At 63.7% G+C, this 55695-nt stretch carries 60 protein-coding genes (1 of these 60 only partly in view); 32 read left to right on the plus strand and 28 right to left on the minus strand.

Features of this window, described 5'->3' with window-relative positions; translation table 11 throughout:
* Positions 1–183: 183 nt before the first annotated feature.
* Both IEY38_RS17955 and IEY38_RS17960 read left to right on the plus strand, forming a co-directional pair.
* The gene (locus IEY38_RS17955) at positions 184–603 is read left to right on the plus strand and encodes a CopG family ribbon-helix-helix protein (protein ID WP_005533933.1); all 420 of its coding nucleotides are present in this window, start codon (positions 184–186) and stop codon (positions 601–603) included.
* Positions 604–703: 100 nt separating this feature from the next.
* Complete coding sequence (locus tag IEY38_RS17960; RefSeq protein WP_188979942.1) at positions 704–1615, plus strand: PLP-dependent cysteine synthase family protein; 912 nt, start codon at positions 704–706, stop codon at positions 1613–1615.
* A 35-nt stretch (positions 1616–1650) separates the two neighbouring features.
* Here the strand turns inward: IEY38_RS17960 and IEY38_RS17965 are convergent, their stop codons facing one another.
* The 4 genes from IEY38_RS17965 to cyaB are packed head-to-tail and all read right to left on the minus strand — an operon-like array spanning position 1651 to position 5263.
* A complete protein-coding gene (locus IEY38_RS17965) occupies positions 1651–2196 on the minus strand; it encodes a DUF5804 family protein (protein WP_188979944.1) in 546 nt (181 codons plus the stop codon).
* Between the two features lie 27 nt (positions 2197–2223).
* Positions 2224–3411 (minus strand): tRNA sulfurtransferase, encoded by a 1188-nt coding sequence (locus IEY38_RS17970; RefSeq protein WP_188979946.1) that lies wholly within the window; start codon positions 3409–3411, stop codon positions 2224–2226.
* A gap of 47 nt (positions 3412–3458) precedes the next feature.
* Positions 3459–4661: a methionine adenosyltransferase gene (locus IEY38_RS17975; RefSeq protein WP_170096372.1), complete on the minus strand. Its 1203-nt coding sequence runs from the start codon at positions 4659–4661 to the stop codon at positions 3459–3461.
* Positions 4662–4720: 59 nt separating this feature from the next.
* Entirely contained in the window at positions 4721–5263 is a 543-nt protein-coding gene (gene cyaB, locus IEY38_RS17980) for a class IV adenylate cyclase (protein WP_188979948.1), read from the minus strand.
* An 80-nt stretch (positions 5264–5343) separates the two neighbouring features.
* On the opposite strand from cyaB, the gene IEY38_RS17985 reads away from it, so the two are divergent.
* From IEY38_RS17985 to IEY38_RS17995, 3 genes are all read left to right on the plus strand, one after another.
* Positions 5344–6372, plus strand: coding sequence for a threonine ammonia-lyase (locus IEY38_RS17985; protein WP_188979950.1), 1029 nt, complete (start codon positions 5344–5346; stop codon positions 6370–6372).
* A 79-nt stretch (positions 6373–6451) separates the two neighbouring features.
* A complete protein-coding gene (locus IEY38_RS17990) occupies positions 6452–7399 on the plus strand; it encodes an FKBP-type peptidyl-prolyl cis-trans isomerase (RefSeq protein ID WP_188979952.1) in 948 nt (315 codons plus the stop codon).
* A gap of 145 nt (positions 7400–7544) precedes the next feature.
* Positions 7545–7745, plus strand: coding sequence for a hypothetical protein (locus tag IEY38_RS17995; RefSeq protein WP_188979954.1), 201 nt, complete (start codon positions 7545–7547; stop codon positions 7743–7745).
* 1 nt (position 7746) lies between these two features.
* Here IEY38_RS17995 and IEY38_RS18000 read toward each other — a convergent pair whose 3' ends face one another.
* Both IEY38_RS18000 and IEY38_RS18005 read right to left on the minus strand, forming a co-directional pair.
* Entirely contained in the window at positions 7747–8376 is a 630-nt protein-coding gene (locus IEY38_RS18000; RefSeq protein WP_005533947.1) for an RAD55 family ATPase, read from the minus strand.
* Between the two features lie 28 nt (positions 8377–8404).
* A complete protein-coding gene (locus IEY38_RS18005) occupies positions 8405–9031 on the minus strand; it encodes a MinD/ParA family ATP-binding protein (RefSeq protein ID WP_188979956.1) in 627 nt (208 codons plus the stop codon).
* A gap of 261 nt (positions 9032–9292) precedes the next feature.
* On the opposite strand from IEY38_RS18005, the gene IEY38_RS18010 reads away from it, so the two are divergent.
* From IEY38_RS18010 to pyrI, 4 genes are all read left to right on the plus strand, one after another.
* Complete coding sequence (locus IEY38_RS18010) at positions 9293–10225, plus strand: sugar phosphate isomerase/epimerase family protein (protein WP_188979958.1); 933 nt, start codon at positions 9293–9295, stop codon at positions 10223–10225.
* Positions 10226–10285: 60 nt separating this feature from the next.
* Positions 10286–11422, plus strand: a complete 1137-nt coding sequence (locus IEY38_RS18015) for an FG-GAP repeat domain-containing protein (protein WP_229775381.1) — start codon at positions 10286–10288, stop codon at positions 11420–11422.
* A 109-nt stretch (positions 11423–11531) separates the two neighbouring features.
* Positions 11532–12446 carry an aspartate carbamoyltransferase gene (gene pyrB, locus IEY38_RS18020; RefSeq protein ID WP_188850878.1) on the plus strand — a complete coding sequence of 305 codons (915 nt, stop codon included), beginning with the start codon at positions 11532–11534 and terminating at the stop codon, positions 12444–12446.
* Positions 12443–12910: an aspartate carbamoyltransferase regulatory subunit gene (gene pyrI / locus IEY38_RS18025; RefSeq protein WP_188979962.1), complete on the plus strand. Its 468-nt coding sequence runs from the start codon at positions 12443–12445 to the stop codon at positions 12908–12910. Before pyrB ends, pyrI begins: the two co-directional genes overlap by 4 nt.
* A 21-nt stretch (positions 12911–12931) precedes the next feature.
* On the opposite strand, the gene IEY38_RS18030 is transcribed toward pyrI, so the two are convergent.
* The 6 genes from IEY38_RS18030 to IEY38_RS18055 are packed head-to-tail and all read right to left on the minus strand — an operon-like array spanning position 12932 to position 20566.
* A complete protein-coding gene (locus IEY38_RS18030) occupies positions 12932–13798 on the minus strand; it encodes a DUF58 domain-containing protein (RefSeq protein WP_188979964.1) in 867 nt (288 codons plus the stop codon).
* A 55-nt stretch (positions 13799–13853) separates the two neighbouring features.
* Complete coding sequence (locus IEY38_RS18035) at positions 13854–14795, minus strand: AAA family ATPase (protein WP_188979966.1); 942 nt, start codon at positions 14793–14795, stop codon at positions 13854–13856.
* Positions 14792–15748, minus strand: coding sequence for a DUF7502 family protein (locus IEY38_RS18040; protein WP_188979968.1), 957 nt, complete (start codon positions 15746–15748; stop codon positions 14792–14794). Before IEY38_RS18040 ends, IEY38_RS18035 begins: the two co-directional genes overlap by 4 nt.
* Positions 15748–16410, minus strand: a complete 663-nt coding sequence (locus tag IEY38_RS18045; protein ID WP_188979970.1) for a chromosome partitioning protein — start codon at positions 16408–16410, stop codon at positions 15748–15750. Before IEY38_RS18045 ends, IEY38_RS18040 begins: the two co-directional genes overlap by 1 nt.
* Positions 16407–18773 (minus strand): VWA domain-containing protein, encoded by a 2367-nt coding sequence (locus tag IEY38_RS18050; protein ID WP_188979972.1) that lies wholly within the window; start codon positions 18771–18773, stop codon positions 16407–16409. The genes IEY38_RS18045 and IEY38_RS18050 overlap by 4 nt, the downstream gene beginning before the upstream one ends.
* Positions 18773–20566 carry a vWA domain-containing protein gene (locus IEY38_RS18055; RefSeq protein ID WP_188979975.1) on the minus strand — a complete coding sequence of 598 codons (1794 nt, stop codon included), beginning with the start codon at positions 20564–20566 and terminating at the stop codon, positions 18773–18775. The genes IEY38_RS18050 and IEY38_RS18055 overlap by 1 nt, the downstream gene beginning before the upstream one ends.
* A gap of 237 nt (positions 20567–20803) precedes the next feature.
* On the opposite strand from IEY38_RS18055, the gene IEY38_RS18060 reads away from it, so the two are divergent.
* The 6 genes from IEY38_RS18060 (at position 20804) to IEY38_RS18085 (ending at position 27046) form a co-directional block, all read left to right on the plus strand.
* Positions 20804–21442: a helix-turn-helix domain-containing protein gene (locus IEY38_RS18060; protein WP_188979976.1), complete on the plus strand. Its 639-nt coding sequence runs from the start codon at positions 20804–20806 to the stop codon at positions 21440–21442.
* Between the two features lie 161 nt (positions 21443–21603).
* Positions 21604–21846: a 4Fe-4S ferredoxin N-terminal domain-containing protein gene (locus tag IEY38_RS18065; RefSeq protein ID WP_188979978.1), complete on the plus strand. Its 243-nt coding sequence runs from the start codon at positions 21604–21606 to the stop codon at positions 21844–21846.
* Positions 21839–24334: a molybdopterin-dependent oxidoreductase gene (locus IEY38_RS18070; protein ID WP_188979980.1), complete on the plus strand. Its 2496-nt coding sequence runs from the start codon at positions 21839–21841 to the stop codon at positions 24332–24334. The genes IEY38_RS18065 and IEY38_RS18070 overlap by 8 nt, the downstream gene beginning before the upstream one ends.
* Before the next feature lie 2 nt (positions 24335–24336).
* Positions 24337–25167, plus strand: coding sequence for a sulfate reduction electron transfer complex DsrMKJOP subunit DsrO (dsrO, locus tag IEY38_RS18075; protein ID WP_188979982.1), 831 nt, complete (start codon positions 24337–24339; stop codon positions 25165–25167).
* Positions 25167–26462 (plus strand): NrfD/PsrC family molybdoenzyme membrane anchor subunit, encoded by a 1296-nt coding sequence (nrfD, locus tag IEY38_RS18080; RefSeq protein ID WP_188979985.1) that lies wholly within the window; start codon positions 25167–25169, stop codon positions 26460–26462. Before dsrO ends, nrfD begins: the two co-directional genes overlap by 1 nt.
* Positions 26459–27046: a TorD/DmsD family molecular chaperone gene (locus IEY38_RS18085; RefSeq protein ID WP_188979987.1), complete on the plus strand. Its 588-nt coding sequence runs from the start codon at positions 26459–26461 to the stop codon at positions 27044–27046. Before nrfD ends, IEY38_RS18085 begins: the two co-directional genes overlap by 4 nt.
* A gap of 208 nt (positions 27047–27254) precedes the next feature.
* Here IEY38_RS18085 and IEY38_RS18090 read toward each other — a convergent pair whose 3' ends face one another.
* The 12 genes from IEY38_RS18090 to IEY38_RS18145 form a co-directional block, all read right to left on the minus strand.
* Positions 27255–27887 (minus strand): trimeric intracellular cation channel family protein, encoded by a 633-nt coding sequence (locus IEY38_RS18090; RefSeq protein ID WP_326838527.1) that lies wholly within the window; start codon positions 27885–27887, stop codon positions 27255–27257.
* 172 nt (positions 27888–28059) lie between these two features.
* Positions 28060–29298 carry a P-loop NTPase gene (locus IEY38_RS18095; RefSeq protein ID WP_188979989.1) on the minus strand — a complete coding sequence of 413 codons (1239 nt, stop codon included), beginning with the start codon at positions 29296–29298 and terminating at the stop codon, positions 28060–28062.
* A gap of 2 nt (positions 29299–29300) precedes the next feature.
* Positions 29301–30152 (minus strand): HEAT repeat domain-containing protein, encoded by an 852-nt coding sequence (locus IEY38_RS18100; RefSeq protein WP_188979991.1) that lies wholly within the window; start codon positions 30150–30152, stop codon positions 29301–29303.
* Positions 30149–31003, minus strand: coding sequence for a phosphate ABC transporter permease (locus IEY38_RS18105; RefSeq protein ID WP_188979993.1), 855 nt, complete (start codon positions 31001–31003; stop codon positions 30149–30151). The genes IEY38_RS18100 and IEY38_RS18105 overlap by 4 nt, the downstream gene beginning before the upstream one ends.
* Entirely contained in the window at positions 31000–31680 is a 681-nt protein-coding gene (locus tag IEY38_RS18110; protein ID WP_188979995.1) for a molecular chaperone TorD family protein, read from the minus strand. The genes IEY38_RS18105 and IEY38_RS18110 overlap by 4 nt, the downstream gene beginning before the upstream one ends.
* Positions 31680–32513: an ethylbenzene dehydrogenase-related protein gene (locus tag IEY38_RS18115; protein ID WP_188979997.1), complete on the minus strand. Its 834-nt coding sequence runs from the start codon at positions 32511–32513 to the stop codon at positions 31680–31682. Before IEY38_RS18115 ends, IEY38_RS18110 begins: the two co-directional genes overlap by 1 nt.
* A gap of 212 nt (positions 32514–32725) precedes the next feature.
* Complete coding sequence (gene narH / locus IEY38_RS18120) at positions 32726–33802, minus strand: nitrate reductase subunit beta (RefSeq protein ID WP_188979999.1); 1077 nt, start codon at positions 33800–33802, stop codon at positions 32726–32728.
* The gene (gene narG / locus IEY38_RS18125) at positions 33799–36657 is read right to left on the minus strand and encodes a nitrate reductase subunit alpha (RefSeq protein ID WP_188980001.1); all 2859 of its coding nucleotides are present in this window, start codon (positions 36655–36657) and stop codon (positions 33799–33801) included. Before narG ends, narH begins: the two co-directional genes overlap by 4 nt.
* The gene (locus IEY38_RS18130) at positions 36650–36832 is read right to left on the minus strand and encodes a hypothetical protein (protein ID WP_188980003.1); all 183 of its coding nucleotides are present in this window, start codon (positions 36830–36832) and stop codon (positions 36650–36652) included. The genes narG and IEY38_RS18130 overlap by 8 nt, the downstream gene beginning before the upstream one ends.
* Complete coding sequence (locus IEY38_RS18135) at positions 36829–38223, minus strand: cytochrome b (RefSeq protein ID WP_188980005.1); 1395 nt, start codon at positions 38221–38223, stop codon at positions 36829–36831. Before IEY38_RS18135 ends, IEY38_RS18130 begins: the two co-directional genes overlap by 4 nt.
* Complete coding sequence (locus IEY38_RS18140) at positions 38223–38879, minus strand: QcrA and Rieske domain-containing protein (RefSeq protein ID WP_188980014.1); 657 nt, start codon at positions 38877–38879, stop codon at positions 38223–38225. Before IEY38_RS18140 ends, IEY38_RS18135 begins: the two co-directional genes overlap by 1 nt.
* Positions 38876–39451, minus strand: a complete 576-nt coding sequence (locus IEY38_RS18145) for a hypothetical protein (protein ID WP_058995402.1) — start codon at positions 39449–39451, stop codon at positions 38876–38878. The genes IEY38_RS18140 and IEY38_RS18145 overlap by 4 nt, the downstream gene beginning before the upstream one ends.
* Before the next feature lie 179 nt (positions 39452–39630).
* Here IEY38_RS18145 and IEY38_RS18150 point away from each other — a divergent pair, with 179 nt between their 5' ends.
* From IEY38_RS18150 to IEY38_RS18180, 7 genes are all read left to right on the plus strand, one after another.
* Positions 39631–40290, plus strand: a complete 660-nt coding sequence (locus IEY38_RS18150) for a helix-turn-helix domain-containing protein (RefSeq protein WP_188980016.1) — start codon at positions 39631–39633, stop codon at positions 40288–40290.
* Between the two features lie 93 nt (positions 40291–40383).
* A complete protein-coding gene (locus IEY38_RS18155; RefSeq protein ID WP_188980018.1) occupies positions 40384–41049 on the plus strand; it encodes an HD domain-containing protein in 666 nt (221 codons plus the stop codon).
* A 55-nt stretch (positions 41050–41104) separates the two neighbouring features.
* On the plus strand, positions 41105–41422 hold the full coding sequence (locus tag IEY38_RS18160; protein WP_188980020.1) for a DUF5783 family protein: 318 nt from the start codon (positions 41105–41107) through the stop codon (positions 41420–41422).
* Between the two features lie 138 nt (positions 41423–41560).
* Positions 41561–42073, plus strand: a complete 513-nt coding sequence (locus IEY38_RS18165; RefSeq protein ID WP_188980022.1) for a TRAM domain-containing protein — start codon at positions 41561–41563, stop codon at positions 42071–42073.
* Positions 42074–42179: 106 nt separating this feature from the next.
* The gene (locus IEY38_RS18170) at positions 42180–42809 is read left to right on the plus strand and encodes a MogA/MoaB family molybdenum cofactor biosynthesis protein (RefSeq protein WP_188980024.1); all 630 of its coding nucleotides are present in this window, start codon (positions 42180–42182) and stop codon (positions 42807–42809) included.
* A 44-nt stretch (positions 42810–42853) separates the two neighbouring features.
* On the plus strand, positions 42854–43327 hold the full coding sequence (gene moaC / locus IEY38_RS18175; RefSeq protein WP_188980027.1) for a cyclic pyranopterin monophosphate synthase MoaC: 474 nt from the start codon (positions 42854–42856) through the stop codon (positions 43325–43327).
* A 73-nt stretch (positions 43328–43400) separates the two neighbouring features.
* Positions 43401–44228 (plus strand): molybdopterin synthase, encoded by an 828-nt coding sequence (locus IEY38_RS18180; protein ID WP_188980029.1) that lies wholly within the window; start codon positions 43401–43403, stop codon positions 44226–44228.
* 28 nt (positions 44229–44256) lie between these two features.
* Here IEY38_RS18180 and IEY38_RS18185 read toward each other — a convergent pair whose 3' ends face one another.
* Both IEY38_RS18185 and IEY38_RS18190 read right to left on the minus strand, forming a co-directional pair.
* The gene (locus IEY38_RS18185) at positions 44257–45057 is read right to left on the minus strand and encodes an ABC transporter permease (protein WP_188980031.1); all 801 of its coding nucleotides are present in this window, start codon (positions 45055–45057) and stop codon (positions 44257–44259) included.
* A complete protein-coding gene (locus tag IEY38_RS18190) occupies positions 45032–45913 on the minus strand; it encodes an extracellular solute-binding protein (RefSeq protein ID WP_188980034.1) in 882 nt (293 codons plus the stop codon). Before IEY38_RS18190 ends, IEY38_RS18185 begins: the two co-directional genes overlap by 26 nt.
* A 118-nt stretch (positions 45914–46031) precedes the next feature.
* On the opposite strand from IEY38_RS18190, the gene thiC reads away from it, so the two are divergent.
* Positions 46032–47474 (plus strand): phosphomethylpyrimidine synthase ThiC, encoded by a 1443-nt coding sequence (gene thiC, locus IEY38_RS18195; protein ID WP_005534019.1) that lies wholly within the window; start codon positions 46032–46034, stop codon positions 47472–47474.
* Positions 47475–47770: 296 nt separating this feature from the next.
* A complete protein-coding gene (locus IEY38_RS18200; RefSeq protein ID WP_058995423.1) occupies positions 47771–48595 on the plus strand; it encodes a hypothetical protein in 825 nt (274 codons plus the stop codon).
* A gap of 19 nt (positions 48596–48614) precedes the next feature.
* On the opposite strand, the gene IEY38_RS18205 is transcribed toward IEY38_RS18200, so the two are convergent.
* Complete coding sequence (locus IEY38_RS18205) at positions 48615–49181, minus strand: NUDIX hydrolase (protein WP_170096328.1); 567 nt, start codon at positions 49179–49181, stop codon at positions 48615–48617.
* A 635-nt stretch (positions 49182–49816) separates the two neighbouring features.
* Here IEY38_RS18205 and IEY38_RS18210 point away from each other — a divergent pair.
* The 7 genes from IEY38_RS18210 to IEY38_RS18240 all read left to right on the plus strand — a co-directional run bounded on the left by IEY38_RS18210 (position 49817) and on the right by IEY38_RS18240 (position 53902).
* Positions 49817–50002 carry a hypothetical protein gene (locus tag IEY38_RS18210; protein ID WP_004515500.1) on the plus strand — a complete coding sequence of 62 codons (186 nt, stop codon included), beginning with the start codon at positions 49817–49819 and terminating at the stop codon, positions 50000–50002.
* A 7-nt stretch (positions 50003–50009) separates the two neighbouring features.
* Positions 50010–50435 carry an RNA-binding protein gene (locus IEY38_RS18215; protein WP_188980036.1) on the plus strand — a complete coding sequence of 142 codons (426 nt, stop codon included), beginning with the start codon at positions 50010–50012 and terminating at the stop codon, positions 50433–50435.
* Positions 50435–51142, plus strand: a complete 708-nt coding sequence (locus IEY38_RS18220; RefSeq protein ID WP_188980038.1) for an RNase P subunit p30 family protein — start codon at positions 50435–50437, stop codon at positions 51140–51142. The genes IEY38_RS18215 and IEY38_RS18220 overlap by 1 nt, the downstream gene beginning before the upstream one ends.
* A gap of 145 nt (positions 51143–51287) precedes the next feature.
* The gene (locus tag IEY38_RS18225) at positions 51288–51710 is read left to right on the plus strand and encodes a DUF2391 domain-containing protein (protein WP_170096326.1); all 423 of its coding nucleotides are present in this window, start codon (positions 51288–51290) and stop codon (positions 51708–51710) included.
* Positions 51711–51820: 110 nt separating this feature from the next.
* Positions 51821–52306: an Rpp14/Pop5 family protein gene (locus IEY38_RS18230; protein ID WP_188980040.1), complete on the plus strand. Its 486-nt coding sequence runs from the start codon at positions 51821–51823 to the stop codon at positions 52304–52306.
* 2 nt (positions 52307–52308) lie between these two features.
* Positions 52309–53085: an archaeal proteasome endopeptidase complex subunit alpha gene (gene psmA, locus IEY38_RS18235; RefSeq protein ID WP_005534038.1), complete on the plus strand. Its 777-nt coding sequence runs from the start codon at positions 52309–52311 to the stop codon at positions 53083–53085.
* Positions 53086–53173: 88 nt separating this feature from the next.
* Positions 53174–53902 (plus strand): ribosome assembly factor SBDS, encoded by a 729-nt coding sequence (locus tag IEY38_RS18240; RefSeq protein WP_005534040.1) that lies wholly within the window; start codon positions 53174–53176, stop codon positions 53900–53902.
* A 15-nt stretch (positions 53903–53917) separates the two neighbouring features.
* Here the strand turns inward: IEY38_RS18240 and IEY38_RS18245 are convergent, their stop codons facing one another.
* Positions 53918–54265 (minus strand): FUN14 domain-containing protein, encoded by a 348-nt coding sequence (locus tag IEY38_RS18245; protein WP_188980043.1) that lies wholly within the window; start codon positions 54263–54265, stop codon positions 53918–53920.
* A 204-nt stretch (positions 54266–54469) separates the two neighbouring features.
* On the opposite strand from IEY38_RS18245, the gene katG reads away from it, so the two are divergent.
* Positions 54470–55695, plus strand: the 5' portion of a protein-coding gene (katG, locus tag IEY38_RS18250; RefSeq protein ID WP_188980045.1) for a catalase/peroxidase HPI. It continues 970 nt past the right edge of the window; the window shows 1226 of its 2196 coding nt (coding positions 1–1226); the start codon lies at positions 54470–54472; the stop codon falls past the right edge of the window.

A 55695-nucleotide genomic window follows, 5' to 3' on the forward strand; every position in this document is an offset into this window, starting at 1 on the left:
AACGCGGTTCGCCGCCACCATTCATACCTTTCACAGCCCACTCGGGAGAGATATCTCTCCCGAGTGGGCTTTCCGTATTTATGCAGCGCCAGCCTGACGAGTGAGTACGCAGAGGACAGCGGCAGTACCGCCCAGTGCGGACGGATATGAACTATTAATACTGCAACGGCGTCGAGTTAATACATGGGCGTTGTAAGTATCTCGATGCCGGACGAACTGGAGGAGCGAATCGACACGTTCGCCGACGAACACGGGTACACAGGTCGCAGCGAGGTCGTTCGGGAAGCGGTGCGGAATCTGATGGGGGAGTTCGAAGACAAGCGACTGGAGGATCGTGAGTTGATGGCGATCGTCACCGTGCTGTTCGATTACGAGACGACGACGGTCGAGGAGAAGATGATGCATCTCCGCCACGACCACGAGTCCATCGTTGCGTCGAACTTCCACAGCCACGTCGGTGACCGGTACTGTATGGAGCTGTTCGTGCTGGAGGGCCAGCTGGAGGACATCTCCGCGTTCGTCGGCAAAGTCCGAGCCACTAAGGATACCCTGTCAGTCGATTACTCGGTGCTGCCGGTCGATGACATAAATATGTTCACGTGAGTCCGTGTCGGCTCCGGAAAGCGATGCCGCCTCTTTGAATTATACGAACTGTTTGGGGCCTTCAGTAGGCGTTTAAGTCGGGCCCGCGTAGGCGGCGGCGATGAAAGACTCTATTCTCGATACAATCGGGTCCCCACTGGTCTCGGTTCGCGCACCGGAGGGGGCGACCGTTGCGGCGAAGGTCGAGTCGTTCAACCCTGGCGGGTCCGCGAAAGACCGGCCAGCGAAGTATATGATCGACGAGGCTGAGCAAAACGGGACGCTCGAACCGGGTGATACGCTCGTCGAACCGACGAGTGGGAACACCGGCATCGGGATGGCGATGGTCGGGGCGACGAAGGGGTACGACGTAGTGCTGGTGATGCCGTCCTCGAAGTCGCCGGAGCGCCGACAGATAATGAAGGCGTACGGCGCGGAAATCGACCTGGTCGAGGGAGATATCTCCGACGCGAAGGATCGCGCGGATAAGCTGTGCGAGCGCGATGACTACGTTCAACTCCGACAGTTCGAGAATCCGGCGAACCCGACAGCACATTACGAGACGACGGGCAAGGAAATACTCGAACAGGTGGGTGACCGGACTGTCGATGCGCTGGTCGCGGGCGTCGGTACTGGTGGAACGCTCACCGGCACTGGCCGTCGACTGCGTGAAGCGTTCCCTGAGATGGATATCGTCGCGGTCGAGCCGGCGGACAACGCCGTCCTTTCGGGGATGGAACCGGGTACCGGCGAGGATAGCTTCCAGGGAATGGGACCGGGATTCGTCAGCGACAACTTGGACACCGATCTGCTGGAAGACGTGGTGACGGTCGAACTCTCGGCTGCGGAGGACGAGTGCCGGCGGCTTGCCCACGAGGAGGGTATCCTCGTCGGGCAGTCATCGGGCGCATCGAATCTCGCCGCGCGGAAGGTGGCTGAGCAACTCGTCGCGGACGGCGTCGACGATCCGCTCGTGGTCACGGTCTACTGGGACAGCGGCGAGCGGTACATGTCGACCGGAATGTTCGACTGAGAACTGTCCGTTCTATGCGCGCGGCGTGATCCGAGTTAGGCTCCGAACTCCGATTCGGTCACTCTGACGATGAGCGTGTCATCCACGTCCTGAAGATCGTATTCGGGAATCGTGTCGCCGGTCCGTGTCAGGAGCATCGGCTCGACAAGTTCAGGCGGGCGCTCGGTCTCTTTCGCCTGTATGCCAGTCGTTGCTTCCGACTCTCCCTCCGACGAGGCTTCGTCAGTAGATTCGTCGGGTACGTCCGACTCGACAATACCGTACACTTTGAGAAAGCGACCGGTATCCTCTGGCGCAATGTCGTCGTCCCGGATCGCCGCGGCGAGGTCCCGGGAGAGCCACTCCGTTTCACTGATCGACGGGTCACGCACGAACGCAGCGTCGGCGAAACGAACGAGATACCAGTTCAGGTCGTTGAGCAACGCAACCGCCGCGCCGAGGCTCACGGTGTCGACGGCGACGGTATTCGCGAACGGCTCCTGCAGGTCGTAGGTGGCGAGTGCGTTTCGCGCAGTCTCGCGCGAGAGGAGTTCGTACCGGAGATTCACGTCCTCGCTCCCGACGAGACAGACCTGCGTCATGGCTCAACCCTGGCCCGCCCCGGAAATTTAGCTTTCGATGGGGATGACAGCGCGGTCCTGCGCACAGACTTTGGCACGCTCGAACAGGTCGTCGGGTTCGGCTGCCCGAACCGCTTCCAGCGAGGCATTGGTTTCCGGATGCGATGGCGCGACACGGTTGCAACCGGTGTCGATTGTCGAGTCATCGAAGGTCCCGATAGTCCGCGCGTGATTGGTTATCTCGGACTTGTCGACGGTGAGGTTCGGTCGGTACACCGGGAGCGTGGTCGCGGCATCGGTGACTGCGATGTTCGCGCTTGTCTGGCTGGACTTCTGCCCGATAGCTTCGCCGGTGACGATGCCGACAGCGTCGCATTCGTGCGCGATAGCCTCGGCGACTGCGAGCATGAACCGGCGGAGAACGAGCATTCGGAGCGACCCGAGGTTTTGAGAGAGGTCGGTGACGACGTCACCGGCGTCGATTACGGACAGCGACAGGTCGTGTCCGGGTGCGTACGAGGCGAGTGTTTCGATGGTCGAAACGGCTCGCGCCCGGTGGTCGGGGCCACCGTAATCACCGAGGTCGACGTAGACAGGAAGCACGGGTGTGCCGCGTTTCATCAGTTTCCAGGCGGCGACGGGCGAGTCGATGCCGCCGCTGACGAGAGCGACGACGGGTCGCTGGGTCCCGAGCGGGAGGCCACCGGGTCCCGGACGTTTCTCACAAAAGACGTAGGCCTCGTCGGCACGACACTCGACGAACAGTTCGAAATCGGGGTTGTCGAGGTCGACAGCGGGCTCACCGCCCAGTTCCTCGATTGCCTCCCAGACGGCGGTACCACCGTCGGACTCGATGTCCGTGCTCGAAAAGGGATGTGCCTCCGCTGGTCCCGCCCGCCGGGCGCTAACAGCGAAAGTACCGCCGTCGTACTGCTCCCGTGCGGTCACGGCCAGTGCATCTTTGATTGCGGACAGCGTCGAGTCGACGGTCGTGACCGCCGAGGCGGAGGTGACGCCGAACGTATCGGCCGCGGCCGCGGTCACGTCCTCGGGCTGGTCGGTGTGGACGAACAGCCGGTTCCGTCGTTGTTCGATATCCCCTGAGAGGGCGCGCGCGTCGAGCATCGCACGGATGTTGTCCGCCAGCTGGTCCTCCATCTTCCGGCGGACCTGGTCGCTCTTGACGCCGAGTTCTCCGTGGCGAACGAGCACGCTGTCGGCGTCTGGTGGATGCATGTCCGCGAGTTGACTACCGGCGAGTAAAGGGGTGTCGCCTCGCCGTCTCAGAACGTCGAGAGGTTGCCCTCGATGACCTGCCGCGTGATGTCGGTCACGTCGGCGAGTTCGTCGTCGATTGTGGCCTGGATATCTGCTTCGACATCGCCGACCGCGACGCCGTCTTCGGTGACGACCGTCGCGTCGGCGACGTGGGGCTCGTCGATCGGTGACCCGATCTGTGAGAGCAGGCGCATCTGGACCTGCCGGATGCCGTCGACCTCATTTGCGACAGACTGTGCGATTGCTGTCGAAAGGAGGTTGTATATCTTCCCGATGTGGTTGACGGGGTTCTTCCCGGACGTCGCCTCCATGCTCATCGGCCGGTTGGGCGTGATGAGGCCGTTCGCACGGTTTCCGCGGCCGACGGAACCGTCGTCGCCCTGCTCGGCACTGGTCCCGGTGGTGGTGAGATAGATGGACTCGGCGTCGTAGTCGTCGGCCGTGTTGACGTGGACCGTCACGTCCCGGTCGGTGTACTCCTCGGCGAGGTCGGTGACGAACGCTTGGACGTCCGAAACGGCGGATTTGTACGTTTCGAGGTCAGGAACGTGCTCGTCGACCATCGCAACGGCCACGGTCACGTCGATGTGGTCGCCCTCCCGCTTGCCCATCACCTTCACATCCTGACCGACGACCGGGTTGGACTCGGCGTACTCGCCGGTCAATTTCTGCTCGGTGTTGCGGACGATCTGCTCGGTTTCCGTTAGCGGGGCGTGGCCGACACCGTAGCTGGTATCGTTCGCCATCGGCACTGTCGCCTCTTCGCCGAACACGGTCTGGAGGTCGCCCGACCCTTCGCCGAACTGGACGTCGACAATGACGTCGGACCCGAGGTCGAGATGCGGGAACTGCTCGTCGAGGTAATCACGTGCGGCCCGCAGAGCGATGCTTTCGGCTGGGATACGCTCGCCGTCGAACTTCTTCGTCGCTCGGCCGACGACTAGGATGTAGATCGGCTCAAGCACTTCGCCGCCGCCGTACGCGGGGGCGGCAGTGCCGGCGACGAGCTGTGTCTCGTCTGTGTTGTAGTGCAGAACTGTGCCGAACCGGTCGATGTACGTCTGTGCCAGCGCACGCGACACTGTCTCCGCGATGCCGTCACAGATAGAGTCCGGATGGCCGATACCCTTGCGCTCTACGACTTCGATGTCCTGATCTTCGACGGCGAGCCCGCTCGCAGGTTGGACGTGGATGTTCCGCTCGGTCATTGTCGCAACTTCGTCTGGCCGGGTTCTATAACTTACGGGAACAGATAATAGCGGAATGATTACTCGTTCGCATCGCTAAGTAGCATACCGAGATAGGAGGTTCGCTGCTGGTCGCTGGGGTCTAGATTGAGATCCTGAAGCACCTCGTAGGCTCCCTCTCGAACGGGTTCGATGTCGCCGTCGGTCTCCCGTTCCACTTCGACGAACTCGCCGACATCGTCGACAGCGTCGAGCGTGACGTCGTATTCCCGAACTTCGTACACCCGACGGTTCTTGCGTACGGTCGCCGCGGGCTCGAAGCCGAGGTGCTGGACGATCGCGTCGATGTCGTCGCCGTCCTCGACGCCTGTTTCGAACTCCTCTCGGCTCTTCGACTCCGCTTCGAGGAGCGGCCCCTTGTAGGTGACTTTCGCGTTTGTCTCCCCTTTTCTGGTCTCGCGGCGGACCCGGAACGCCTCGTCTGTCTCGGCGAAATCCCGATGGGGGGCGTCGTAGTACGTGTCTGTCTGGATCACCGTGTCGACTTGTTCGGCTTCGAGTTCGTCGAGTCGCTCCGCGACAGCCTCGATGTCCGCTGGCACTTTCACCTCGACTTCGTACATACTGTGGGGCTGGACCGGGTCGCTGAAAAACGCTCCCGTCGACCGCGCCATTTACTGTGTCCGCTCTCTCGGGTAGTAGTATGGCCGGTCGCTATGAACCGATCGATTCCCCGGACGAGACGACCCTCTTTCCGTACCACGACCTGACGCCGCCGACAGTTGCAACGGTCGCGCGCGCCCGGCAACGCATCCGACAGCACCTCCCGGAAACGCCGCTGGTCCGCAGCGAAGCCCTCTCCGAAGCTCTCGATGCGGATGTCTTGCTCAAGCGGGAGGATACCCTCCCAACTGGCGCGTTCAAAGTCCGTGGCGGTGTAAACCTTGTCGCGTCCCTCGACGAGGAGTTCAGGGACGCTGGGCTGCTCGCTGCGAGCACGGGCAACCACGGCCAGTCTATCGCCTGGGCCGGCCGTGAGTTCGACGTGCCGGTCACCATCGGTGTCCCGGCGGACGCGAACGCCGGAAAGGTCGACGCACTGGAACAACTCGGTGCGGAAGTCATCCAGTACGGCGAGGACTACGACGAGGCCCGCGAGCACATCGAGGACTTGGCGACTCAGCGTGCGGCGCGCTACGTCCACTCGGGTAACGAACCGAAACTACTCGCCGGTGTTGGCACAGCAGGTCTCGAAATCCTCGACGAACGGCCCGACGTTGACCGCGTGTTCTGTCCTGTCGGCGGTGGTACCGCCGCGGCCGGGTACTGCACGACACTCGGAGCGATGACGGACGCCGCTGTCGTCGGCGTGCAGGCTGCGGGTGCGCCCGCAGTGTACCGTGCCTGGCACGAGGAGACGCTGGAGGCCCTCGACAGCGTCGACACCATTGCCGAGGGCGTCGCGACCCGGGTGCCGTTCGCCCTCCCGACCGAAATACTGCAGGCGGAACTCGCTGATTTCCGGCTCGTGTCAGAGGACGCAATTGCGGACGCCGTTGCCCGCCTGTTCGAGACAGACCGCATCGTAATGGAAGGGGCCTGTGCGACGGCTGTCGCCGCAGCGTTTCAGGCTGGAGACGAATTACGTGGCGAGACAGTCGTTCTCCCCATCTCAGGGCGGAACATCGACCGCGAGAAGTTCGACCGGTTGTTGGCTGAAAGCGAGTACTGACTGGCTACTGCCACAGTTGCTCGACCGCTGCTGACCGGGAAACGTTGTCCTTAAGAGTGCCACGACTGACGAACAGGGTATGAGCAACGAGTCTGAGACTGACGTAGACGAGGAGACTGCAGACGAAGAAGAACAGGCTGAGGGACTCCAGAAAGGCGATGTTGTCAAGCTCGCTTACACCGCCCGCACCGTCGACGGCGGCCAGCTTGTCGACACAACCGACGAGGAAGTCGCCGAAGACGACGGTATCGACACCGAAGAGCAGGAGTTCGGCCCGCGCACCATCGTGCTGGGCGAGAACCACATCTTCCCGGACGTCGAGCAAGACATCTACGGGAAGGAAGTCGGCGACGAGGGTGACGTGACCGTTGCGGCCGCCGATGCCTTCGGCGAGTACGACGAGGAAGAGGTCCGAACGGTCTCAAAGGACAAGATCCCTGAAGACGACCGCTACCCCGGCGCGCACGTCGACATCGAGGGCGAGCACGGCCACGTCGAGACCATCATCGGTGGCCGCGCGCGAGTGGATTTCAACCACCCGCTGGCCGGTGAGGACGTCGAGTACGACTACGAAGTCCTCGAAGAGGTCACGGACCGCGAGGAGAAGGCCCAGGGCATCATCCAGATGATGCTCGACATGGAACTCGACGTGTGGTTCGAGACTGACACCGTCGAGGAAGAACAGCTCGTCGAGAGCGAGGACGACGAAGACGAGGATGAAGAGTCCGAGCCCGAGTACGAGACCGTCGAAGTCGAGAAGGAGACGCTCTATATCGAGGCGACGCCGCAGCTGACGATGAACCAGCAGTGGATGATGGGCAAACAGCAGATCGCCCAGCAGCTGACCCAGCTCCTCGACATCGACCGCATCATCGTGCAGGAAGAGATCGGTGGCGGCGGTATGGGCATGCCCGGCATGATGGGCGGTATGGGCGGTGCCGGTGGCGCTGACATCGAGGACGCGCTGGAAGACGCCGACGTTGACGCCGAGGAGATCGTCGAAGAGATCGAAGGCGCTGAAGAGTAACTGCACCGCGAGCACGCGAGCGGTTCTGCAGTGTTGAGCCTCAGCGACTAGTTCCGCGACACCGCAGCTCCGAGCGATAGCGGCTGCTATTTTCTGAGGGCATAAACGGGAGAACCGTTATACGCACGACACGTCATCACTACCTATGCGAGTATCGCTGGTGTACCCGTCACTGCTCGCGCTCCCGCCGGGAATTGCGTTTGGCGTCGGAACGGTCGTGCTAACAGGCAGCACCGGAATCGGACTGGCAGCGGGTATCGGCGTCGGTCTCGGACTGTTCCTGTTGATACTCGTCGGCACTGAGCTCGGCTCAACGGACAGGGAGCCACGGCCCGGCGGCGAATAGATCAGGCGATGTCGCGGCTCGTGTCGATGCTGACCTCTTCGACGAGATTGAGCTTGATGATGTCGGTGGGCGCTCGCCCGCCGCGGAACTTCGGAATCGCGAGGCGGTTTTCCACCTCGTCACCGGCCGTCGTGGTGTTGAGCTGGAACACCACGTCAGCGAAGTGCTCGGTCGTATCCCGAAGCGGTGGCACGTCACGGCCATCGAGGCAGTGGACGATAGCGAGGCTTCCGGTGTTGACGATGTGGTTCTGCAAGTCGTTCATGAACGCGCGAAAGCGCGAATGTGGCTCTTGGGCTTCCAGCACGTCGAGCGGATCGACGATGAGGTTCGAGGTCTCCGGCAGCGCCGAGACGAGCTTGCCGGCGTTGTCGAGCGGCGCTTCGCCGGAGATGTGTCGGACCGTCGGGTCGCCGGTGTTGGCCGGCGTCTGTTCGATGCTCGCGATGACGGATTCGGCGGTCCGATCGAGTGACAGCCATAGCGTCCCGCGCGTGGCGGTGAGTTCATAGAGGAACAGCTCCGCCTGGCTAGCCGGCTGGGCAGAGAGCACGACGATACTCCCGGCAGGGATGCCACCATCGAGCTTTCTGTCGAGGACGTCGATCCCCGTTCGCAACCGGTTGGCCATACCACTGAGGACTTATTTTCCCACGAGATTAAGTATTCCGCTTGGCGAGAACGTTCGCTATCGCGACGTATTTTGCCGCCGCCCGGTCCGACTCCAGCGGTTTCGACACCGACGGAACGTGTACCGTCTCTGGGCAGGACAGCAGTGGCGATGGGTTTACGGACCCGTCACTGCCGACGAGGACCGCGAGCGCGGGCGGGGCATCGAGCGCACGGGCCATCGCCGCAGTCTTGGCTGCGTCGGTAAGGCTTTGGCGGGTTGGTGCGCTCACGAGCACTGTCCTGTCAGCCGCCCGCAGCGGCCGGGCGGCGTCCGGGCCAGCCCCGGCCGGACAGTCGAGTATCACCGGGCGATTACGTCGGGGCAGTGTGTCGATGGCAGTGTCGACAGCGGCTTCGGTTGCGTCCTGACAGGGGAGTACGTCGACGTTCTCGACGGCCGTCGCGCGCTGCGCAACTGTGGTCGGCTCAGCCGAGACTGTGATATCAGCGATTCCGGGTGCCGGGTCGACCCCAGCGCGACGGTGGAGGTTCGGCATATCACGATCGGTGTCCACGACCAGCGACCGTCTGGTCGGCGTCCCCAGTGCCTGACCCACGCCGAGGGCGATGGTCGTTTTGCCACAGCCACCCTTGCCGCCAGCGATTGCGAGCATACTGGGGATGGACCGTCTATCGGGTTTGAAACCTTGTACTGGAGTCGAGAACATTGACAACCGAACTGGGTCGAAAGGACTGGCTTACGTCGGTTGGCCGTTGCCTACTCTTATACGGTCGTTATACGCTGTACGCCCCCTGTCCACAGCGGGCCTGTGTTTTCAACGGCGACGGTTCCGACAGCCGAACCGTTCGAGTCCGTTCTCAATGGGCCTTGATAGCGTGTGTGTAACAATATTGGTGACACCGTGACTGTGGGTATGGGTAGTGGACCGAACACGGCCCTTCAGTTATACAGTATCCGCACCCTGTCCGAACCGCTCCCCGAAATCGTCCGTCGTGTCGGCACTGCAGGCTACGATGGGGTCGAATTCGCTCACCGGTTCCACGAGGAACCGCCCAAAGATATCGCAGCAGCACTTGATGACGTGGATCTCGAACCGGTCGCTGTCCACGCGGACCTCCCAGAGATTGAGGCTGCGTTGGACGGAGAGTCAGACCTGCTGGTCCGGTGTCGAACAGTAGGCTGTGACACACTCGTTATCCCGCATTTATCGGCGTCCGAGCTTCAAACTCGGAGCGATATCCGCGCGCTCTCCCACCGGCTTCGCGACGTAGCAGCCGGCCTCGAAGCGTGTGATATGCAGCTCGGGTATCATACCGGACGACGGACATTCCGACCCTTCCTTCCGGATGCGGCGGGCAAACTCATCGACGAAACGCCGATACCCGCAGCCGTCGGGGAATACACACACCAGGCGCTGACTAACTTTCAGGCGACCGATCAGACGACGATACCGAGTGAGACACCCATGTGGAACCTGCTCGCTCGAACCATGCCGGCGGAACTCACGTTCGAACCGGAGGTCGCTGAGATCCGTGAGGCCGGCTACGACCCAGCCGAGTTCCTTTCACTCGGTGGTGAGCGTATCGAGATGGTACACCTCCGGGATGTCGCTCCAATCGGGCCGTTCCGGGGCTACACGGACGTCCCACACGGAGAGGGCGTTGTAGATATGGAGGCAGTTCTGGACGCCGCCAGCGACGCTGGCGTCGACTGGGTGATCTACGAAAACGAACTCGACAGCGACCCGATGGCGAAGATCGATCACGGGAGGGAAACGCTAGAATGTCTCCTTGACGGGAGTAAGCCGTCGCGAAGTTCCACACGGCTGTCAGCCACGAGTTCGTGACCGCCGTCGGTCGGTGTTAGCCCGGCTATAACAATACTGGTGCACCCGAACGGCTGGGACATGAACCTCCATCACGAGCGCATCGAAGCCTCGCCACCGGCGAGCACGATGAGCTTCTGTCTCACGACCGACCTCACGGGGAACGGTCGGCCAGATGTTATCGTCGGGGCGCTCGGCGACGAACATGAGGTCCAGTTCCCACTCGTCGACAAGTCAGTCGACTTGCTGTCCGTGTTCGGCATGGGGCCGCTGGCCCGCTGGCTCCAGACGAACGTGTTCTGGTACGAGAACCCCGGCTGGGAGCGACACGACGTTGCCAGCGCACCGGAACTCTCCGTCGGCGGCTCGCTCGGTGATATAACGGGAAACGGTCGTCCGGACATGGTCGCCGGCCAGAACATCCACCAGCACAAACTGTGGTGGTTCGAGATACCGGACGACCCCCGGGAGCAGTGGACGCGGCGGCTCATCACTGACGACTTCGAGAAGTATCACGACACCGCTGTGGCGGACGTGGACGGCGATGGCCAGAACGAGGTTATCGGACTGTCTCAGGAGTCCAAGACGGTGTTCTACTACGATATTCCCGACGACCCGACCCGGGAGCCGTGGCCGGTGACGAACCGCCACATCGTCGCCGAAGACCTCGATGTTGAAGGTGTCGCTGTCGAAGATGTCGACGGCGACGGCGAGGTCGAGATCGTCGCCGGCCCCAACATCTTCGACCGGACGGCCGATGGGTGGGACCGGGAGCCGATCGCCGAGGGCTGGCAGTGTACCCGCGTCGCTATCGAGGACATCGACGGCGACGGCGATCTGGAAATAATCCTTGTCGAGGGTGACGAACCGTACCTCGACGACCGCCCGGCCAGGCTGGGCGTGTTCGACCCGCCCGAGTGGGACCTGACTTTGTTGCACGACGACCTCTCGAACCCACACAGCCTCGACGTGGCGGACCTCGACGGCGACGGGAGTCCCGACATCTTCGTCGCGGAAATGGGGCTTGAGGACGGACACGAACCGCGACAGCTCGTGTTCCACAACGACGGCGCGGGGAATTTCGAGCAGAAAGAACTGAATACCGGTATCCCTACCCACGAGGCGAAGGTCGTCGACCTCGACGGTGACGGCGTTCCCGATATCGTCGGCAAGGCATACACCGAGCCACGCGTCGACGTCTGGCAGAGCAATCCCTGACCCGTATTGCTATTTCGGCCGCTATTTCTTTCTGACCTGATGATGTAAGCGACCGTTCAATTCCCGTGTCGGGGGATTCAAGACCGTCCGGAGCGCGGTACCGAGTGAAATGCGGCACGACCACATCATCAGCGCGAAACAACTCTCGCGGGGCGACATCGAGACGGTGCTCGACCGCGCGGCTGACATCGCAGCTGACCCGGGGGCGTTTGCGGACCGGCACAGCGACACGTTGCTTGGGCTCCTCTTTTTCGAGCCGAGTACCCGGACGAAGATGAGCTTCACAACGGCGATGAAACGCCTCGGCGGCGACATCGTCGACATGGGTTCTGTCGAGTCCTCCAGCGTGAAGAAAGGCGAGTCACTGGCCGATACCGTCCGCGTCGTTGAGGGGTACACCGACGCGCTCGTGCTCCGGCATCCCATGGAGGGGTCCGCAAAGATGGCGAGCGAATTCGTCGACGTGCCGCTCGTCAACGCCGGCGACGGGGCCGGCCAGCACCCGACACAGACGCTGCTGGACCTCTACACGATCCGTGAGAACGCGGGCTTCGACGACCTGACTATCGGTATCATGGGTGACCTGAAGTACGGACGGACGGTCCACTCGCTGGCCCACGCACTCACGACCGTCGACGCCAGTCAGCACTTCATCAGTCCGGAGTCGCTTCAGCTTCCGCGTTCAGTCCGCTACGACCTCCACGAGGCCGGTGCGGGCGTCCGCGAGCACACCGAACTCGACGAGATACTCCCGGAACTGGACGTGCTCTACGTGACGCGCATTCAGGCCGAGCGGTTCCCGGACGAGAGCGAGTATCGCGAAGTCGCCGGCCAGTACCAGATCGACGCTGCCACGCTTGAGGCGGCCAAGGACGATCTGACCGTGATGCACCCGCTTCCGCGGGTCGACGAGATTGCCCACGATGTCGACGAAACCACTCACGCACAGTACTTCCAACAGGCCCACAACGGCGTCCCGGTACGGATGGCGCTGCTTGACCTGATGCTTGGAGGCGACCAATGAGCAACAACGACCAGCAACTCCGCGTCTCGAAGATCCAGAACGGCACCGTCATCGATCACATTGCGGGTGGACAGGCGCTGAACGTCCTGGCAATTCTCGGCATCGACGGCACCAGCGGCGACTCCGTTTCCGTCGCGATGAATATGCCCTCGGACCGTCTGGGGCACAAAGATGTCGTCAAAGTCGAGGGCCGCGAACTCTCCCAAGACGAGGTCGACGTACTCTCGCTCATCGCCCCCGCAGCGACGATCAATATCATTCGCGACTACGATGTCGTCGAAAAAGGCCGCGTCGAGCGGCCGTCGGTCGTCGAGGGCGTCCTCGAATGCCCGAACCACAACTGCATCACGACCGAAGACGAACCAGTCGACTCGCGCTTTGCCGTCGGCGACGACGGCGTCCGCTGTGAGTACTGCGATACGATCATCCGCGACGACCTGCCGGCACACATCCTCGCAGAGTAGGCTGTTCTTGCTGTCGTTTGGCTACTGTAGCCAGATGCTCGCAAAGGAGTCGAAGTAGTCTGCACCAGTATCGACCAGTACGTGGTCCGCGCCGAGTGCCGTCACGCGGTTGGACACCGAGTCGATGTGGGCGTCGAGCCGCGACTGGTACGTCTCGGCTAGCGAGCCGCTGAAATACGATCGGCGTGTCTCGTCACTTTCCGGGTCGGCAAACAGCACGTCACCGACGACGCCGGGGTCTCGCTCCCCCGGGGCGACCACGCGGACTAACAGTACGTCGGCGTCGTTACGTGCGAGCGCGGCGACACCGGATTCGAGTGCCTCTGGCTCGGCCAGGCAGTCGCTGAACACGACGACGAGTGAGCGCGAGCGAATGCGTTTGGCGTATGCCTCTAGGGCGGATTCGAAGTCCGCTTTCTCCGCCGGCGAAACCTCGTTCAGTTGGTCGATGAGCGAGAGGAGTTCGCCCCGGTTCGACTGGCCTGTATCGATACGGTCCACCCGGTCGCGGAACGTACAGAACCGGAAGTCATTGTTCTCTTCGGCGGTGAGATAGGCGAAGCCGAGCCCGAGCTTGGCGGCGTACTCGAACTTGTGGCTCGCCGCGTCGCCGTAGTCCATCGATGCACTCGTGTCGACGAGTAGGTGGACGGTCAGGCTCCGTTCTTCCTCGTACTGCTTGATAAAGTATTCCTCGGTGCGGGCGAACAGCTTCCAGTCGATACGCCGCGTGTCGTCCCCCGGCGAGTAGCGCCGGTAGTCGCTGAATGTGAGTCCTTCCCCGACTCGCGGGGACTCCTGATCCCCCTGCCGAATCGAGGTCGTCTGGCGGTTCAGCGCCGCGGTGAACCGGCCGAGCTCGTCCAGAAAGTCCGGCTCGATAGTCACGGCTGTCCCTCCCACTCTTGCTGGGCCGCCCGCTGAACCGCAGTCACCGGGTAGTTCATTCCAGTAGGGTCGCGATGAGGTCGTCCGCCGTCCGTCCCTCCCGCTCGGCCCGGAAATCCACGATAATCCGGTGCCGGAGCACAGGGGCGGCCAGCGCCTCAATGTCCTCGCCGGTGACGTGCGAACGGCCGTGGAGGAACGCCCGTGCCTTCGCCGTCTGGACGAGCGCCATGCTCGCCCGCGGGCTGGCACCGAACTCGATGTCGTCGGCCTCGCGGGTCCGACGGACGAGCTGGACCGCCCGGTCACGCAGATCGTCGGCGATGGGCATTTCGCGGACGAGTTGCTGAATCTCCTGAATCTCCGTGCGGGTCAGCGAGCGCTCGACGGGGACCTGTTCCGCGCCGGCGGTGTACATGTCGACGATGGTCCGCTCCTCGTCGTACTCCGGGTAGTCGACCAGCAGCTTCAGCATGAAGCGGTCGGTCTGGGCCTCCGGGAGCGCGTAGGTCCCCGACTGGTCGATGGGGTTCTGGGTGGCCAGGATGAAGAAGGGGCGCGGCAGTTCGTATGTCTCGCCCGCGGCAGTCACCTGTTTCTCCTGCATCGCTTCCAGTAGGGCGGCCTGTGTCTTCGGCGTCGCCCGGTTGATTTCGTCGGCTAGCACGACGTTGGCGAACACTGGTCCCTTCTCGAAGACGAACTCACGCCCGCTGTCGGTTTCGCGGATGATCTCGGTCCCGGTGATGTCGGAGGGCATCAGGTCCGGGGTGTTCTGAATCCGGGAAAACTGAAGGTCGGTCACCTCCGCGACGGTCCGGACCATCGTTGTCTTCCCCAGTCCCGGGTTCGATTCGAGCAGGGCGTTGCCGTCAGCCAGGATACAGATGAGCAGTTGCTCCAGTACCTCCTCCTGGCCAACGATCCGTGTGGCGATCTGTTCACGTGCGTTCGCGATCTTCTGCTGTAGTTCGTCGATGTCTTGCTCTGGGCTCATGGGTCGGTGTCCTCGTCGTCTGTGTCTCGGTCTCGAATCCTGAGATTGTACTCGCGGATGAGGTCCGCATCTTCGACTTCTTCCTGGCTGGCGAACCCGGCCTGCTGACTGTCGACCGTGCCGCCACCGCTCCCCGGCTCCCCGGCGTCCGGCGACGATGGGAACGACTGGTCCCGGTCGATTTCCTCCTCACCGCCAGTCGAATCGATCTCGGCGGTGAGGTTCTCGTCGCCGGCCTGCACGTCCTCGCTGTCGCCGAGTATCGCGTCGCCGTCTTCGAGCCCCTCGTACTCGCTGGGCCGGTCGTTCGGCGACTCCGTCTCGACCGGGTTGCGGTCGAGTAGGCCGATGTCGACGACGGCCACCTGCACTGTCGCCAGGCTCAGCAGGATAACGACGATAAGCGTGCCGAGCAGCCGCCGGCTATCGACGAGTGCGATGCTCGAACTCTGTTTCAACCCATCGAGAACATCCTCGTAGAGCCGGGCCGCCATCCGCGTTTCGGCCCCGTCCTCGACCGCGTCCCGGGCCGTTCGGAGCGCGTCGGTGACGTTCGCGTTTGCGGCCTCGAACTGCTCGACGAGCGGCTGGCGGACCCGGTGCAGGTACTCGCCGATGAACCAGACCCCCCCAACGGCGAGGCCGACGACTGCACCCGTGGGGAAGGTCAGCTTCGGTATCGAGCGGCCGACAGCTGCCCCGACCGGGTCCGTCACCGCCGCCGGAACTGACACCTGTGTCGGGAGTTCGGCCGGCGAGAGGACAGTCAGGAGGATGTTCACCAGGAGAAAGATCAGCACCGCGTCAACGACGGCGTAGACGAACGCCGCCTTCTTGCCCTCGCGTCTCACCTCGGCGATGGCGGCGGCCATTCGTTCGCGTGCTTGCGCCCGTCCGTTTTCAGACGGCTCCTCGACGCCGTTCTCTCCGGTGTCTGTGTCTGGTTCGTCCATCAGTAGCCCTCGCAGGTAGCTTTGTCCTGGTTCTCCGGCTGGCTACAGAGCGTCTCGATATCGTCTCGCAGCTCTTGGTTTTGGTTTTCGAGCTCCTCGATATCGTCTTCGAGCGTGGAGATCCGTGATTCCAGCCTGTCGATGTCGTCCTGCAGGTCGGACACTTTGTCCTCCAGTTCTGCACGCTCGTCCTCTAGCTCCTCGTTTTCGATCTCCAGATCCCCGATTGTCGATTCGAGGTCGTCGACCTCGTCTTGTAGGTCGTTTCGCTCGCTGCGAAGCTCTGACACCGTCCCCTCAAGCTCGTTGACGCGATCCTCCCTCTCGCGAAGCGATTGCCGGGTCTCCGCTAACTGGCTCTCTGTAGCGTTCAGTTGCTCTTCTGTCTGGTTCAGGTTGGTCGCGACTTGATCGACATCTTGCGACCGCGTCTCCAGTCGCTCTTCGAGTTCGTCGACGCGGGTCCGGGTAGATTCCAGGTTACTTCTGGTGTCGTCCAGATTCCCTCGAAGTTCGGCGTTTTCCTGTCTGAGATCCTGGTTCTGCGATCGTAGTTCGCTCGCGGAGTCCTGATACAGCACCGTTGTCCCGCCGGTGCCGACCATCGAGAGGAGGACGAACAATACGAGTCCGAGGTTGATTCGGCGGCCGATTGCGCTCACGGGAGACCACTCTCCAGGGAGGTGCGACCGCGGTACACTTGAACACGCCGGGCGACCACCTCGCCGGTGAACAGCAGGAGTGCGCCGAGCAGGGCAACCCAGTCCCAGGTGTCCCGAACGGTCCGGACCCGGGTGGACTTCTGCCGTGCCTCTCTGGCTATCTGTTCGCCCTGGCTCGGGCTGAAGGTCTGCCCGCTCGTCGTTTCGACGAGCGCATCGAGGCTGTCACTCGGGCCGAAGGACGCGTACTCGACGGGGTAGTTCGCCGCGTACTCGGTGTCGAGTGCGGTCTGATATCCTGCCTCCCGAGGCGTGAACTCGCCGCGATACCGGCCGTCGCCGATCTGGCGGAAGGAGATGTTCGCCGCCTCCGGGCGGCTATCGCCCCGGTACGTCAGCGTTGTCGGACGCCCCACACGGGCGTCACCGACCGCCGTGACGCCGGTCTGGGTTCGCATTGGATCGCCGACCGCGTAATTGACCGATTTCGTGACGACCAGCGAGTCCGGCCGGTCGAGCAGGCCGCCCATCGTGTTGTCCGAATCGTAGGCGGTAATAGAGACCACGCGGCCCAGCCCGAACCGCCAGGAGGTGATGGCCGGCTTCCCGTCCGCGGTGGCGACCTGATAGTCGGCACCGGGCTTGACCTGGACGTTGTTCGCCTGACCGGGATTGGCTGTCAGCTCGACGCCGGAGGTGATGAACGTGTCCTCTGTGACGATGGTGAGGTTCTCCCCCTGGTAGCGCCGCGAGGAGCCGCCAAAGAGGAGCCGCAGCCGCTCGGTCTCGTCGGCCGCGAAGTACGAGCCGCCGGACTCGCTGGCGATCTGGCGCATCGTCGGGACGCCGACCCGCTTGCCGACGCCGACCGAGACGACGCGCGTCCCTTCGCGGCCCAGCTGGTTGGCGACGGCTGCCGGCGGGCCGAGCTGGTCCTGACCGTCACTGAGGAGGATGATCGTCCCTTCGCGGTCGCCCAGCAGTTCGTCGGCTCCCTGAAGCCCAACAGCGATATCGGTCGCGCCACCGCTTTCCAGCCGGCGTATCTTGTCGGCAGTCTCCGCCCGGTTCTGGCCGAGTGCTTGCATCTCCGAGACGCGATATGCGTCGTGGTTGAATGCGACGACGCCCACCCGGTTCTCGTCGCCGAGCTGGTCGAGTACATCCAGCGCGACGGCTTTCTGTATCGAGAGGCCGCCCTCGGCGCTACCGGACACGTCGACGAGAATGACGATGTTCGACTCGCCGCCGGTCGCGTTCCCCACGCGGACCGGGAGCATTGAGGCCACCGAGGACGTTTCATACCCACCGTTCTCGTAGGCGTTGTCGCCGCCCGCGACGACCAGCCCGCCACCGTTGATGACGAAGTCCTGCAACGCGGTGGCGTTCCCGATATTGCCCGACGGCGTGTCTTGCATGACGACGGCGGCGTAGTCGTCGAGGTCCGCCGGAACCGACGAGGCCGTCGAGACGTTGTACAGCGAGTCGAGATAGTTTCGCAGCGGGTACTTGCCCTGTGAGACGTACAGCACGTCGGGCTGTTCGACGACGCGGACGCTCTTATAAAATACGTCGTTTCGCGCGTACTCGTCGTCGCCGGACAGCGTCGCAGTCACGCGGTGTGACCCGATTTCCTCGAACGTATGGTCGACGGTGAGCGTCCCGTCCGGTCGGAGTTCGCCTTCAGTGACCGTCTCGCCGTCGATGGTCACCTCGACGGGCACCGATTCGATGACACTCACGCCCTCCATCGAGACGGTGTACTGGGACTGGACGCCGCGGCTCACCGTCGACGGCCCCGCTATCGCTACGGCACGCTCGGTGCGTGGCGACTGCGGGGTGACGCTATGGACAGTCGCGTTGAGCCCGGCGGCGTCCTCGGCGGCCGTCGCCAGGCTTCGACCCTCCGTGACGCGCCCGTCGGAGACGACGACGACCGTTCCGTTCTCTTGAAGATTTGCCGCCACGCCGTCACCGATCCGCGAGTTCGACCCGCTGCCGATCGTCGCTCGCGTCACCGGAACCCCCTCGCCTTCGATGTCCTGTACCAGTTCGTCGGTCGTGTTCGGGTAGATGCCCATGCTCGCGGATTCGTCTGTCAGCAGTGTCACGCCCGGTTCGCCCGGCGTCTCGCGGGTCTGGACGGTGTATGGTTCCATCGCGCCGAGCACGAGCAGGCAGACGATGAGCACGCGGCTGGCGAGCAGGAGCCGGCGGCTCCGGTTCGAGGCCGATCGCGGCCCGCCGTCGCCGCGCCGGACCAGATATACGAGGAGGCCGACGGCGACCGGCAAGACGAGTAGCGGCCACAGGTGCTCGACGCCGACAGTGAGCCCCTCCGCGAGGGTGTATGAAACGGCCATCAGAGATCACCCCGTCGGCGCAGATAGCCGACCTCGGCCAGTGCGAGCACCAGCCCGCCCAGCGCGAAGTATTCGGTCAGCGGCTGTGGCACCGACCGCTGTTCGGTCCGGGTGAGGTTCCCGGCTGGTCCGGAGCGCCGGTCGAGCGTTTCGACGTTGGTGTTGGACTCGCCCTCGTCCAGCAGCGACGCGCTCACCTGCCGGCTCTCACTCCGATAGAGGCCGGCCCGCTGGAGCCGGACCGATGTCCCGGAGACACGGCCGGCCGGCCCCTCGACGGTGGTGTTACCGAACCGGACGGTCTCACCAGTCTCGTGGTTCAGCGCCGGGAGCTGTTCCCTGTCCGCGAGATAGTATACCGCCCGCTTCCAGAACACGGGGTACTGGTAGTTGAACTTGAAGCTGGACCGGTCCTCGATGTAGCCGTAGTACATGACGCGGCCACCGCTCCGGTCTTCGGTCGCGATGAGCGGCGTCCCGTCGCCCAGTTGCACCTGAGCCGACCCGGAGCGTAGCGAGCCGGAGATGTACTCGTCCGGCGGCTGGAAGTCGATGCCGCGGGTGAGCTGTGTCTGTGCCGTCTGGCCGACTGTCGCGCCCGCCCGGGTTTCGCCGGGTTCGATGAGGAGGAGATCCCGATACCGCTGTGGGAGGTTGTCCTGTGCCAGCACCGCGACGCCGCCACCGTCTTCGACCAGTTCGCGCCCGCTCTCGACGTTGCCGGGGAGCAGCGAACTCCGCTCGACGTTGCTGTACAGTATCACGTCGTAATCCCCCTGAATCGTCGTCGGCGGCTGTCTGACCGTCACGTTCACCCGGTCGACGACCGACAGCGCGGTGGTCAGGTACCGGTTCCGGTCGTTTGTCAGCACCAGTACGTCGACAGCCGCGTCCGCCGGCGCGGCGACGTAGACGCTGTCGTCAGTCGTGAAACTGTCGCCCGGGCTGAGTTGCGCCTCACTCCCGCCGGCCGGGACCGGTAGCGTCACAGAACCCACGTCGTCTGGCCCGAGCTGCAGTTCTCGCTGGGTGTTGCCGAGCCGGACGGTCCGGGTGACGGTCGAGTCGCCGTAGTTTTTCACCGACAGCGTTACCGCCGAGCCGGAGAACCGCCGGTCGATGAACCCGACGTTCGCGTCGCCCCCGCCGTCGAACTGCTGAAGATTGACGGAGAGGCCGCGCCCGCGCGCCGTCGTGACCGCCGTGGTCCACTCCTCACCAGCGAAGTCGCTCAGAACGACAATTCTGGCGTTTTCGCCGGCCAGCGAAGCCGCCTGCGAGATAGCGCCGCTGAGTTCCCCCGGCGTGTCCGTTGGCGTGAGTCCGTCTAGCGTTCCCTGTGCCGCTGTCGGCGTACCACGCTGGAGTACCACATCGCCACCGCTGGTCGTGGTGACGATAGATGTCGTCCCCGTCACCTCCTCCCGGGCGGCCGCGACGGCCCGCTGGAAGCGTGTCTGGCCGTCGGCGTCTGTCTGCATGGACGCGCTCGTGTCGACGACGATGACCGTTTCCTCAACCGTCGCCCGCTCGGAGACCGTAACATACGGTGTCGCCAGTCCGACCGCGAGCACCAGCACAACCAACACCTGTAACAGCAGGAGGAGGCTGCGTGAAATCCGTTCGAGAAACGGTGTCGCTGACTGCTGGCGCTCTCCGGCGACGAGAAACTGGAACGTCGGCAGCGTGAGTTCCTGTGGGTCCGGTCGAATGAGATACAGCACCACAATCGGCACCGCAAGAAGGAGGGCGGCCAGTCCCAGGGGGGCAAGCAAAACGTCCGAGAGGACCATTGTTGGTGTATCAGGCGGAGGCGGCATTTATCTTGTGAATCTGGTGACACCAAACTGTGGACATGACCACGACGCCGTCTCTCTGGGTCACGGTGGGGCACAGTTTATATCTGGAACCGTCGTGACTGCTGGGAGATATTTATACATGAACGTTCGGGACGAACATGTCGCCGTCTGCCGATTACAGTGAGAATTGACAAAATGTATTTAAGTGAACGACGGAGAGGTGCAAACAGGATGGACCAAGCCGAGAGCGGGCGTACAGGGACGACAACGGGTACCGCAACCGAACGGCCCCTCAAGATCCTGTTCGAAATTGAGCTGCCCGATAACTGTTCGTGTCCACTCTCGGATCCGGACGCAGACATCGAGAGCGTTCACAACCAGATCGACGACGGAATCTGCCACGCAGAAATGACTGTCTCCGATGAAACCGGTACTGCGCGGGTCCTTCATTCGACAAATCAGGTCGGGGACGGCTGCCTCTGTCTCGCGTTTGGCGAGGTCGGGTGTGTGCCACGAACCCGACGCGTAGACGGTGACACCCTCTTCATCGAAACGTACGTCTCAGACCGGAGCGTCATCAGCGAGCTCGTCGAGCAGTTGCAATCAGCGGCCGAACGAGTCCGTTTGCGACGGCTGACATCCCGGCAGGACGACGAGACGGAGTCGGAGCCTGCGACTGTCGACCTCTCCTGTCTCACGACAAAACAACGGGAAGCGGCGATACTCGCGGTCGACGAAGGCTACTACCGGCAGCCCCGACAGACGACCCTCGACGAACTCGCATCGACACTGGACATCTCGAAATCGGCACTCTCTCAGCGCCTCAACGCAGTCGAATCGAAACTCGCGACGGCTGCCTTCGACCCGTAAATTTGTTTCTTCGGCCGGAAACCGCGTTTCCCGACACAGCATCGGTTTGTCGGCGACACCGTGAGTGCGAACGGACTGGCGCGGTCCGCAGCCGTACTTAAACCGCTTCATAATACAGCGCGCTTCCTACCGAGTTCCGAGAGGAATCGACAACTAGAGCCATGAATAACCCACAGGAGCCGAGATTGACGCCGATTGATGAGTGGGAAGATGAAGCAACAGCGATGCTTGACGGCGTCGACTACGATACTGATTTGGGACTACGGATGGCTCGTGACGCGATTCGTGTCTCGAACGGGGAACTGAGCGACGCCGAATTCCACGAAAAGTACCACGAGGAGGTACTGGCGGAGTTCGGTGAAGACGAGCGGCCGACCAAACCCGAGGGATTCGACGATGACTGACAACGATGGCCTGTACCGGCGCGATGTACTGAAAGCCGGAGGCGCGGCTGCTGCACTCGGTCTCGGCGGCGGCGAGTTCCTCCAGGGACTGGCCGAACGCGGAGACGAAACGGCGGCGTCAAAACGCGACCCGGGTATTGAGAGCTACGTCGGGCAAAACGACGTCATCCAGACCGTCTGCTCGCCGAACTGCCGCGGGAAGTGTCCCATCGACGTCCACGTCCGCGACGGACAGGTGAAGAAGGTCGAGCCACATCCGCCGGAAGACGAGCAGTACAAGCGGGCCTGTGTCCTCGGACTCTCGCACACCCAGCGCGTGTACGACCCAACGAGGCTGAAATACCCGATGAAGCGCACAGACTGGTCGCCCGACGAGCCAAACCCCGACGGACGCGGCCCGGATGCCGAGTTCGAGCGCGTCTCCTGGGACGAGGCGCTCGATCTGGTCGCCGACAAGATGCAGTCGTTGAAGGCAGATTTCGGCCCGGAAAGTGTTCTCTTCCATGTGGGATTCGGGAATTACGGACAGTCCGGACAGGCGTTCAGTCGCCTGGCCTCCCTGTTCGGCTCAACCCAGCCTGCGTCCACAATTGATACCAACGTTGGCCGCGGATTCAACCGGGTCACTGGGACTGGCTTCTACTTACCCTCGACGAACGAATCCGAGGACTGGGAGAACGCAAACACCATCATCGTCTGGGGGTCGGATATCTTCTCCAGCCAGTTCCAGATGGACGCCTCGAAGGTGCTCGATGCTGTTGAGAACGGAGCGAAGCTCGTCGTGGTCGACCCGGTGTACACGACGACAGCGTCGAAAGCCGACCTGTGGCTCCCGGTCAAGCCCGGGAAAGACGTGCATCTCGCGCTTGCGATGATGCACACCGTCTTCGAGGACGGGACGTACGACGAACAGTTCCTCCGGAAGCGTACAACGGGCCCGGCACTGGTTCGGAAAGACACCGGCACCCTGCTCAAGTCGAGCACCGTCTTTGAGGACGGCAGCGACGACAAGGTGGTCGCTGTCGAACAGGGCAGCAACACGCCGGTCGAACTCGAACCTGAGACCGACGGCCCCTATGCCCTCTTCGGAGAGTACACCGTCGACGGCATCGAATGTGAGACAGCACTGACCCGACTCCGAGACCACGTGGCCGACTACGCCCCTTCGAAAGTCGCGGAGCAGACCGGTGTCGATGCGGAGAACATCCGCACTGCAGTTCGGTGGCTGGCGACTCGTGGTCCCGGTGGCATCGCTCCAAGTTACGCTCTCGGGCGATACAAACACGGGCACATCTTCGGCCAGACCTATGCGATGCTGATGGGGCTGACCGGAGACTACGGTCAGCACGGAAACATCCACGCGCACCACTCCGGCGGTGCGACGCTCAGTACCGGCGGCTGGAGTACTCCCGAAGACGCCGACCCTGGACCATCGGTGCGCTTCTCCGACTACCCGGACGCGATGATCGACGGTGACCCGCACAAGATCAGGGCCGCCTACTCGATCGAGTCGAACATGATGGGCAACCAGTTCCCGGACCGGCAACGGTTCAGAGAGGCTATCAAGAGCCTCGAGATGTACGTCGTCGCAGACATGCACCACACGGATACGGTCCAGCATGCGGATATCATCCTCCCGGTCCCACACTGGTTCGAACAGGAGGACATCGTTTCCAGCTGGGGGTCACACCCACACATCAGCTATCGACACAAAGTTCAGGAGCCAATGTGGGAGGCCAGAGACGACTACTACGCGATTCGCGGGCTTGCGGAGCGACTCGGATTCGGAGATTATTTTCCGGAGACAAAACGCGAACTGCTCCGGGAACTCGCCAGCCGGGACGACGCCATCGACTTCGAAACGCTGTCCGAGCAGGGGACACAGAAGAAGCAGAACATTCCCATCGTCAAGTTCACCGATGCGTTCCCCACTGACACGGGGCGAATCAAGATGTACGATGATGACGCCCCGAGCGAGGAGGGCGTGACGTTCGACCTCCCGCGGCCACTCGAAGACCGGACGGCCGACGACTACGAGAAGGCCGACGAGTACCCGCTGATGTTCATGCAGAAGCACAGTCGGTTCCGCATCCACTCACAGTACGAGATGCTGAACTGGGTGCGTGAGGTCAACCCCGAACCGCAGCTGGACATCCATCCGTCGGATGCGAAGGCTCGCGGTATCGAGGACGGCCAGTACGTCCGCGTGTACAACGACCGCGGCGAGATGATTGTGAAGGCGAAGTACAACGAGGCGTTCCAGCCTGGGCTGGTAAACACTGACCAGGGATGGTGGTCACGTGACTACCTCAAGGGTCACCACAACGACCTCACGCACAACGAGGTCAGTGAAATCGGCCAGACAATGTCGTTCTACGATGTCCGCGTCGCCGTCGAGCCGGCTCCCGACGACCTCGACACGGAGAAGTACGAAACGGACAACCCGCGTGGGACTGGCGCTGAAACATCACGTGCAGGAGGTGACTAACGATGACAAACTATGGCCTCGTAATCGACCAGGAGCGGTGTATCGGCTGTCAGGCATGCGCAGTGTCGTGTAAACAGGAGAACAACGTCCCGATGGGGCAGTTCTGGAACCGCGTCCTGACGGAGGGTGGCGACAAGATCGACACTCCGTCCGGTGGCTACCCAGAGGACGGCGGCAGTGGCTCGCTGGACATGCAGTACCAGCCGACGGCGTGCCAGCACTGCGAAAACGCGCCCTGCGTGAAGGTCTGTCCGGTCAACGCGACGTACACACGGGACGACGGAATCGTCGAAATCGACTACGACAAATGCATCGGCTGTCGCTACTGTATGGCCGCCTGTCCGTACAACGCGCGGGTGTTCAACTGGGACGAACCCGACCATATGCCCGAGGAAGGAACGGGCGACGTTGCTGCCCGGCCACAGGGCGTCGTCGAGAAGTGTACGTTCTGTAGCCATCGCGTCGACGAGGGACTCGACCCGGCCTGCGTCGTCAACTGCCCCGCCGACGCACGCATCTTCGGTGACCTCGACGACGAGGGGAGTACTGTCTCGAAATACATCAACGAGTACGAGACGGACCAGCTCCTCGAAGATCGTGGGACGAACCCGAAGACGCACTACATCAGCGGCGAGATGAGCCCCGGTCGGCCACAGACGTCGGATAAAATGGAGAGCGAACTCGATGACGTCTCTCCGTGGTCCGATGGATCAGAGGACGTGCCAGCTGAGGCCAGTGAAAGTGACAGCAGTGGCTCGGGTGGAAGCCACCACTCTATCGAGGGTGATGCAGCTCCACACGTCCCAGCAGTGGGGTCCGGAGGTGACGACTGATGGCTGCTGACTCATCCCGAATCGCGATTCCGGCCTTCGGAACGAAAGGAAAGCTGTGGCTCGGGCTGCTCGCGACCGTCATAGTCGCTGGACTGGCAGCCTGGGGCTACCAGCTCACGACGGGGCTTGTGGCTACGGGGATGCGCAACGTCTTCTCGTGGGGGCTGTACATCATGATGTTCGTCCTGTTCGTCGGGTTATCTGCTGGGGGACTCATTATCTCCAGCGCACCGAAGTTCTTCCACTCACACCGCTACGAAGGGTTCGCACGACTCGGGGTGCTGGTCAGCCTCGCCTGTATCACCGTCGCAGGCCTGCTCATCCTCCCGGACATCGGGCGGCCCGAGCGGCTCTACCAGTTCTTCACCTCGCCGGACTTCCGCTCGCCGATGGTGTGGGACTTCGGCATCGTCATCCTCTATGGCGTGCTAAACCTCTGGTATCTGTGGCTCCTGACGCGCCGTGACCTGGCTGCGCGGGGGTCGCCGCTCGCACTGGGTGTCGATGACACCGCCGACGGACGTGAGCGCGACCGCACGCTCATGTTCTGGACCGCCGCACTCGCACTCCCGACTGCGGTCGCCCTCCACTCCGTGACCGGGTGGATCTTCGCGACGCAGATCGGGCGTGGCGACTGGTTCAGCCCCCTCGTCGCACCGGTGTTCATCGCCAAGGCGCTCGTCTCCGGCCTCGGATTGTTGCTGGTCGTGTCAGTACTCGCAGACCGGCTTACGAACTACGAGGTCGACCGCGAGGAACTCACAAGTCTCGGCAAGATACTCGGCGTCTTCCTCGCGCTTCATGTGGTGTATCTGCTCGCGGCGGAACGACTGCCCCACGCTTGGGCGAACCACTTCGAGTTCTGGGCCATCACCAGTGGCTTCCTCATCGGCGAGTCCGTCTACTTCTGGCTCTGGACCGTTGTCGGCGGCGCAGTCCCGCTTGTCATGCTGATGACTCCATCGCTCCGGAAGCGCGTGTCGGTCATCTTCACCGCGAGCCTTCTCGCGGTCTTCGGCACGATGTTCGAAGGGGTCCGACTGGTGTTTACAGGATACGAGGTCGCTAACATCGACCTCCCACCGGGCATCTCGCTCGGTGGCGAGTACGCCGGCATCACGACAGACATCTGGGCGACCGCGGGGGCCTACACCCCGACGCTAGTCGAGGTGGTTGTCACCCTCGGTATCGTCGCCTTCGGTGCGCTCATCGTTACGCTCGGCCTGAAGTATGTCCCGATCCAGCGAGTCGACGGACAGTACGCGACTGATGGCGGCACAAAGGAACGACAATGACTGGACAGACTGATACCCCCACCACACGCGAGCAGTCACCCGAGTGCGACACTGGAAGCGATGGGTTTCGGTCGGACGCCGCGGCGACCTACGCCGTCCTGGCCGAATGCTGGCGAGAACCGACCGAGCAACTGACCGAAGCCATTGAGGCCGGTGAGTTGGCTCCGGTAGTCGGTGACATCGGCTCGGCCGACCGCCATCGTCTCAGGACCGAGTACACCCGACTGTTCATCGGTCCAGCGGGACCGCCGTGTCCCCCCTACGAGAGCGTCTATCGTGACGGTGAGGACCCGGATGCACTCGGCCCGGTCAAGGGTCCAGCCACGACGGCCGTCGTGCGCTGGTACAGGGAGTTCGGCGTCCAGCCCGCGGCGGCCCATTCGGACCTCCCGGACCACATCGCCACGGAACTGGAGTTCGCCGCCTACCTCGCGGAAGCGGGCTTCGACGAAGAGCTCGACCAGTTCTTCGAGGAACACCTCGCTGTCTGGGCTGACGAGTTCCTCAGGCAAGTCGAGACAGAGACACGGGAACCGTTCTACGCGTCGCTGGCAACGACGACCCGAGAGATACTCTTTCAGTAGCGGCTCACCGGGGCGTTCCCCGGGTTTGTCGCGGCGGTCGACTGTCTCTTCACCCCAATACGCGCTCAAAAGCGTCTACGCACCGACCACCATCTCGACGAGCACGGGATACAGCTCCCGCAGGCGGTCGCACAGTGGTCACAGGGATGAAGCCCAGCGGATGCAGGAATGGGGCATGACAGACGAGAAGCCGGAACTGCGGGCCGTCCTACTGTGCGTCGCGTCGCTCCCACGCCTGTACCGTCGGGAGCGACCACCCGCGGCCGATTCCCAGCCCCCGGGCCAACAGCACCGCGAGTGCGCACCCGGCCGATGCCACGCTGACGCTGACGCCAATCTGCGCCAGCGCCCAGAAGGCGAGGCCGCCGATAACAGCACAGGACGCGTAGAAGTCCTCGCGGAGAATAAAGGGCGTCCGGCCCAACAGCAGGTCCGAGATCGCGCCGCCGCCCGCCGCGTTGACTGTCGCCAGCGCGACGACGGCGAACACCGGGAGGCCGGCCTGCTGGCCCAGCAGCGCCCCAGTGGTCGAGAATGCGGCCAGCCCGATGGCGTCGGCCGTCAGGACCACCGGGTGCTGGTGGCCGTCGTCGAGGAAATGCACGAACAACACGGCGGCGGTGACACCAAGCAGCGACAGGGCGACTTCGCCGGGCGACTGCAGGGAGTTCGGCACTCTGTTCAACAGCAGGTCCCGCGTCGTCCCGCCACCCAGCGCCGTCATCACGCCGACGACCGTGACACCGAACACATCGTAGCGCTCTTCGATGGCTTTCGCCGCGCCGACGAATGCGAACCCGACCAGCCCGATAGCGTTCATCACCGCAAACGCGTCGGTCACGCTGCCCCTCCACCCTGTCGGGATCTGCCACGTGACCGACCGCGCGCCAGTCGACCCGCTGCGACGAGTATAGCGGTCATTACCGTGTTACTACGGGTGCGGACAATTATGCCTTTAGACCTGCGCTGGCGGCGTGCTACTATTTGTCACTGCTTACTGCCAGCGACCATACCTATGGCTTGACTGTCTCCAGCACCCAGGCCTCGGGTGTCTCCCGGCGGACATCGAACGGGTCGAAGGCCTCGCGTGGGGCTTCCGCGAGCTGGCCCAGGAATTGTCCGACCGGCGTCGGATCGCGGTCGCTGACGAGGACGAACGGCTCGCCGCTGTCCAGCGCGGTGAACTGGTCTCGAACCAGATCCTTGCGTTCCTGTGGCGGCAGGCCCTGGATATCGACCGTGGGTTCGACCGACACCTCGCCTGCGGTGTCGAGGGCGGACTCGACGGCGTCCCCGAGGTCGCTGACAGTATCTGGCACGTCGCCGGGTGCTGGCGTCCCCTGCAGGTCGTGTGAGAACGGGAGTTCGGCCAGGACCTCCGCATCGAGGTCTCCTAGCGCGTCGCCGGTGAACAGGTCGTTCGGTTCGCCACAGCAGTCACAGACGTACTCGGCCATGTTGACGACGGTCCCCAGCACCGGCACGTCGTTGTCGCGGAACAGCTCGACGGTTCGGCTGGTGTCGCTGACGCTCGCGTGAAATGGCGTCGTCACGACGACCACACCGTCGACGGGGACCTCCTGCAGCGTCGTCAGCACCACGTCGCCCGTCCCTGGTGGCAGGTCGAGCACCAGTATCTCGTCGTTTCGCCAGGCGGTGTTCTCGAATAGGTCATCGAGCGCGTCGTGGGCCATCGCGCCGCGCCAGGCCAGCGGCGCGCCGCTTTCCATCAGGCCAACGCTCATCACATCCATGTCGCCAGCCCGGACCGGGAGCGGGTCGCCCTCTTCGCTGGAGTGGACCGGCCCGCTCACATCCAGCAGTTCGGGCACGTTGGGTCCGTGGATGTCGGCGTCGAACAGCGCCACGGCGTTGTCCGCGGCCAGCGCACAGGCCAGATGCGTGGCGACCGTCGACTTGCCGACGCCGCCTTTCGCGCTGGCGACGGCCACGACGTGGTCGAACGACGCGACGCCGCTTTGCCCCTCGCTCGACGGTGTCGTCCGCTCGACGTGGACGCTCTCGACGCCGTCCACGTCGTCGACCGCGTGGAGCATCGCCTGAACGACCTGCGTACTTGTCCCGCCGTCCAGCGCGGTCAGGTCGGCCTCGATGGTCACGTCGCCGTCGGTCGCGTCGATGTTCTCGACGAAGCCCGCGTCGAACACGGAGAGGTCGGCGTTCGGGTCGCGCACGTCTCGCAGTGCGGCTTCGATACGGTCGGTCAGTGTGGTGGGCGTTCCGTCAGTCATCGTCAGAGGTCGGGCATCCGATTGAGTCTGTCTTCGCCGGGTAGCAGCCGGGCGTCGTTCTCCAGCGCGCCGCCGAACTGCCGTCGGAACCGTCCGGGGTCCACGTCAAGCGACCGCTCGGCGGTCTGGCGGACCACGGTGGCCGGGTCGTCGGTGAGTTCGCGCAGTCGCTCGCGGGCGCGGTCGTCGTCGACGCCGCCCAGCATGTGGGCGGCCCACTCGCGGACCCGCTCGCTGTCGTCGTGGCTCTGTTCCAACAGCAGGTCGGCCATCGCCTCGCCGCGGAGTTTGAACAGCGAGATAGCTGCGTTGCGCCGGACCGCGTGGTGGTCGTCATCCATAGCGGCCACGATATCGTCCTCGTGGGCCTCGCGGTCGACGTTGTCGAGTGTGACGACGGCTTCCGCTCGGACCCACGGGTCGGGGTCGTCGAGCAGTTCCACCGCCACCGCTGCGGCCCGCTCGCTGCCGTGGGCCGTCAGCGCCTCGACAGCGAACTGGCGCACGTCGCTGTCGTCGTCGGTCGTCGCAGCGCGGGCCAGCGCCGCCACGATTTCGTCCGTCGTCGCCCGGTCTTTGAGTTCGAGAGCGGCGCGTCGGCGGTCGGTCTTCTCGCCGTGTTCGATGTCCGAGAGCAGCGACGCCACCGCGTCGTCCTCGACGGGTTCCGTGTCGCTGGCGGCCAGTTCCTCCGGCGTGGCCTCGCCGATTGTCACGTCCTCGCGGGACACCTCGATGTCTTCCAGCGCTTCGATGTCGGTGTGTAGGCCCGGGCTGCGCTCGGGGTCCAGTTGCGGGTCCGGGTCCTCTTCGAGGTGCTTCTCGAACTCGTCGTTGTCGTGACACCCCGTCATTGTGCTCCCTCCTGTGCGGTGAGCACGGCGATGCCGAGCGCGAACGGGAGCGCACGAGGGAGCGAGGCCGGAACGCCCGCAAACGCGACCAGCGCGACGCCGGCGAGCAGCGGCCACCGCCGCGTTCGGCTGGCCGCGCTGGCCGTCGTCACCGCACCGGCAGCGGCCAGTGCGATGACCGGCAGACTCGTTCCGACGACGCCGGTTCCCGTGAGCGTGACCGCGCCCGTAACGAACGGGACGGCGCGACCGACGCTCAGGACGACGGCGAAGGCGGCGAGGCCGCCGATTACTGTGCCCCAGTCTGCCGCTGACAGCGAGGGCCAGTTCGTCGCGGCGAACGCCGGCGTTGACGCGATGCCGAGTAGCGCCACGGTGGAGGCCACCGATCGGAGGCCAGTCCAGCCGCCGACGCCGCTCGCTAGTCCGATGCTCAGCGCTGCGACGAGCAGGGCGGCCGCGGCGGTAGAGGTGAGGTCTAGCCGTCGGCCCGCGACGGCGGCGACGGTCGCCGTCCCGAGGACGATTGCGGCGGCCGCGGGCAACACCGCTGCGCTACTGAGCAGCGACAGCAGGCCGAACACGCCGGTGAACAGCAGGCCGATGCCGGTGTGCGGGTCGGCGTCGGTGACGGCCACGGCGATCGCCGCGGCGGCGACGACGACCGTTGACACCCCTGTCGCCAGGCCGGGCGAAATCGGGACGCCGCCGTACCCCGGTGCGTTGACGAACAGGACGGCGAAGTACCGGGCGGCGACCGCGACGGCCGCAGCGCCGACCGCCAGGTCCGCGGCCGAATGGCTTCCGCCGTGTAGCAGCGGTCTGACCCGTTGCTGTAGCGCCGCCGTCATCGCTCGCCCTCCAACTGTTCCGCGAGGTCGTTGCGGTCGGCCCGGACGAACGCCTCCAGCAATTCGCCGAAGGCGCCGTAGATGTCGGTCCCTGGCTCGTCAGCCAGTCGGTCCGCGACGCCGGCCGCTGCGTGGCCGAGGTGCCGGTCGTGGAAGTCCAGCCGAGCGATCGCGGCGTCCTCGCCGACGGCGGCTTCACGGCGGGACAAATAGCCCGCGAACTCCAGCTCGTAGGTCAGCGCGTCGTGGTTGTCCCGCTCGTCCTGGTCGATTTCCAGGCCGTAGTGGCTGTAGGCTCGCGAGAGGTCGAGGTTCACGTCGTTCCAGGAGTGATCCTCCCGGTACTTGGACTCGTACAACGGGACCGGCGGTCCCTCCGCTTCGAGCGAGCCGTCGGTCCGGTCCGTGTACTCGCTGTAGCCGAGTTCGAAGATGTCGTTGTAGCGGGCCGCGAGCGTCTCGTAGTCGTCCTCGGTGGTCAGTGACGGGACGGTCACGCCAAGGCCCGTCTGGTCGAGACACGCTCTCAAATCGGCTTCCAGTGTCCCGTCGGCTGCCGCGCTGTGGAACGATTCCTCGGGGTACTCGAACGCTTTCGCGAGCGTCGCGTACACTGCACCGCGGGCGGCGGCGTCCTCGTCGAGGTCGTCCATCGGGTCAGTTGGCGTGGTCGCCATTACTCGGCCCCCCGCGTGCGGTAGATGCCGAAGCTGGTGACGCCGACGACAGCGACGATGGCGATGCCGGCGAGGGTCCACAGTAGCGTCTCGTAGGGCGGACCTTGCGGGCCGCCGCTGAACGGGTAGTAATGCCACTCGCTGACCGCCTTCTGTCCCGACCGCTCGCCGTTAGAGCCGTTCCAGACGGCGAAGGCCACGTCAAGGTCGCCGTCGGTCCGCAGGTCGGTCCGGTTCTCGCTTGGTGCGTCAAGCTGGCGCGAGTAGACTACCGTCCAGGTGGCGTTCCCACCCGTACCGCTGTGACTCGCGTTCGCCTGCACGGTCGGGTTCTGGAACGGCGTGGTCGAGCCAGCGCCGCCGGCCAGCAGTTCCTGCGTCCCGGTCGACCCGCTCCAGTACCAGACGTTGACGCGGTTGTCGGGGCCGCCCATCGCTATCGGCGGCCGAGAACTCGTGTTGACCGGAAACTGGACCGCGACCGCGTCGGCGAACTGCCGGGGGGTGCTGGCGTTCGTGTCCCGGGTCGCGTCCTGCCACTCCAGGCGGACGTACAGCCGCTGGTCAGTGCGAGCCGCCTGTACGTCGACCGTCTCGATGGACGTGTCGTCGGCGTTCGGGACGCTACTCGGCGCGCTCGAAAGCGGCACGTCCGAGGCCGGGACCTCTGCCCAGCCGTCGGCGTCTGGCTCGGCGAGGTCAGCCGTCGATACCTCCGAAACCGGAATCTCGTGTGCTGGCCGGGCGCTCACCATCGGTGCAGCCACCGTCGAAACGACAATGAGCCCCGCCAGCACCGCCGTGAGTGTGATCGTACGTCGGTGGTCAGGCATCGTTGACCACCCCCTGAGCACGCTCCGGCGCGGCCAACTGGGGCCGCTCGCGGGCATCGCCCGCTCGCGTTTCCGAGCCGCGTAGCGGCTCGCTACTCATCGTCGAACACCGCTGGCGTATTCGCCAGCGTATTCGAACTCGCTCACTACGCTCGCTCGTTCGAACGCCGGAAGACCGCAGGTTTTCCGAGCTCGACGTTCGTTCGCGGTGCTCACTCATCGTCGAACACCTCCAGTCGGTACTGTTTGGCCGGGTTCTTGTCCTGAAGCAGTTCCATTAGTTCGCTGTCACCACCCTGTCGAACGCGCTGCCGGTGGGCGTCGATAGTGTCCAGCGCTTCGTCGACGCCGTCGCCGAACAGTTCCCGGAGGTACTGGCGAGGAATCCGGTCGATATCAACCGTCTCTCCACCTTCCGTGTGCTGGCCGGGGGCGAAAGGTGGGATGTAGTAGACGTTGGGTTGGGTGCGGAACTCCGGATGGAGCGGCAGGGCTACCTCGTACTCGTTGACGAGTTTGTGGATCGGGCCCTCCTCGTCGTCGAGGAAGCCGACCAATCGGAGCTGTGGCGGGCACTCCTCGGCACAGGCCGGGGCGAACGTCTCGCCCTCAGGACCCTCCCCTTCGATGCGGGGGTAACAGAAGATGCACTTCTCCGATTTCTTCGAGACGGTGTTGTAGTACACCTTCTTGTACGGACACCCTTCGACGCAGTAGCGGTAGCCCCGGCAACGGTCCTGGTCGACGAGGACGATGCCGTCCTCCTGGCGCTTGTACAGCGCTGAGCGGGGGCAGGCCTCGACACAGGAGGGGTGGGTGCAGTGGTTACAGATGCGCGGCAGGTAGAAGTAGTAGCTGTTGGGGTACTCGCCGGCCCCTTGGTCCTCGTCCCAGTTCGGCCCCCACTCCGCGCCGTCGCGGGGCCGCAGCGGCTCGTCGCTGCCCTCGTACATGATTTCCTCGTGGTTGAACTCCCAAGCGCGGCCGTAGTCCTCCTCGTCTGGGATCTCGCCGGGCGAGCGGTCCGAGTGCTCGCTTGACTCCCAGCCGCCGCCGGAGTCCTCCCAGCCGCGAGGGTAACCCTCGCCGGGTTTGGTCTCAACGTTGTTCCAGTACATGTACTCGCTCCCGCCGTCCTCCGTCCAGAGGTTCTTGCAGGCGATTGTACACGTCTGGCAGCCGATGCACTTGTTCAGGTCCATCACCATCGCGACTTGGTGGTCGACCCCGTCGGCGACGTTGACCAGCGTGTCGTCCTCGCCCTGTTCGTCTTGTTGGTCGGTACTCATTCGCTGTCACCTCCGCTCGGTCGGACATCGACACGCACGTCGCTGTTGACCCCTGTCGGCCCCCAGTAGTTCGGGAAGAAGTGCAGGTGTTCCCCGGTGTCTTCCGGGTACTGGACCAGCTGGGTCGGCTTCATGTACATCGGGACGAGCGTGTTGAAGTTGTCCCGGTCGGGGTACTGGAACTTCTCCCAGGAGAAGAAGTGCCGGACAGTCCCCGGTTCGCTGGAGGGGTAGATCTTCGCCTGCACCTCGATGCTCCCGAGGTCGTTGTACACCTCCACGGTGTCGCCGTCCTCGATGCCCCGCTGCTGGGCGTCTTCGGGATTCAGGTACACCACTGGCTCGCCGCGCTGGAGCCGGAGCATCTTGGTGTCGTCGCGCCACGTCGAGTGGATGGACCAGCGGCCGTGGGGCGTGTTGTACGACAGCGGGTAGTCCCCGCCGGTGTTCTCGGGTCCCTCCTTGTGGGTCGGGAGTTCCTCGCCGAGTTCAAGGTACCAGTCGTGGTCGATGTAGTACTGCTGGCGGCCGGTGAAGGTCGGCCAGGGGTTCTTGTCGTGGACGTAGTCTTGCCACGGAACGTACGCCTCGCCGTCTTTGATGTCGGAACTCCAGTGGTCGCCAGCTTCGAGGAACCGCTGTGGTTGTTCGTCGATGTCGTCGAAGGTTATCTGCTCGTCGCTGCCCTCGGGGTTGGTCTCCTCCGAGTGTTCGAGGATGAACTCCGCCGCGGCTTTGTCCTCAACGAGCCCTTCTTCCTCACCGGTCTCCCAGTCCCGAACGTAGTCGTCGTAGATGGTCGTGAGGTCGATGGTCCGGTCGAACTTCCGGTCCTCGATGGGCTCGACATCGCGCTCTTGTGCGCGTTCCTGTATCTTCTCGGCGAGCAGGCGGAATATCTCCCAGTCGGTCTTGGCCTCGCCGAGCGGCTCGACGGCCGGCGTGAACGGATGCACGTACGTGTGCATGTCCGTCTCCGAGAGGTCGTACTTCTCGTAGTGGCTGGCCGCCGGCAGGACGATGTCAGAGTACATCGCCGTCGAGTCCATCCGGAAGTTGATGTCGACGACGAGGTCGAGCTTGGGCCAGAGCTGCTCTTCGACGGCGACGTTGCCCTTCGCCTGGTTGAAGTAGTTTCCGCGCCAGACGAACATCGTCGAGGGGTCCGGTCGGTTCCCGTCGTTCCGCTCTTCGGGGTAGACCGGCATCCAGCCCTCGTCGATGGACTCCCGTATCTTCTCGGCGGTGTCCGGGTCCGTGTTGTCGAGGATGCCCGCGTGGAAGTACGTCCACAGCGTCGTCGGGGCGCCGCGGACGTTTCCAGTCGGGAACGAGAGCACCTTCCAACCGTGGAACGACCAGATTTTCTCCTGTCCAACGTAGTGGTCCAGCCCGGTGCCGGGGTCGCCGAGGTTGCCAGTCAGCGTCACGAGCAACTGGATTGCACGGTTGCCCAGATCGTTGTGGTACCAGTCGTTGACGCCCTTACCGTGGATGATTTTGGCGGCGTCGGCCTCGGCGAACTCACGTGCGACTCGCTGGTAGGTGTTCTCGCCGACGCCGGTTTCCTCGTGGACGACTTCGGGCGTGTACTGGCTGAGTTCGTCGGTGAGGTTCTCCCAGACCGAGCGGACCGCGATACTACCCTCGTCGGTGTCGACGCTCCGCTCGACCGATAACTGCGGGTCGAAGTCGAGTTCGATGCTCTTCGAGTGGTCGTGCTGGCCGTCCCGTTCGCCCAGCGAACCGGGCGCACGGCGGAGGTTCCCGTCGGCGTCGACCATGACGAACACCTTCTCGGGGTCGTCGGCGTCCTGAGCGAGGCCGACCTCGCTTGCTCGGAGGAACTTGCCGGTGTCCTCCCGGACGAGCAGCGGCATGTCGGTCTGTTCTTTGAGATGGGCTTCGTCGTACAGCCCCTCGTCGACGATGGTCTGGGCCATGCCAAGCGCGAGCGCGGTGTCGCTGCCGCCGTGGGGCGAGAGCCACTCGTCGGTGTGGATGGCCGTCTGGGAGTAGTCGGTGAAGATACCGACGCGCTTTGCGCCCTCGTAGCCGGCGTCGAGGAAGTACTTCGCGTCGGGGATGCGCGTAACGTTGATGTTCGACCCCCAGGCGATGATGTAATCGGCGTTGTGCCAGTCAGCGGACTCGGCGTTGTCCGTCTGGGTGCCCCAGGTGATGGGCTGGCCCGGCGGCAGGTCCGAGTACCAGTCGTAGAAGCTGTGTGAGACGCCGCCGAGCAGATTGACGAGCCGGGAGCCGGAGGCGAACGAAACCGGACTCATCGCCGGAATCGGCGTGAATCCTGAGATCGCGTCGTACCGGCCCGCCTGCACCTCGTCGATGACGTGGTCGGCGATCTCGGTCAGCGCCTCGTCCCAGCTGATCCGCTCCCACTGGCCCTCGCCGCGCTCGCCGGTGCGGCGCAGGGGATGGAGCACGCGCTGGTCTGCGTTGACGTAGTCCGTGTAACAGGCCCCTTTCTGGCACCCACGCGGGTTCGGGTCCGGGAGGCTCTCGTCGAACGTCGGGTAGTCGCCGGCCTGTTCCTCACGCCAGACCTGCCCGTCCTTGACGTAGACGTTCCACGAACAGGAGCCGGTGCAGTTGACGCTGTGTGTCGAGCGGGCGACGGAGTCCCAGTCCCACTCGTCGCGGTACAGGTCCTCCCAGTCCCGATACGGGTAGTTCCCGATGGGGTCGTCGACCGCTTCGAGACCATCCATGCCGTCGTCGGCGAAGGACAGTCCCGTTGCACCCAGTAGCGACGCGGCGCCGAGGCCGCGAACGAAGTCGCGGCGACTGATTCCCGCACTGTCCGTTCCGTCGTCAGTCAGGTCGTTTCTACTCATTGGTGATGAACACTGTCGCAGTCGCGCAGGCAGTGCCGGCCACGGCCAGCGTGATGCCGGTGAGCGTGCCACCGCCGACTTCGAGGCCGGCGGCGACTAGCACGAGACCGACCAGCTTGCTCGTCGTATCCAGCAGGCGATACTGTCGCTCAGTCAGTTCGACGTTCGCAGTCATCCGTCCTCCTCTGATTCGGTGCTATCCGTTCTCTCGTCTACTGCACCGCCGTCCACGGCCACGTCGCCCTCCTGTGACGGCGTGGGCTCGCCGTCGCGCAACAGCAGGTACGTGATGCCGCCGAAGATGGGTGGGACGATGAGCAACGCGGCCGTCAGGATGGGGTTGACCACGTTCGTCGTTGTTCCAAGCACTTGGTCCGCGAGGATGTTGTTCATCCCCGCGATTGAGGCGATCATAATGAACGCAACGGCGGCCACGCCCACACCGGTCTGCCAGGCCCGGTCCAGCGGGTCCGCGGTGAAGTGGGTCGGCCCGGTCCGGTCGATGAACGGCCATACGGCAACCGCGGCAAACACCAGCCCCGGGAGGACGATACCGCCGATGAACTCCCCGTTGATGTGTGCTGGTCCGATGCTGAAGCTGATCTGTGGCAGGAGTTTCAGGAAGCCGTACACCCACATCAGGAACCAATCTGGCATGATGAGTTCCGGCGTGGCCGCGGGGTCGTTCGGTCCGTACTCGGCGACGTTGTGGACCGGCAGCAGGCCAGCAAGCGCCGACAGCGTTGCCGCGGTGACGAAGAACACCACCGCGGAGACGGCGGCCTGATTCGGGAACGCGGGCAGGCCGATGATGATGTCGTCGTCGTCCTCGTCGATGGACTGGCGGCCGGTCGTTACGTCCCCGTCCCGCGGGGCCTCGGTGTGTTTCTGCCGGATGAGGATGGCCATGTGGACGGCCAGGCCCACAGCGATGGCCGCCGGTATCACGAGGATGTGCAGGAAGTACAGCCGTGGGATGGTGGCGCTCGAGGGGAACTCACCCCCGAACACCACTTGGCCGAGGAAATCACCTAACAGGGGGATGGATATCGTGAGGTTGTAGCCGATGCCCGTCGCTGTGGCAGCGAACTCATCGAACGGTAAGGCGTACCCGGTGTACGCCGCCCCCATCGAGAGGGCCGCCAGGCCGGTGCCGACGATCCAGTTTGGCTCCCGCGGATTGCGGTACGCGCCGGTGAAAAACACCCGTAACATGTGCAACCCTATCGAGGCGACAAAGAGGTGGGCCGCCCAGTGGTGGAGCCGGCGGATGAACATCCCGAAGGGCACGTCGTAGGTGATGTGCAACACCGAGACGAACGCTTCGGGCATTTCCTGGCCCTGGAACTTCTGTACGCTGCCGTCGTACTCTACGTCGGAGGTCGAGGGTTCGAAGAAGAACCCGAGGAAGATCCCCGACAGGATCAGGAGGAGGAAACAGAACAGCGCCACCTCGCCCAGCAGGAACGAGTCCTCGGCCGGGAACGCCTTGCCGAGGAACTTCTGGCCGTTCTCAAGATCAAGGCGCGTGTCGAACCAGTCGTAGACGGCTTTGGCGCGGGACATCACTCACCCCCCGGGCCGACTGGCCCCTCGAAGTCACCAGTGGCGACGAGGAACCCGTCGCTGGTCATCGTAATCGGAAGCTGTGGGAGCGGTCGTCCCGGTGGGCCGCCGCTGACCGCCGCCCCTTCCAGAACGTTGAATTTCCCGAAGTGGCAGGGACAGACGACCAGGTCCTCCTCCCGATCAGAGACCATACAGCCGGCGTGGGTACACACCTTCGAGAAGGCGGCGTAGCCGTTGACTGTGAACCCCTCCGAGATGTCGCTGCCGTAGTCGGACTCGGCGTAGCGCACCAGCAGTGTGGGCGCGTCCTCGATGCCGGGTCGGGGCTCCGGGAACACAGTCATGTGTTCGCCCTCGGAGAGCCGGCCCTCGGTGATACGCTCGCCTTCGCCGTCGACGAGGTGGATGCCGTCGGAGTACACGGGTCCCTTGTAGCCTCGCTCGAACACCTGCGTGGTGCTGGCGAGGGGCGCGGTGAGGCTGGCGACGGCAGTCAGGCCGCCGACGGTCGCGAGGAACTTCGCGAAGTCACGCCGGCGGAGTTCCGCACGGGCGTCCCCGTACAGCGTTGGAGACATCCCGGTGGCCCCGTCACACGAGCAGTCGTCGCCCTGTTCCTCGTCGTCGTCATCGGGTTTCGGATACTCTATCATTCGTGCCCCCTGAGTTCGGCGACTTCGACGTGTGGCATGAACCAGGCGTAGTACGCGACCGTCGAGAGCGCGAGCGAGAGGAACATCCCGGTCGCGTACAGCCCGAAGTACTGGGTCCGGGCGAGCGTGAGGTACTCGCCGGTGAACAGCGCCGCGAAGACGATAGAGAGGACTGTCAGCCCGCTCATGGCGACGAGTCCCTCTATGGCGTCCGAGGCGTCGTGGTACTCGACGACCCAGCGGTGCTCCGTGTTGAGCCACGGCAGCGAGACGGTCCCGCCGTCAGTGACCGGTTCGGCCTCGTCAGGCGGTCGGACCGCCCTGTTCATGAACTGGTGGGCGGCCGTCAGCACGCCAACCAGACCGAACAGGGCGACCCAGACGACGACACCGACCTGGCTCGGTGACAGTTTGTTCGGCGTCTCTACTGGGCTTTCGAGCGGCCGGATGTCGCTGACGCTCTCGTCGATAGCGATTTCCTCCGACGGTGGCTCGCCGTGCAGTGCGACGTACCACATCGGCAGCAACACCGCTGTTATCAACAGACCGATGAGTATCGTGTTGCGTCTCATAATCTTGTGTCATCTCGGTTCGCCAGCGATTCGAACGGCTATCTGCGTCGCTGTGTTCGGGGTTTGTTCCAGCACCCCGATGAACTGCCAGCCCGACATCTTAGGCCCATTATATGGCGGTTTTTTATACGAACATGTTCGCACAGACCTTCTTATGCCAGCCGGGGCATCTCCAAGACATGTCGGGCCGAATGCTTGCCGAGGTCGAAGTGTTCGGTCCTCGGTCGTGTCAGGTGCAACCGCACGCTGATGAGGAGAGATCAGTGTCGTCAGTCTCGCGGAGCGCAACGAGTGGCGGTGCCGACCGCGTTGTCGAAGAATTCACACTCAAAGGCGGCGACGAGCCGCCGGCAGCGGTACAGAGCGTGAGTTCGAACGCGGACCATGTATTCGCCTACGACCAGCGACACATTTTCCAGCTGTCCCGAGCGGCCGGGCAGGGCTGCGTGTGTGAACGTATCGAAGCAGCCGGCTGCGTCGTTCAGGAGTTCTCGGCGGACACCGAATCCATCGTCGTCACGTTTCTCGTCGACGACGTTCCAACCCTGCGCGAGATTGTCGACGACCTCCAGTCGGAAGGCGAGACCGTCAAACTCCGGCGGCTACTGGAAGACACGTCCACGGAGACGGACCGACCGGTCGTGCTCGACCGCGCGAAACTGACCGGCCGCCAGCGCGAGGTGCTGACCCGGGCTCACGAGATGGGCTATTTCGAACATCCGCGCGATGCGACCGCCGGTGACGTGGCCGACGCGCTGGATATCTCCACTTCGACGTTTACTGAGCACCTCGCTGCGGCCCAGCGGAAACTCCTCGACGACCTGCTTGACTCCCGCTGATGCGGACTATTGCGCGACGCATTCATGTGTCAGCGAAGCTAGTACATTTCACAGCAGTTATTCCAGCCGGCACGTGAGATGCCCCTGCCGCCAATGACACAGGAACTGGGTCCCCTTGCTCGAACGTTGTCGCTGCCGTACTACGAAGACGCCCTTCCAGCACACGACAAGTTTCACGCCAAGCGGGTCCGGGACATCGCGCTTCGGCTCGCGAACGACTGCGACGGCTCGGTCGACCGAGATATCCTCGCCGCGTCGGCGTGGCTCCACGACATTGGCCGGCCTCGGGAGCGGGCCGGTGAGGTCGAGGACCACGACGAATGGGCCACGGTGGAAGCCGCGCAGCTACTTGCGGCTGAGGGTGTGGAACCCGACCGAATTAGCCGTATCAAACACTGTATCCGGGCACACAGCATCCGCGCCACTTCTCCGGAGCCGAAAACGCTAGAAGCGAAACTCCTCTTTGATGCGGACAAACTAGACGCTGCCGGGGCGCGCGGCCTCGTCCGACTGGCCTGTATTGTCGGCGAACGGTCCGGACGGACCGGCGAGAAGTATGCCGTCATCGATGACACGTCAGCGACCGACCTCGAAACGTCGGATTCTCCGGATATCGGACTTCTTCAGGACTGGGCTCAGGAACGCTTAGATACGCTGTACACCCAGCCGGGCCGGCGTCTCGGCCGGACGCGTCAGGAATTCATGGACGAGTTTTTCACGCAATTCGCCGGTGAAGTCGGGGTTACGGGGGAGTGGTAAGCGGCGTCTACGTAGTCACAGAACCCTTTACCCTCGCCCCGACGACGCTGCATCCATGACCGAGTTCGACGCCGAGAAATTCGACGAGAAATACGTCCACTACTTCGAGGAGCTCGAAACGGCGTACTCGAACGCGTACCAGGAGCTGCATGGGCAGTACGACTCAGAGGTCCTTCGCGGGATCGATCGGCAGATTCTCAGCGAGAGCGAGCCGGTGTACGAGGGTGACGGGACGTTCAGCGTCCGGCTGCCTGACGACACTGCGGTGCGAGCGCAGTCTTTGCCGGGCGACGAAGAGACGTTCGACACAGTGCTGTCGGCGTTTACCGACGCTATCGAACGCGAACTCAGTCGGCTGTTCGAATTCGAGTAATCGCCGCACGCTGCCCGACGGCTCGCCCGATAGCAGGCGTGCACAGCCTGTTTGCCATTCTTCTAGCAGCGTTCGGCCCGGCGGATCGAAAACACCAGAATCAATGCAGTTCCGGTATTAGCCCAACCAATTATACTAATGGCGACCGATTCAGATCTTCACTGTCTCTTTACTGCACCCGTCGAGGAGCAACAGGACTCGTACGTGATCGAGATTCCGAAACAGGAAGTCGAACTGGGAACCCTGGCCCCCGAGACGCTGTACCGGATCGCACTGTTCCGGTCAGCGGCTGAGGCTCCTACGCCCCAGTCACAGTCCGGTTCCCAATCCGATCCGCAGTCCAGTTCCCACTCAAAGGCAGAGTCCCAGTCCAGTTCCCAATCCGGGCCACACTCCGATTCGCGGTCCGGCGAGCCAAGCAGGGAACCGGAGTTCGGACCGTCGTCCCCACCCGTTGCCGAGGGTGAGACGCGCGTGGTCGAAATCGAAAACATCGGCGACAAGGGCGACGGCGTCGCGCGTATCGACGGCGGGTACGTCGTCATCGTCTCTGACGCAGATGTTGGGGAGCGTCTCCGCGTCGAGATGGATCAGGTCCGTGAGAACGTGGCCTTCGCGGAAATCGTCGAGCGCCTGCCGTACTACGAGTAAGCCACCGACTCTCTCGGCTGGTTCCTACTTTCGCATGCTGGCGGAGTATGTCCGCCGACGGTCGGACAGGCGAGGGTATATTTCCCCACCGACTGTCATCTCCGGTATGGGGCACGACCACGACGAAACGACCAGCCACGACGAGGCGGGTCATAGCCACGGCGAGCATGAACACGGAGAGCACGACCACGACCATGGCGAGCACGACGGTGGCCACGACCACAGTCACGGAGAACACACCCACGGTGACCATCACGCTCACGACGCCGAAAGGGTTGCAATAGGGGTCCTCACCGTCTCGACCTCGCGAACGCTGGACGACGACCCGGCGGGCGACATCATCGCAACAGCCTGTGAAGACGCGGGCCACGAAATCGCCGAGCGTCGCCTCGTCGCGGACGAGGTGGACGCTATCGAGGACGCCGTTGCCGCCCTGCTGGACGATGGCGTCGATGTGGTTCTGACGACAGGCGGGACCGGCCTCACGCCTGACGACGTGACTGTCGACGCTATCGAACCGCTGTTCGACCGGCCGGTTCCCGGCTTCGGCGAGCTGTTCCGCTGGCTCTCCTACGAGGAAGTCGGGCCGATGGCGATGGCCTCGCGCGCGACCGCTGGTGTCGTCGACGACCGTCTGGTGTTCTGTCTTCCCGGCAGCGAGAACGCCGCCCGGACGGGCGCGGAGAAACTCGTCGCGCCAGCCGTGGGCCACCTGCTGGGGCTCGTCCGCCGGTAGCACGGACCCGCACGGTTTTGAGCCGGCATCGGTTACAGGGAGGTATGTCCGAAGATTTCACGCACGTCGACGAGGACGGCGACGCACAGATGGTCGATGTGGGCGACAAGGCCGAGAGCCAGCGCCGCGCGGTCGCGCGCGGACAGATTCGGCTCACCGAGTCCACGCTGGCCGCCATCGACGCCGACGAGGTTGAGAAAGGTGACGTGCTGGCGACGGCCCGTATCGGCGCGATTCAGGCGGTGAAACACACCTGGGAGACGGTGCCGATGTGCCACCAGATTCCCATCACGAACGTCGACGTCGAGTTCAATGTCGACGACGATACCGTCGAAATCACGGTCGCCGTCGAGACGGTCGGCAAGACCGGCTGCGAGATGGAAGCGCTGGAGGGTGTGACGACCGGCCTCAACGTCGTCTGGGACATGGTGAAGGCCAACGAGAAAGACGACAACGGCGAGTACCCCACGACGGCAATCCAGAACGTCCGCGTCGTTGAGAAAACTGTCGACCGCTGAGACGGCGCGACTGACTATAGCCGGGCCGCTGCTATGAAAAAGGTCTATCTACGTCGCCCTGCTACTGGCGTGCATGCAAGTCCTCGGTATCGTCGGCCACTCCGAGTCGGGGAAGACTACGCTGGTCGAGCGGTTGACACAGCGGCTCTCCGGGACCGGACGTGTCGCGACAGTGAAACACTGCACGCATCCGCCGGACGTCGACACCGACGGGAAAGATACGGCTCGCCATCGCGACGCCGGAGCGGCCGAGACCGTCGCGCTCACTGACGACGGCGAGTGGTACGCGACGGGTGAATCCCGAACGCTCGACGAGACACTGGACGCGCTTGCGCCCGATTACGACTACGCACTTGTCGAGGGGTATTCGGACGCGACCATCCCGAAAGTCGTCCTCGGCGACCGCGAGGTCGCCGATCCCGTCGTCCATCGCGCGCCCCACGGCGCGGACGCTGACCTCGACGAAATCGTCACCGCGATGGAGGAGCGGGACCCCTACATCACGCTGGAGACGCTCGTCGCGGACGTAAAGCGGGACCCCGACGAAGTCTACTCCGGCGCAATCGCGACGTTTACCGGGCGTGTCCGCGCACAGGAGGGTCCCGACGACCCACCGACGGAACTGCTGGAGTTCGAGCGCTACGACGAAGTCGCCGCCGAGAAGATGGCCACGCTCCGGCGGGACCTCGAAGCACGGGACGGCGTCCACGCGGTCCGACTGCACCACAAGACTGGCGTGGTCGACGCTGGCGAGGACATCGTTTTCGTCGTCATCCTGGCCGGCCACCGGGGCGAGGCGTTCCGTGCTGTCGAAGACGGCATCAACCGTCTAAAGGAGGAGGTGCCGCTGTTCAAGAAGGAAGTCACCGTTGACGAGGAGTTCTGGGCACACGAGCGGTGAGTTGGTGGCGCTGTTTTCACGACACCGGCTATCGCCACGGTGTCGCCCGCAACGCATGCACCAGCAGCAGCGTCCCGAGCGCGACGCCGAGCAGGACCACCGCCACGGGCAGCGCTGCGTCCAGCCCGTCCGAGATGAACGAGGCCCAAATCTGGACCGGCAGCGTCCGCGGGTAGTACGCCAGCATCATCGTCGCGCCGAACTCGCCCATCGCGCGGGCGAAGGTCAGCACGAGGCCGGCGAGCAGGCCGGGCTTTGCGAGCGGAACCGTCACCGAGCGCATCGTCCCGACCCAGTCGCGCCCGAGCGACCGCGAAGCCTCTTCGAGGTGGTCGTCGATGCCGTCAAAGGCGGCCTTGGCGGTGACGACGAAGAACGGCGACGCGACGAAGGTCTGGGCGGCGACGACCCCCAGCAGCGACCGCGTCAGCGCCAAATCGGTGAGACCGCCCAGCCCGTTCGGGCCGACGACGGTCAACAGCAACATCCCGCTGACGACCGGTGGGAGGACGAGCGGCAGGACGACGGCCCCCATCGCGGCGGTCGCCAGTGCGCCGGAGTTCTTGGACAGCCAGTAGGCCAGCGGCAGGCCGAACACGATAGCGATGGTGGTACTGCCGAGCGCGGCGACGAGGGACGTGATCGCGGCGTTGATGACGTACGTCTCGGTCAGACTCGTCAGTAGCGCTGTCGGGGAGTACGTGAGTACGAGTACCATCACCGGGACGACGAAATACAGGAGTAGCACCGCTCCCAGGACGGGAACGAGTTCGCGCACGCCGACCGTGTGGCCGGTCTGAGTCTCACTGCGTGACAGTACTCGGGACATCTCCCACTAGTCGAGGATACGCTTGGCGGACGGTAAATCCGTGTGGTGCGAGCCAGTCGCCGGACAGGACTGCCTCGAAGGCTGTACGCGTCGCTTCTTGTTCGTCACGGCGGACGGCCCCGTACTCGATTGGGTTGCCGGCGATTGCCGTGCCGTTTGGCAGTTCGTAGCTGGTGGTCTGATACTGCTCCGCGTATGTGGGGTCACCGAGGTGTATCTCCGGTGGGAATTCCCGGAACGGGTAGTCTCGCTCGACCGCCATACTCCGGTAGACGAACGCAGCGTTGACGGCTCCCGTCTCGAACTGCGCGAGCAGTTGCGTCTCCGGATAGGTCTGGTCCGGCGAGAGAACCGCAGCAGCCAGGCCGGGTTCGTCGTAGTAGTCGGCTGCGAGGGCCAGCACGAACAGCGTCCGGTAGCCAAGTGGGTCGAGCGTCGGATCGGTGCGACCCAGTGAGACGCTGTCCCCCCGGAGCGGGGCGTACCACGGGTCCGCGTCCGCGACGCGCGCCCCGCCGTCTGTCTCTGGGTTGTACGCCAGCACCATCTCGTTACTGGCGACCACAGCGTGCCAGGGAGTGTTCATGACCCGGTCGAACAGGGTTGGGTCCGCCAGCGCGACGATAGCCGGGTCGCGCTTCCCGTCGGCGACCAATCGCGCGGCCTGAACAGAGCCGCGGGCTTCGACAGCGATCTCAGCGTCTGTTTGCGCTTGCAGCGTCTCACTGGCCGCTTTCTGCAAACTCCCCGCGACCAGTACGTCCACCCGCTCACGACCGAACGCCCCACAGCCTGCAGTCGCGGCGATACCACTCCCCAGCGCTGTGAGTACTGCGCGGCGGGTCCGGCGGGCCATTGTTCGTCTATTTCACGTTCGCGTACATCGGTGTTGGGGTCAATCCCAGTATTGACAGGGTCTCTTTACCGCGACCGATCACCCCAAATTTATAACCGAGTAGTATTACCTAGTGATTATGACGCAGCTAGCAGCGGCCCGGAACGGGACCGTCACCGAGGAGATGGAGCGAATCGCAGAGCGCGAAGGTGTCGAACCGGGGTTCGTCCGGCAGCAAGTCGCCGACGGCCAGGCGGTGATCCCCGCAAACGTCGGTCACGACTCGCTGGACCCGATGATCATCGGCCGGGAGTTTGCGACGAAGGTCAACGCAAACATCGGCAACAGCGAGGAGACGAGCGATATCGAGGGCGAACTGGAGAAGCTCCACACTGCTGTCCACTACGGTGCGGACACGGTGATGGATCTCTCGACTGGGAGTAACCTCGACGAGATACGGTCGGCCAACGTCGAGCATTCGCCGGTCCCAATCGGGACGGTCCCCATCTACGAGGCGGTCAAGCGCGCTGGTGACGCGAGCGAGATTACCCACGAGCTGCTGCTTGACGTCATCGAGAAACAGGCGAAGCAGGGCGTCGACTACATGACCATTCACGCCGGCGTCCGGATGGAACACCTGCCGCTGACCGACGGCCGAAAAACGGGTATCGTCTCCCGTGGCGGATCGATCCTCGCCCAGTGGATCGAGGAGAACGGAATGGAGAACCCGCTGTACACGAAATTCGAGGACATCTGTGAGATATTCCGTGAGTACGACGTGACCTTCAGCCTCGGCGACGGCCTTCGACCGGGCTGTCTCGCCGACGCCGGCGACGACGCGCAGTTCGCAGAACTGGATACGCTCGGCGAACTCACGCGGACTGCTTGGGACCACGACGTACAGGTGATGGTCGAGGGGCCGGGTCACGTTCCAATGGACCAAGTCGCCGAGCAAGTCGAACGCCAACAAGAGGTCTGTGGCGGCGCGCCGTTCTACGTGCTCGGGCCGCTCGTGACCGACGTTGCGCCGGGTTACGACCACATTACGAGCGCTATCGGTGCGACGGAGGCAGGCCGTGCTGGTGCGGCGATGCTCTGCTACGTGACTCCCAAAGAGCACCTCGGTCTCCCGGAGAAATCCGACGTGCGGGACGGACTTGCGGCCTATCGTATCGCTGCCCACGCCGCTGACGTGGCAAACGGCCGAGAGGGAGCGCGGGACTGGGACGACGCCCTCTCGGAAGCCCGGTACGCCTTCGACTGGCGCGAGCAGTTCGACCTGGCGCTGGACCCCGACCGCGCCCGCGAGTACCACGACCAGACGCTCCCCGGTGACAACTACAAAGAGGCGCGCTTTTGCTCGATGTGCGGCGTGGAGTTCTGTTCGATGCGCATCGACCAGGACGCGCGGGAAGCCGGCGAGATGGAGACAATCGAGGCTGACGTTGACGACCGGACTGCCCTCGAAGACTCGTCAGCGGCGGAGGTAAACCGGCCACCCGTCGGAACCCACGACGAGGCCGATATTCCCGGCCCTGACGCCGATACCGCCTCTGATACAGGCGGGCGTGCCGACGATTAGCACAGCGGTAGTTCTTTATAATCGGTGTTCGTTTATTGAAACGATGTCAAAGAAAGTCATCGCCCTCGTCGCGGTCATGGCGCTTGCCCTCGTGTACGTCGTCAAGCGGTAAGGCTGCGCGAATCGACTGTATCGCCCTCTGAATCTACTGTCGGCCGCCCTGCCCACTGGTCCTCTTCGGCGTCGTATGGGTGGGGTACCTCGATGGCCGGCAGTATTCTCTTGGCTTCTGCACTGTCAGCGAGAGCGCCGTCGCTTTCCGAACCCTTACCCGGCGAACCGCCGTACCAGCGTGCATGTACGGCGTCGTCACCCGTAACGAGGAGGAGACGGAGTGGTCCGAGTTCGACCGGGCGTTCTACGAGGTCAAGGACGTGACCGGCCGCGCTGTCGAACCGATTGCCGGCGCGGTGAACATGGTGTCCTGTTTCGGCGACAACGCAGTCGAGAGCGAGGAGGACCTGCTCGCGTTCGACGACGAGGGAACGCCAGCGACCCGGAACCAGCCGTACTTCGATTGGACGTACGTCTGCCCGACCCACGACCGCTACCGCGAGGGCCTGCTCGACATCATCGAAGAGGCGGCAGCTGTCAACGAGGACGTCCGCCTCGACGACGTGGGCTTCCCCCGGGACGAGTACTGTCACTGCGACCGCTGCGAGCAGCGCTTCGCCGACAGCGAGTTCGAGGACTGGTCAGCCTGGCGCAGTAACGTCATCACGGAGTTCGTCGCCGAGGCCCGCGAGCGCGTACCCGGTGACATGTACCTCACGCTGTATCCGGACCCTTACCCCGGCCATCTCGAAGCCCGCTCCGGCGTCGCGGTCGACGACATCGCCGAGTACGTCGATGAGTTCGTCGTCCCCATCTACGACATGGCGTACTCGACGACCTACTGGCTTGAGATTCTCGCGAAAGGCTGGCAGGACCGACTCTCGACACCCTTCAGCATCGAACTGTATGCCGTCGACGTGGACGTCGACGATCTTTCGAAGGCTGTCGAAGTGGCTGATGAGTACGCCGAGACTGTGCTGTTCGGCTACGACGCCAGTAACGCCCGTGCGACCATCCGGCGGATGAACGCCGACGCTCGCGAGGGCCAGTCGTTCGGACCGGAATAACGCACTCAATTTCGGTGGATTACGCGCCGCCGAACCGCTGTCCGCGCCACTCTAAAATCTCCTCGCGGTCGCGCGTGTCGGCCGGCAGTTCGTCGAACCACCGGGCCTCACTGATTTCATGATCCGGGTCGTCGACGGCGATATCGACCGTCTCCGCCCGGGCCTCGTACACCGGCAGCACGCCCCAGGCCATATTGCCGTCGCAGTAGAACTCGATCCGTCCGAGCATTCCCAGTCCTTCGATAGTCGCCTCGATGCCGCTCTCCTCTCCTAATTCCCGTAGCGCGGCTTCCTGAAGGGATTCACCTTCGTCGATCTCACCGCCGGGTAGAACCCACATATCGACCCCCTCGTGGCGGACGAGCAGGAGTTCACCGGTAGATCGGTAGGCGAGCGTATGTGCCCCGTACGGTGCCCCGTGATTCTGGGCCACGGTGGCTACGTCCCGGAATCGATTCCGCGGGACGTTGCGGTGGCGCGTGAACTCGACAAAACCCGTGTAGCGATTCCGGAGGTCGTGATACGTCTGCTCGGCGGTTTGACAGGCTCCGTCGGAGAGGAACCACAGGTCGTCGACGCTCGTCATCTGTGTCCTAGCTGTGTCTGACACCTCGACGAAACAACCGTCTCGATGGGGGAAAGCGGTGGGCTGATCATGTCGATAGTTAGTTTAGAGAGTCCCATAACAGTTGCTGTGACAGATCGGCTGTCGTGACGGATCTCATGGGTTTCGCCACCGAATCCGCTGTGCTGCTGACGCTGGCGGGGCAGTTGCAGACGCGGATACACGTCTGGCCCATTTGTAGCGAAACACGGGAAGGGCCCGAACAAGGACAGCCACGCTCCCGTGTAGCAGGAACTCTTTGGCTGTTGTGACGACCTGACGGTTCGTCCTATTCACTCGATCTGTACGACTTCGCGTTCCGTGGGTGACGGAACGCACGTGGATGTGGAAGCCCCCGACACTTAATTCTATTTGTCTAACTAAATATTTAGACCAATCTAATACACCTCGTACCTTCCGTAACGGAAGCGATAGAGAACAATCGGAGCGGTCGTCTCTGGTCAGCACACTGCCCGGTCTACTCTGATCGAGGTTTATATCCGTCCCGAATGGTCCGGACAGGACGTGTCACAGGTGCACGTTCTGACCGTTCCCGCGGTTGGGCTGAGCAAACCTGAATCAGTCCCTTTTTGACGAGCCATCGAGTATCGCCCGGTATGGCATTCGAAGAGGACGACAGCGTTATTCTCCACGACGAGCACAGCGACTACGACGGCGAGGAAGGCACCATCACGCAGGTCGTCGAAACGATGTTCGGCGACGCCAACTACACGGTTTCCTTCGAGGACGGACAGGAGCAGGGCGTCCCCGAGGACAACCTCGAAGCCGCCGAGGACGAGTAGGGCCTCGATGTCGTCGGTTCCGTTCCACTACGTCGACCTCCGGACCTTCTGCTACGCGACAGAGGACGACAAGCGCGTCGAGGGAGCGCTCCGGACGTTTCTCCCGGAGGACTACCCTATCGAGCGCGCACAGAGCGAAGGGCACTACGGCGACCGCATCGTCGTCCTCTCGGCTCGCGTCGAGAACGCCGACAACATCCGGCACGTTCTCACACAGGTCGCATCAGCGCCGGATATCGACGCGGTGCGTGCGGAACTGGACGACCGGGTCGACGACAACTGCTCGTTTTTCCTCACCTTCGACAAACAGGCCGCGTTCGGCGGCGATGTCGAACGCGGCGACGGCATCACGCTCCGGGCGAAAGTCGAGGCCTACCCCGCAAAGCGGGAGAAGGCCGTCGAGAACGCCCGCGAACTCCTAGAGGAGTTGTGATGTACGAGGCCGTCTACGCTCACCCTGACGGCGACAGCACCGTCGCCCGGCACGCGCTGACGGCCGCTGACTCGGACTACGACGGCATCGTCGTCAGGAACCACGGCGACGAGTCGGCCGAGTACGATGCCGACGCTATCCGCGACGCGTACGACATCGACGTTGCCGCCGGCGTCGAGGTCCGGGCCGACGACCCGTCGCGGGCGAGCGGCTTTGTCGGGAACTACCGAAGTGAGCGGACAGTCGTCGTCGTCCACGGCGGCGACCGTCGCATCAATCGGTTCGCGGTCGAGCAACCGACCGTCGACGTGCTCGCCCACCCGATGCGCGAGGACGGCGATTTCAACCACGTGCTAGCGAACGCGGCGGCCGACAACGGCGTCCGCGTCGAGTTCGACTTCGGCCCGGTGCTCCGGTCCTCCGGCGGCAGTCGCGTCCGGGCGATCAAGGAACTCCGGAAGCTCCGGGAACTCGTCGAAGACGCCGGCGCACCGTTCGTCGTCTCGGCGTCGCCGAGCACCCATCTCCAGATTCGGGCACCGCGAGATATCATCGCGGTCGGTGAGACCATCGGTTTCGACGCCGACACCGTCCGCGAGGGCCTGACAGAGTGGGGCCGCGTCGTGGAGCGCAACCGCGAGCGCCAGAGCGATGCCGTCATCGAACCTGGCGTCCGACTCGAACGCGATGCGGATGACATCGAGTAACCGGCGCTAATACCACTCTCACTGGATGGTATCGGTTCTGTGCAGGGATGTAGCGAGTACCGCTCGCTTCCGCTTTTTGCCACGGTACGTCAGCCGACTGACTTGACCCGAATGCGTTTGCATCCGACCGGAGTACACGAGACGTATGAAAGAACGGCAAAAGCACAAACTCGCGGACACGGCCCAACAGATCGTCGGCGGATTCCTGTTGTCCGGCCCGTTCGTCGTGACCCAAGAGGTGTGGGCGCTCGCGCTGAACATGACCGTCTTCCACAACGTATTCCTCGTCTGTATTGTCGCCGCCATCGGATACGGCGGGCTGTACGGCGCTGACAACGACCGTGACCCCAGACGCGAAGCCGCGGTCGCCGGCGTCCCGGTCCGGTTCATCTCTGTCCTGCTTGTCGCGTTCGGCTCCGTCGGAACGCTTGCAATCGCGGTCACCGCTCCCGACCAGTTCCTTGGTGAGCTTCCTCTGGCCGACCAGATGGTCGTTACGTTCCGCGCCATCAGCGTCGGGGCTGTGTTCAGCGTCGTCGGCGCGGTGACGACCGACAGCCTGTTCTGACTCGACGCCGGACCGACTCGCTTCTCGGGGCACCGTGCTGTGTGACCGAGGCCGACTACGGCCGACTCTCACACCGCACTGCTCATTGTCCTCCGCGCCAACGCTGGCGTATGAAACACCTCCCGAAACACCTCCGGCCGCGGTGGCGATACCTCGCCGTCGGCATCGAGACGTGGCCGACAGCGTCGCTTGACCGCCGGGCGTTCCAGCGCGAGGTGTGGTACGCCGCCCAGAACCTGCTTGGCGACACCGGTAGCGCCGAGACGGACATGACTGTCCTCCAGTTCCACGACTACGACGGTACGGCCGAGGCTATCGTCCGGACCAGACGCGGCCAGACGGACCCGGCGCGGGCCGCATTGACCTGTCTGGACAGCGTCGACGACGACGAGGTTCGGGTCCGTGTCCGGGGGATTAGCGGCACCGTGCGTGCCTGTGAAGAAAAGTATATACGCGGGCCGCCGGAAGCAACTGAACAGAGACACGTCGTGTTCGAGAACGCAGATCGGAGCGCTACTGTTCGGCCTCCGCGCTACGATGTCGAAACGGCCTCCGGCGGTGCGTTCGTCGGCGCGACAGCACTCGATTTCCGATAACTATGCAGGGACAAAACCAACAGCAGGCCTACGACCGCGGGATCACTATTTTCTCGCCGGACGGACGCCTCTACCAGGTCGAGTACGCCCGCGAAGCGGTCAAACGCGGCACAGCAAGCATCGGTGTCAGAACGAGCGACGGCGTCGTTCTCGCCGTGGACAAGCGCATCCGGTCGCCGCTGATGGAGCGCTCCTCGGTCGAGAAGATCCACAAGGCCGACGATCACATCGGCATTGCCTCGGCCGGCCACGTCGCCGACGCCCGACAGCTCATCGACTTCGCCCGCCGACAGGCGCAGGTGAACCAGCTCCGCTACGGCGAGCCGGTCGGCGTCGAGACCCTCACCAAGGAAATCACCGACTACATCCAGCAGTACACGCAGGTCGGCGGCGCGCGTCCGTTCGGTGTCGCGCTCATCATCGGCGGTATCGTCAACGGCGAGCCGCGCCTGTTCGAGACCGACCCCTCCGGGACGCCCTACGAGTGGAAGGCCCTCGCTGTCGGGGCCGACCGCGGCGATATCCGGGATTACCTCGAAGAACACTACGACGAGGGGATGGACCTCGACGAGGGCGTCGACCTCGCGCTGGCCGCCCTCGCGTCGGTCAACGACGACGAACTCTCCCCAGAAGGCATCGGCGTCGCCACAGTCGACGTCGAAACGGAGACGTTCGGCCAGCTGACCGACGAGGAGAAGGAGACCCACCTTGCGGAGGCCGACCTCCTCGACACCGGCGACGACGAGGACGACGAAGCCGAAGACGCCACCGAAGAGTAACCCTTCCGACGGCCCTCGCGGGCGACTGGACTTTTTACTGTCCGACTACGCAGTAAGGCCTTTAACTGGCCCACTGCTACCGACGGGTATGATATCGCTTGACGAGGCGGTGACGGCGCGCCTCGAATCCCACGGCCAGCGGTTCGAGGTACTGGTGGATCCAGACGCTGCACTAGCGATAAAACGTGATGACTTCGACGGCGAGCTCGAGGACGTTATCGCCGCGGAGGACGTGTTCGAGGACGCCTCGCGAGGGGATCGACCGCCCGAGAACATGCTCGAAGAGGTGTTTGACACCACCGATCCGATGGCCATCATTCCCGAGGTCATCAAGCGGGGGGAGATTCAGATCACGGCCGACCAGCGCCGCGAGATGCAGGAACAAAAACACAAACAGCTCATCCAGCGGATCACGCGCAACGCGGTCAACCCGCAGATGGACGACGCGCCACACCCGCCAGAGCGCATCGAATCCGCCCTCGAAGAAACGGATTTCAGAGTGGACCCGATGGAGCCAGTCGAAGCACAGGTCGACGACGCCCTCGATGCGCTCCGGCCGGTCATCCCGATCCGGTTCGACGAGGTCACCGTCGCTGTGCAGGTCCCTGCGGACTACGCCGGGAGCGCACAGGCGCAGATCAGACAGTTCGGCGACCTTGAACGCGAAGAGTGGCAGTCCGATGGCTCGTGGGTTGGCGTCATGACGTTCCCGGCCGGCCTGCAGAACGACTTCTACGACGTGGTGAACGAACACACGAGCGGCGAGGCGGAAACCCAGATAATCAAAGACGAAGACGACATCAGTACGCGCGGCTGACGCCGCGGCGTCGCGTTACCCCTTCTTGAATCCGACGAGAAAGCCGGCGGTGAAACCGGCACTGACCGGCAGGGCCGAAAGTAGTGACGTGATCCAGGACGGCGGTTGCGTCGCCGCCGTATCTCCGGCGGTGCCGGTCGCGTTCTGTGCGGCTCCGCCAATTGCGTCCCAGTTTACTTCGAGAATACCGCGCGTCTCGAGGAACTTGAACAGTGCCAGCTCGATGCCGATGATGACGGCGATGAGCTTTGCGATCTTCTTTGCGGCGAACCCGATGATTCCGCCAATAAGGCCACCGCCACCGAATTCGAGGCCCATCTGCTGGAGACCCAATCCATCTAGTTGGAGTACGAACTCACCCATACCGCGTACCTGACTTCCCGTTTTTAAATCCTTTGTGCTCCTTCTGACGCTTTCCCTGTTCCACTCGATTATGTACGAGATTATAGTTTAGCTACTGCCCGGGTATCCCAAAGAATTCAGGGGGAATTATTTTCGACACTGTGCCATTTCTTTACTCATATCCAAAGATTTGTATTCGAGGAACGAATCCTTCTTACTGTTAAGATGGCAGAAACACCGAATTCCGATATGAGCGGTGCCTCAAGCGGACAGTCGCGGCGACCAAAATCTAACCAGGACTGGTGGCCAAACAAGCTGAACCTGGAGATTCTCGATCAGAACGCCCGGGATGTCGGTCCGATGGAGGACGATTTCGATTACGCGGAGGAGTTTCAGAAACTTGATCTCGAAGCGGTGAAGTCGGATCTCGAAGAGCTGATGACATCGTCCCAGGACTGGTGGCCAGCCGACTACGGCCACTATGGTCCGCTGTTCATCCGGATGGCCTGGCACAGCGCCGGGACGTACCGGACCGCCGACGGGCGCGGCGGTGCGGCTGGCGGTCGGCAGCGTTTTGCACCGATCAACAGCTGGCCGGACAACGCGAACCTCGACAAGGCGCGGCGACTGCTCCTGCCGATCAAGCAGAAGTACGGCCGTAAGATCTCCTGGGCCGACCTGATGATCCTCGCAGGGAACGTCGCCATCGAGTCGATGGGATTCAAGACGTTCGGCTACGCCGGCGGCCGCGAGGACGCCTTCGAGGAGGACAAGGCTGTCAACTGGGGGCCGGAAGACGAGATGGAAACGCAGGAGCGCTTCGACGAGCCCGGTGAACTCCAGGAAGGGCTCGGTGCCTCCGTGATGGGTCTCATCTACGTGAATCCGGAAGGGCCAAACGGCAACCCGGACCCCGAGGCGTCGGCGAAGAACATCCGACAGACGTTCGACCGGATGGCGATGAACGACAAAGAGACGGCTGCACTCATCGCCGGCGGACACACGTTCGGGAAGGTCCACGGCGCTGACGACCCCGAAGAGAACCTTGGTCCCGAGCCGGAAGCGGCCCCAATCGAGCAACAGGGCCTCGGGTGGCAGAACAAGAACGGGAACAGCAAGGGCGGCGAGATGATCACGAGCGGTATCGAAGGGCCGTGGACCCAGTCGCCGACCGAGTGGGACATGGGCTACATCAACAACCTGCTTGACTACGAGTGGGAGCCGGAGAAGGGTCCCGGCGGCGCGTGGCAGTGGGCACCCAAGAGCGAGGAGCTGAAAAACAGCGTCCCGGACGCCCACGACCCGGACGAAAAGCAGACGCCGATGATGCTCACGACGGACATCGCGCTGAAGCGAGATCCGGACTACCGAGAGGTCATGGAGACCTTCCAGGAGAACCCGATGGAGTTCGGGATGAACTTCGCGAAGGCCTGGTACAAGCTGACCCACCG

The sequence above is a fragment of the Haloarcula sebkhae genome (genome assembly GCF_014647415.1).
In the GTDB taxonomy this organism is placed as follows: Archaea; Halobacteriota; Halobacteria; order Halobacteriales; family Haloarculaceae; genus Haloarcula; species Haloarcula sebkhae.

Coding starts and splice junctions, on each gene's coding strand:
- IEY38_RS17955 (WP_005533933.1), top strand. CDS start 184: ATGGGCGTTGTAAGTATCTCGATGCCGGACGAACTGGAGGAGCGAATC.
- IEY38_RS17960 (WP_188979942.1), top strand. CDS start 704: ATGAAAGACTCTATTCTCGATACAATCGGGTCCCCACTGGTCTCGGTT.
- IEY38_RS17965 (WP_188979944.1), bottom strand. CDS start 2,196: ATGACGCAGGTCTGTCTCGTCGGGAGCGAGGACGTGAATCTCCGGTAC.
- IEY38_RS17970 (WP_188979946.1), bottom strand. CDS start 3,411: ATGCATCCACCAGACGCCGACAGCGTGCTCGTTCGCCACGGAGAACTC.
- IEY38_RS17975 (WP_170096372.1), bottom strand. CDS start 4,661: ATGACCGAGCGGAACATCCACGTCCAACCTGCGAGCGGGCTCGCCGTC.
- cyaB (WP_188979948.1), bottom strand. CDS start 5,263: ATGTACGAAGTCGAGGTGAAAGTGCCAGCGGACATCGAGGCTGTCGCG.
- IEY38_RS17985 (WP_188979950.1), top strand. CDS start 5,344: ATGGCCGGTCGCTATGAACCGATCGATTCCCCGGACGAGACGACCCTC.
- IEY38_RS17990 (WP_188979952.1), top strand. CDS start 6,452: ATGAGCAACGAGTCTGAGACTGACGTAGACGAGGAGACTGCAGACGAA.
- IEY38_RS17995 (WP_188979954.1), top strand. CDS start 7,545: ATGCGAGTATCGCTGGTGTACCCGTCACTGCTCGCGCTCCCGCCGGGA.
- IEY38_RS18000 (WP_005533947.1), bottom strand. CDS start 8,376: ATGGCCAACCGGTTGCGAACGGGGATCGACGTCCTCGACAGAAAGCTC.
- IEY38_RS18005 (WP_188979956.1), bottom strand. CDS start 9,031: ATGCTCGCAATCGCTGGCGGCAAGGGTGGCTGTGGCAAAACGACCATC.
- IEY38_RS18010 (WP_188979958.1), top strand. CDS start 9,293: ATGGGTAGTGGACCGAACACGGCCCTTCAGTTATACAGTATCCGCACC.
- IEY38_RS18015 (WP_229775381.1), top strand. CDS start 10,286: ATGAACCTCCATCACGAGCGCATCGAAGCCTCGCCACCGGCGAGCACG.
- pyrB (WP_188850878.1), top strand. CDS start 11,532: ATGCGGCACGACCACATCATCAGCGCGAAACAACTCTCGCGGGGCGAC.
- pyrI (WP_188979962.1), top strand. CDS start 12,443: ATGAGCAACAACGACCAGCAACTCCGCGTCTCGAAGATCCAGAACGGC.
- IEY38_RS18035 (WP_188979966.1), bottom strand. CDS start 14,795: ATGAGCCCAGAGCAAGACATCGACGAACTACAGCAGAAGATCGCGAAC.
- IEY38_RS18040 (WP_188979968.1), bottom strand. CDS start 15,748: ATGGACGAACCAGACACAGACACCGGAGAGAACGGCGTCGAGGAGCCG.
- IEY38_RS18050 (WP_188979972.1), bottom strand. CDS start 18,773: ATGGCCGTTTCATACACCCTCGCGGAGGGGCTCACTGTCGGCGTCGAG.
- IEY38_RS18055 (WP_188979975.1), bottom strand. CDS start 20,566: ATGGTCCTCTCGGACGTTTTGCTTGCCCCCCTGGGACTGGCCGCCCTC.
- IEY38_RS18060 (WP_188979976.1), top strand. CDS start 20,804: ATGGACCAAGCCGAGAGCGGGCGTACAGGGACGACAACGGGTACCGCA.
- IEY38_RS18065 (WP_188979978.1), top strand. CDS start 21,604: ATGAATAACCCACAGGAGCCGAGATTGACGCCGATTGATGAGTGGGAA.
- IEY38_RS18070 (WP_188979980.1), top strand. CDS start 21,839: ATGACTGACAACGATGGCCTGTACCGGCGCGATGTACTGAAAGCCGGA.
- dsrO (WP_188979982.1), top strand. CDS start 24,337: ATGACAAACTATGGCCTCGTAATCGACCAGGAGCGGTGTATCGGCTGT.
- nrfD (WP_188979985.1), top strand. CDS start 25,167: ATGGCTGCTGACTCATCCCGAATCGCGATTCCGGCCTTCGGAACGAAA.
- IEY38_RS18085 (WP_188979987.1), top strand. CDS start 26,459: ATGACTGGACAGACTGATACCCCCACCACACGCGAGCAGTCACCCGAG.
- IEY38_RS18095 (WP_188979989.1), bottom strand. CDS start 29,298: ATGACTGACGGAACGCCCACCACACTGACCGACCGTATCGAAGCCGCA.
- IEY38_RS18100 (WP_188979991.1), bottom strand. CDS start 30,152: ATGACGGGGTGTCACGACAACGACGAGTTCGAGAAGCACCTCGAAGAG.
- IEY38_RS18105 (WP_188979993.1), bottom strand. CDS start 31,003: ATGACGGCGGCGCTACAGCAACGGGTCAGACCGCTGCTACACGGCGGA.
- IEY38_RS18110 (WP_188979995.1), bottom strand. CDS start 31,680: ATGGCGACCACGCCAACTGACCCGATGGACGACCTCGACGAGGACGCC.
- IEY38_RS18115 (WP_188979997.1), bottom strand. CDS start 32,513: ATGCCTGACCACCGACGTACGATCACACTCACGGCGGTGCTGGCGGGG.
- narH (WP_188979999.1), bottom strand. CDS start 33,802: ATGAGTACCGACCAACAAGACGAACAGGGCGAGGACGACACGCTGGTC.
- narG (WP_188980001.1), bottom strand. CDS start 36,657: ATGAGTAGAAACGACCTGACTGACGACGGAACGGACAGTGCGGGAATC.
- IEY38_RS18130 (WP_188980003.1), bottom strand. CDS start 36,832: ATGACTGCGAACGTCGAACTGACTGAGCGACAGTATCGCCTGCTGGAT.
- IEY38_RS18135 (WP_188980005.1), bottom strand. CDS start 38,223: ATGTCCCGCGCCAAAGCCGTCTACGACTGGTTCGACACGCGCCTTGAT.
- IEY38_RS18140 (WP_188980014.1), bottom strand. CDS start 38,879: ATGATAGAGTATCCGAAACCCGATGACGACGACGAGGAACAGGGCGAC.
- IEY38_RS18145 (WP_058995402.1), bottom strand. CDS start 39,451: ATGAGACGCAACACGATACTCATCGGTCTGTTGATAACAGCGGTGTTG.
- IEY38_RS18150 (WP_188980016.1), top strand. CDS start 39,631: ATGTCGGGCCGAATGCTTGCCGAGGTCGAAGTGTTCGGTCCTCGGTCG.
- IEY38_RS18155 (WP_188980018.1), top strand. CDS start 40,384: ATGACACAGGAACTGGGTCCCCTTGCTCGAACGTTGTCGCTGCCGTAC.
- IEY38_RS18160 (WP_188980020.1), top strand. CDS start 41,105: ATGACCGAGTTCGACGCCGAGAAATTCGACGAGAAATACGTCCACTAC.
- IEY38_RS18165 (WP_188980022.1), top strand. CDS start 41,561: ATGGCGACCGATTCAGATCTTCACTGTCTCTTTACTGCACCCGTCGAG.
- IEY38_RS18170 (WP_188980024.1), top strand. CDS start 42,180: ATGGGGCACGACCACGACGAAACGACCAGCCACGACGAGGCGGGTCAT.
- moaC (WP_188980027.1), top strand. CDS start 42,854: ATGTCCGAAGATTTCACGCACGTCGACGAGGACGGCGACGCACAGATG.
- IEY38_RS18180 (WP_188980029.1), top strand. CDS start 43,401: ATGCAAGTCCTCGGTATCGTCGGCCACTCCGAGTCGGGGAAGACTACG.
- IEY38_RS18185 (WP_188980031.1), bottom strand. CDS start 45,057: ATGTCCCGAGTACTGTCACGCAGTGAGACTCAGACCGGCCACACGGTC.
- IEY38_RS18190 (WP_188980034.1), bottom strand. CDS start 45,913: ATGGCCCGCCGGACCCGCCGCGCAGTACTCACAGCGCTGGGGAGTGGT.
- thiC (WP_005534019.1), top strand. CDS start 46,032: ATGACGCAGCTAGCAGCGGCCCGGAACGGGACCGTCACCGAGGAGATG.
- IEY38_RS18200 (WP_058995423.1), top strand. CDS start 47,771: ATGTACGGCGTCGTCACCCGTAACGAGGAGGAGACGGAGTGGTCCGAG.
- IEY38_RS18205 (WP_170096328.1), bottom strand. CDS start 49,181: ATGACGAGCGTCGACGACCTGTGGTTCCTCTCCGACGGAGCCTGTCAA.
- IEY38_RS18210 (WP_004515500.1), top strand. CDS start 49,817: ATGGCATTCGAAGAGGACGACAGCGTTATTCTCCACGACGAGCACAGC.
- IEY38_RS18215 (WP_188980036.1), top strand. CDS start 50,010: ATGTCGTCGGTTCCGTTCCACTACGTCGACCTCCGGACCTTCTGCTAC.
- IEY38_RS18220 (WP_188980038.1), top strand. CDS start 50,435: ATGTACGAGGCCGTCTACGCTCACCCTGACGGCGACAGCACCGTCGCC.
- IEY38_RS18225 (WP_170096326.1), top strand. CDS start 51,288: ATGAAAGAACGGCAAAAGCACAAACTCGCGGACACGGCCCAACAGATC.
- IEY38_RS18230 (WP_188980040.1), top strand. CDS start 51,821: ATGAAACACCTCCCGAAACACCTCCGGCCGCGGTGGCGATACCTCGCC.
- psmA (WP_005534038.1), top strand. CDS start 52,309: ATGCAGGGACAAAACCAACAGCAGGCCTACGACCGCGGGATCACTATT.
- IEY38_RS18240 (WP_005534040.1), top strand. CDS start 53,174: ATGATATCGCTTGACGAGGCGGTGACGGCGCGCCTCGAATCCCACGGC.
- IEY38_RS18245 (WP_188980043.1), bottom strand. CDS start 54,265: ATGGGTGAGTTCGTACTCCAACTAGATGGATTGGGTCTCCAGCAGATG.